Origin of the sequence: Paraburkholderia sediminicola, from assembly GCF_046026895.1 — a bacterium.
In the GTDB taxonomy this organism is placed as follows: domain Bacteria; phylum Pseudomonadota; class Gammaproteobacteria; order Burkholderiales; family Burkholderiaceae; genus Paraburkholderia; species Paraburkholderia sediminicola_C.
Genome location: NZ_JAQQEU010000055.1, coordinates 1 through 46,042, shown reverse-complemented (window position 1 = coordinate 46,042; position 46,042 = coordinate 1). Strand labels below are relative to the sequence as shown.

General features: G+C 63.0%; 49 protein-coding genes and 1 pseudogene. 17 read left to right on the top strand and 33 right to left on the bottom strand.

Going from position 1 to position 46,042, the window contains the following annotated elements; all coding sequences use genetic code 11:
* Window positions 1–654 precede the first annotated feature (654 nt).
* The 3 genes from PQR02_RS29025 to PQR02_RS29015 all read left to right on the top strand — a co-directional run bounded on the left by PQR02_RS29025 (window position 655) and on the right by PQR02_RS29015 (window position 2,437).
* The gene (locus tag PQR02_RS29025; protein ID WP_408239586.1) at window positions 655–1,680 is read left to right on the top strand and encodes a hypothetical protein; all 1,026 of its coding nucleotides are present in this window, start codon (window positions 655–657) and stop codon (window positions 1,678–1,680) included.
* Window positions 1,681–1,776: 96 nt separating this feature from the next.
* Window positions 1,777–2,217 carry a DUF6641 family protein gene (locus PQR02_RS29020; protein ID WP_408239583.1) on the top strand — a complete coding sequence of 147 codons (441 nt, stop codon included), beginning with the start codon at window positions 1,777–1,779 and terminating at the stop codon, window positions 2,215–2,217.
* 52 nt (window positions 2,218–2,269) lie between these two features.
* Window positions 2,270–2,437 carry a hypothetical protein gene (locus tag PQR02_RS29015; RefSeq protein WP_020067003.1) on the top strand — a complete coding sequence of 56 codons (168 nt, stop codon included), beginning with the start codon at window positions 2,270–2,272 and terminating at the stop codon, window positions 2,435–2,437.
* 202 nt (window positions 2,438–2,639) lie between these two features.
* On the opposite strand, the gene PQR02_RS29010 is transcribed toward PQR02_RS29015, so the two are convergent.
* The 4 genes from PQR02_RS29010 to rsmD all read right to left on the bottom strand — a co-directional run bounded on the left by PQR02_RS29010 (window position 2,640) and on the right by rsmD (window position 5,993).
* Entirely contained in the window at window positions 2,640–3,545 is a 906-nt protein-coding gene (locus tag PQR02_RS29010) for an HNH endonuclease (RefSeq protein ID WP_408239579.1), read from the bottom strand.
* A 17-nt stretch (window positions 3,546–3,562) separates the two neighbouring features.
* The gene (locus PQR02_RS29005; protein ID WP_408239576.1) at window positions 3,563–4,420 is read right to left on the bottom strand and encodes a site-specific integrase; all 858 of its coding nucleotides are present in this window, start codon (window positions 4,418–4,420) and stop codon (window positions 3,563–3,565) included.
* Window positions 4,421–4,750: 330 nt separating this feature from the next.
* Window positions 4,751–5,266 carry a pantetheine-phosphate adenylyltransferase gene (coaD, locus tag PQR02_RS29000; RefSeq protein WP_408239573.1) on the bottom strand — a complete coding sequence of 172 codons (516 nt, stop codon included), beginning with the start codon at window positions 5,264–5,266 and terminating at the stop codon, window positions 4,751–4,753.
* Window positions 5,267–5,378: 112 nt separating this feature from the next.
* Window positions 5,379–5,993 (bottom strand): 16S rRNA (guanine(966)-N(2))-methyltransferase RsmD, encoded by a 615-nt coding sequence (gene rsmD, locus PQR02_RS28995; RefSeq protein ID WP_408239570.1) that lies wholly within the window; start codon window positions 5,991–5,993, stop codon window positions 5,379–5,381.
* 241 nt (window positions 5,994–6,234) lie between these two features.
* Here rsmD and ftsY point away from each other — a divergent pair, with 241 nt between their 5' ends.
* Window positions 6,235–7,404 carry a signal recognition particle-docking protein FtsY gene (gene ftsY, locus PQR02_RS28990; protein WP_408239567.1) on the top strand — a complete coding sequence of 390 codons (1,170 nt, stop codon included), beginning with the start codon at window positions 6,235–6,237 and terminating at the stop codon, window positions 7,402–7,404.
* A gap of 91 nt (window positions 7,405–7,495) precedes the next feature.
* On the opposite strand, the gene maiA is transcribed toward ftsY, so the two are convergent.
* Together maiA and PQR02_RS28980 are read right to left on the bottom strand one after the other, a co-directional pair.
* Window positions 7,496–8,140, bottom strand: a complete 645-nt coding sequence (maiA, locus tag PQR02_RS28985; RefSeq protein ID WP_408239564.1) for a maleylacetoacetate isomerase — start codon at window positions 8,138–8,140, stop codon at window positions 7,496–7,498.
* 29 nt (window positions 8,141–8,169) lie between these two features.
* The gene (locus PQR02_RS28980; RefSeq protein WP_408239561.1) at window positions 8,170–8,868 is read right to left on the bottom strand and encodes a fumarylacetoacetate hydrolase family protein; all 699 of its coding nucleotides are present in this window, start codon (window positions 8,866–8,868) and stop codon (window positions 8,170–8,172) included.
* Between the two features lie 229 nt (window positions 8,869–9,097).
* Between PQR02_RS28980 and ybiB the strand changes: the two genes are divergently transcribed.
* Both ybiB and PQR02_RS28970 read left to right on the top strand, forming a co-directional pair.
* A complete protein-coding gene (ybiB, locus tag PQR02_RS28975; RefSeq protein WP_408239558.1) occupies window positions 9,098–10,069 on the top strand; it encodes a DNA-binding protein YbiB in 972 nt (323 codons plus the stop codon).
* Window position 10,070: 1 nt separating this feature from the next.
* Window positions 10,071–10,409: pseudogene (locus PQR02_RS28970) on the top strand (hydroxymethylglutaryl-CoA lyase-like TIM-barrel protein); the annotation flags it as partial.
* Window positions 10,410–10,635: 226 nt separating this feature from the next.
* On the opposite strand, the gene PQR02_RS28965 reads toward PQR02_RS28970, so the two are convergent.
* A complete protein-coding gene (locus tag PQR02_RS28965; RefSeq protein ID WP_408239555.1) occupies window positions 10,636–11,019 on the bottom strand; it encodes a nuclear transport factor 2 family protein in 384 nt (127 codons plus the stop codon).
* A 43-nt stretch (window positions 11,020–11,062) separates the two neighbouring features.
* Entirely contained in the window at window positions 11,063–11,626 is a 564-nt protein-coding gene (locus PQR02_RS28960) for an acyloxyacyl hydrolase (RefSeq protein ID WP_408239552.1), read from the bottom strand.
* Between the two features lie 361 nt (window positions 11,627–11,987).
* Between PQR02_RS28960 and rpoH the strand changes: the two genes are divergently transcribed.
* The 5 genes from rpoH to cydX all read left to right on the top strand — a co-directional run bounded on the left by rpoH (window position 11,988) and on the right by cydX (window position 16,422).
* Window positions 11,988–12,923: an RNA polymerase sigma factor RpoH gene (gene rpoH / locus PQR02_RS28955; RefSeq protein ID WP_149668501.1), complete on the top strand. Its 936-nt coding sequence runs from the start codon at window positions 11,988–11,990 to the stop codon at window positions 12,921–12,923.
* A gap of 337 nt (window positions 12,924–13,260) precedes the next feature.
* A complete protein-coding gene (gene cydP, locus PQR02_RS28950) occupies window positions 13,261–13,521 on the top strand; it encodes a cytochrome oxidase putative small subunit CydP (protein WP_408239548.1) in 261 nt (86 codons plus the stop codon).
* Window positions 13,511–15,106, top strand: a complete 1,596-nt coding sequence (locus PQR02_RS28945; protein ID WP_408239545.1) for a cytochrome ubiquinol oxidase subunit I — start codon at window positions 13,511–13,513, stop codon at window positions 15,104–15,106. The genes cydP and PQR02_RS28945 overlap by 11 nt, the downstream gene beginning before the upstream one ends.
* A gap of 34 nt (window positions 15,107–15,140) precedes the next feature.
* Window positions 15,141–16,277, top strand: coding sequence for a cytochrome d ubiquinol oxidase subunit II (cydB, locus tag PQR02_RS28940; RefSeq protein WP_408239542.1), 1,137 nt, complete (start codon window positions 15,141–15,143; stop codon window positions 16,275–16,277).
* A 28-nt stretch (window positions 16,278–16,305) separates the two neighbouring features.
* Window positions 16,306–16,422 (top strand): cytochrome bd-I oxidase subunit CydX, encoded by a 117-nt coding sequence (cydX, locus tag PQR02_RS28935; RefSeq protein ID WP_408239539.1) that lies wholly within the window; start codon window positions 16,306–16,308, stop codon window positions 16,420–16,422.
* Window positions 16,423–16,577: 155 nt separating this feature from the next.
* Here the strand turns inward: cydX and nagE are convergent, their stop codons facing one another.
* From nagE to PQR02_RS28910, 5 genes are all read right to left on the bottom strand, one after another.
* On the bottom strand, window positions 16,578–18,362 hold the full coding sequence (gene nagE, locus PQR02_RS28930) for an N-acetylglucosamine-specific PTS transporter subunit IIBC (RefSeq protein ID WP_408239536.1): 1,785 nt from the start codon (window positions 18,360–18,362) through the stop codon (window positions 16,578–16,580).
* A 108-nt stretch (window positions 18,363–18,470) separates the two neighbouring features.
* Entirely contained in the window at window positions 18,471–21,035 is a 2,565-nt protein-coding gene (gene ptsP, locus PQR02_RS28925; protein ID WP_408239533.1) for a phosphoenolpyruvate--protein phosphotransferase, read from the bottom strand.
* Window positions 21,036–21,073: 38 nt separating this feature from the next.
* Complete coding sequence (locus PQR02_RS28920; RefSeq protein ID WP_408239592.1) at window positions 21,074–22,081, bottom strand: SIS domain-containing protein; 1,008 nt, start codon at window positions 22,079–22,081, stop codon at window positions 21,074–21,076.
* A complete protein-coding gene (gene nagA / locus PQR02_RS28915; RefSeq protein ID WP_408239530.1) occupies window positions 22,074–23,177 on the bottom strand; it encodes an N-acetylglucosamine-6-phosphate deacetylase in 1,104 nt (367 codons plus the stop codon). Before nagA ends, PQR02_RS28920 begins: the two co-directional genes overlap by 8 nt.
* Before the next feature lie 104 nt (window positions 23,178–23,281).
* Window positions 23,282–24,016: a GntR family transcriptional regulator gene (locus PQR02_RS28910; RefSeq protein WP_408239527.1), complete on the bottom strand. Its 735-nt coding sequence runs from the start codon at window positions 24,014–24,016 to the stop codon at window positions 23,282–23,284.
* Window positions 24,017–24,391: 375 nt separating this feature from the next.
* On the opposite strand from PQR02_RS28910, the gene PQR02_RS28905 reads away from it, so the two are divergent.
* The gene (locus tag PQR02_RS28905) at window positions 24,392–25,318 is read left to right on the top strand and encodes a bifunctional helix-turn-helix transcriptional regulator/GNAT family N-acetyltransferase (protein ID WP_408239524.1); all 927 of its coding nucleotides are present in this window, start codon (window positions 24,392–24,394) and stop codon (window positions 25,316–25,318) included.
* A gap of 51 nt (window positions 25,319–25,369) precedes the next feature.
* Here the strand turns inward: PQR02_RS28905 and PQR02_RS28900 are convergent, their stop codons facing one another.
* Window positions 25,370–26,182 carry a MetQ/NlpA family ABC transporter substrate-binding protein gene (locus PQR02_RS28900; RefSeq protein ID WP_408239521.1) on the bottom strand — a complete coding sequence of 271 codons (813 nt, stop codon included), beginning with the start codon at window positions 26,180–26,182 and terminating at the stop codon, window positions 25,370–25,372.
* 206 nt (window positions 26,183–26,388) lie between these two features.
* Window positions 26,389–28,182, bottom strand: coding sequence for a methyl-accepting chemotaxis protein (locus PQR02_RS28895; protein ID WP_408239518.1), 1,794 nt, complete (start codon window positions 28,180–28,182; stop codon window positions 26,389–26,391).
* Between the two features lie 279 nt (window positions 28,183–28,461).
* Between PQR02_RS28895 and PQR02_RS28890 the strand changes: the two genes are divergently transcribed.
* Window positions 28,462–28,752: a YciI family protein gene (locus PQR02_RS28890; RefSeq protein ID WP_408239515.1), complete on the top strand. Its 291-nt coding sequence runs from the start codon at window positions 28,462–28,464 to the stop codon at window positions 28,750–28,752.
* A 105-nt stretch (window positions 28,753–28,857) separates the two neighbouring features.
* Here PQR02_RS28890 and PQR02_RS28885 read toward each other — a convergent pair whose 3' ends face one another.
* From PQR02_RS28885 to PQR02_RS28865, 5 genes are all read right to left on the bottom strand, one after another.
* A complete protein-coding gene (locus tag PQR02_RS28885) occupies window positions 28,858–29,475 on the bottom strand; it encodes an SCO family protein (RefSeq protein WP_408239512.1) in 618 nt (205 codons plus the stop codon).
* 4 nt (window positions 29,476–29,479) lie between these two features.
* Complete coding sequence (cyoE, locus tag PQR02_RS28880) at window positions 29,480–30,385, bottom strand: heme o synthase (protein WP_408239509.1); 906 nt, start codon at window positions 30,383–30,385, stop codon at window positions 29,480–29,482.
* Window positions 30,386–30,391: 6 nt separating this feature from the next.
* Window positions 30,392–31,501 (bottom strand): COX15/CtaA family protein, encoded by a 1,110-nt coding sequence (locus tag PQR02_RS28875; protein WP_408239506.1) that lies wholly within the window; start codon window positions 31,499–31,501, stop codon window positions 30,392–30,394.
* 23 nt (window positions 31,502–31,524) lie between these two features.
* The gene (locus PQR02_RS28870; RefSeq protein ID WP_408239503.1) at window positions 31,525–32,187 is read right to left on the bottom strand and encodes an SCO family protein; all 663 of its coding nucleotides are present in this window, start codon (window positions 32,185–32,187) and stop codon (window positions 31,525–31,527) included.
* Window positions 32,188–32,343: 156 nt separating this feature from the next.
* Complete coding sequence (locus tag PQR02_RS28865) at window positions 32,344–33,060, bottom strand: SURF1 family protein (protein ID WP_408239500.1); 717 nt, start codon at window positions 33,058–33,060, stop codon at window positions 32,344–32,346.
* A 111-nt stretch (window positions 33,061–33,171) separates the two neighbouring features.
* Here PQR02_RS28865 and PQR02_RS28860 point away from each other — a divergent pair, with 111 nt between their 5' ends.
* Window positions 33,172–33,381, top strand: coding sequence for a twin transmembrane helix small protein (locus tag PQR02_RS28860; RefSeq protein ID WP_121316432.1), 210 nt, complete (start codon window positions 33,172–33,174; stop codon window positions 33,379–33,381).
* Window positions 33,382–33,544: 163 nt separating this feature from the next.
* Here the strand turns inward: PQR02_RS28860 and PQR02_RS28855 are convergent, their stop codons facing one another.
* The 8 genes from PQR02_RS28855 to PQR02_RS28820 form a co-directional block, all read right to left on the bottom strand.
* Entirely contained in the window at window positions 33,545–34,402 is an 858-nt protein-coding gene (locus tag PQR02_RS28855; protein WP_408239497.1) for a cytochrome c oxidase subunit 3, read from the bottom strand.
* 131 nt (window positions 34,403–34,533) lie between these two features.
* Window positions 34,534–34,743 (bottom strand): DUF2970 domain-containing protein, encoded by a 210-nt coding sequence (locus PQR02_RS28850; RefSeq protein WP_149668521.1) that lies wholly within the window; start codon window positions 34,741–34,743, stop codon window positions 34,534–34,536.
* Window positions 34,744–34,778: 35 nt separating this feature from the next.
* A complete protein-coding gene (locus PQR02_RS28845) occupies window positions 34,779–35,393 on the bottom strand; it encodes a cytochrome c oxidase assembly protein (RefSeq protein WP_408239493.1) in 615 nt (204 codons plus the stop codon).
* A 42-nt stretch (window positions 35,394–35,435) separates the two neighbouring features.
* Window positions 35,436–35,570 (bottom strand): cytochrome oxidase small assembly protein, encoded by a 135-nt coding sequence (locus PQR02_RS28840; protein ID WP_408239490.1) that lies wholly within the window; start codon window positions 35,568–35,570, stop codon window positions 35,436–35,438.
* A 123-nt stretch (window positions 35,571–35,693) separates the two neighbouring features.
* Window positions 35,694–37,307, bottom strand: coding sequence for a cytochrome c oxidase subunit I (ctaD, locus tag PQR02_RS28835; RefSeq protein WP_408239487.1), 1,614 nt, complete (start codon window positions 37,305–37,307; stop codon window positions 35,694–35,696).
* A gap of 44 nt (window positions 37,308–37,351) precedes the next feature.
* The gene (coxB, locus tag PQR02_RS28830) at window positions 37,352–38,962 is read right to left on the bottom strand and encodes a cytochrome c oxidase subunit II (RefSeq protein ID WP_408239484.1); all 1,611 of its coding nucleotides are present in this window, start codon (window positions 38,960–38,962) and stop codon (window positions 37,352–37,354) included.
* Window positions 38,963–39,025: 63 nt separating this feature from the next.
* Window positions 39,026–39,499: a DUF2244 domain-containing protein gene (locus tag PQR02_RS28825; RefSeq protein WP_408239481.1), complete on the bottom strand. Its 474-nt coding sequence runs from the start codon at window positions 39,497–39,499 to the stop codon at window positions 39,026–39,028.
* A 293-nt stretch (window positions 39,500–39,792) separates the two neighbouring features.
* Entirely contained in the window at window positions 39,793–40,758 is a 966-nt protein-coding gene (locus PQR02_RS28820; protein WP_408239478.1) for a methyltransferase domain-containing protein, read from the bottom strand.
* A gap of 166 nt (window positions 40,759–40,924) precedes the next feature.
* On the opposite strand from PQR02_RS28820, the gene PQR02_RS28815 reads away from it, so the two are divergent.
* Both PQR02_RS28815 and trmL read left to right on the top strand, forming a co-directional pair.
* On the top strand, window positions 40,925–41,626 hold the full coding sequence (locus PQR02_RS28815; protein WP_408239589.1) for a ComFC family protein: 702 nt from the start codon (window positions 40,925–40,927) through the stop codon (window positions 41,624–41,626).
* An 18-nt stretch (window positions 41,627–41,644) separates the two neighbouring features.
* Window positions 41,645–42,115: a tRNA (uridine(34)/cytosine(34)/5-carboxymethylaminomethyluridine(34)-2'-O)-methyltransferase TrmL gene (gene trmL, locus PQR02_RS28810; protein ID WP_408239475.1), complete on the top strand. Its 471-nt coding sequence runs from the start codon at window positions 41,645–41,647 to the stop codon at window positions 42,113–42,115.
* On the opposite strand, the gene PQR02_RS28805 is transcribed toward trmL, so the two are convergent.
* The 5 genes from PQR02_RS28805 to PQR02_RS28785 all read right to left on the bottom strand — a co-directional run bounded on the left by PQR02_RS28805 (window position 42,088) and on the right by PQR02_RS28785 (window position 45,057).
* Window positions 42,088–42,636: an O-acetyl-ADP-ribose deacetylase gene (locus PQR02_RS28805; protein ID WP_408239472.1), complete on the bottom strand. Its 549-nt coding sequence runs from the start codon at window positions 42,634–42,636 to the stop codon at window positions 42,088–42,090. The two genes, trmL and PQR02_RS28805, sit on opposite strands and share 28 nt — an antisense overlap.
* Before the next feature lie 97 nt (window positions 42,637–42,733).
* Complete coding sequence (locus PQR02_RS28800) at window positions 42,734–43,732, bottom strand: NAD(P)H-dependent glycerol-3-phosphate dehydrogenase (RefSeq protein ID WP_408239469.1); 999 nt, start codon at window positions 43,730–43,732, stop codon at window positions 42,734–42,736.
* Between the two features lie 22 nt (window positions 43,733–43,754).
* A complete protein-coding gene (gene secB, locus PQR02_RS28795) occupies window positions 43,755–44,225 on the bottom strand; it encodes a protein-export chaperone SecB (RefSeq protein WP_074762880.1) in 471 nt (156 codons plus the stop codon).
* A gap of 149 nt (window positions 44,226–44,374) precedes the next feature.
* The gene (grxC, locus tag PQR02_RS28790; protein ID WP_149668530.1) at window positions 44,375–44,635 is read right to left on the bottom strand and encodes a glutaredoxin 3; all 261 of its coding nucleotides are present in this window, start codon (window positions 44,633–44,635) and stop codon (window positions 44,375–44,377) included.
* Window positions 44,632–45,057 (bottom strand): rhodanese-like domain-containing protein, encoded by a 426-nt coding sequence (locus PQR02_RS28785; protein ID WP_149668531.1) that lies wholly within the window; start codon window positions 45,055–45,057, stop codon window positions 44,632–44,634. Before PQR02_RS28785 ends, grxC begins: the two co-directional genes overlap by 4 nt.
* 137 nt (window positions 45,058–45,194) lie before the next feature.
* On the opposite strand from PQR02_RS28785, the gene gpmA reads away from it, so the two are divergent.
* On the top strand, window positions 45,195–45,944 hold the full coding sequence (gene gpmA, locus PQR02_RS28780; protein WP_408239464.1) for a 2,3-diphosphoglycerate-dependent phosphoglycerate mutase: 750 nt from the start codon (window positions 45,195–45,197) through the stop codon (window positions 45,942–45,944).
* Window positions 45,945–46,042: the final 98 nt, after the last annotated feature.

The following is a 46,042-nucleotide window of genomic DNA, read 5'->3' as shown; positions in this document are numbered from 1 at the left end:
CTGTGTCGGCTGCGCACCGCTGAGGAGGAGCCAGCACTTGGTTGGGCACTTGATATACGAGTCAAAGACCTCAGAGTGTGTGAGCATCGGGCGCCTCTTTCGCGGTTACCAGGGCGGTTTGGATATCTAACCTTACTGCTTCGCGGCGCTATGGATACGGGTTAAGATTGCAGCCCGGTTTATAACGCTCGCCGGTTAGTGGTTCGCGGCATTTGCAGTGTGGTGTCAGCTCGGCGAAGTTCGAAGGTGATTGCGTCGACGCTTGCGACGGACTGCTTTGAGGGGCCTTGAATGACCTCTGTGGGTCGTTGTGGGACGTACAAAACTTCGCGCATGTCGTCCTGTCTCAACGCTAGCAGTCTCGATTTAATCGACACTCACGATCTGGAACTGACTCCGCAGATACACGATGTCAGCCGCCGCCCAATAAATCCTTTTCGTTCTGACGAAATCTGCGATGCGATTGCTTTTCCGTCTGACGTAGTCAGATAAGATTCGTGTATCTTATTGTATTTCATACATCCAGATTAGACGGAATACAAGAAGATACACGATTTTAATTCCCAGATTAGTCGGTCTGGAAGAAGACACAGGACTCGATGACGGAGCCAAAACAGGAGGATTGCCATCTGCTAAATAGATGCAGAACAGCGCATGACGCGACCGGCAATGTTCCCGACAGATCAAGTTAAACATGCGCAGAGCGACACTCTGCGAACATGCGAAGACGAGGCGGATAAAGTGGTCGCGCACTTTATCCGTCTTTCGTCTTTTAGGCAATTGAACATGGAAATCCGCACATTACCCGAAAAAAATAGAATCACCTTTTTTGAAGTCCAGTATTTCGTCAACGCAGGCAAGCAGGGAACCGCCAAAAATGTTCTGCTTGTGACCTACTCAACGGAGCGAGATCGACTCCGGGCCAAGACCGACAAATCCGTGCAGCATCGAGTCCGCTTTGACCTGTCCATCGACCGTGAAATCTATCGTAAGGCGAAGCGACATCTCGGCATTGAAGCCGGCGAAGCTATTAAGCAAGAGATCAGGCGCCTGAAGAAGGAAGAAAAAATCATTACATGCTTCGGCATTCGACAGGTGCACTACGCGAAGCCGCACAGATACTCACCCGGCAAGGCATTTCATACGCGGCAACTCGATCCGAACAATCAGGTATTGGTTTTCATCAAGCCCGACAATACGTTTAATGCGCAGTTTAATTGGGAGGGGCAATCCATCAGCGTGATAGTTAAGCCGCATGAGGGCGAACTGTCTGAAAACCAGTCGGTTGGCGTCGGTTATTACACTTCTGCAAGCGCAGATGCAGAGCTGCTTGAGCACCTTTCCGCATGGAAGCAGCAAAAGTCCGCTGCGCCGAAGGAAGAATCCGACGAACTCCCAGCATCTGCGATTGAAGCCGAGGAAGTACGCATGGATTGCGAAGACGCCGACAACTCCGCGCTTGACAGCGAAACCACCGAACGTCCCATCTCAACGCAATCGCAAAGACCTCGATCGATCACACCGAAGCGAGCGACGAAAAACCAGAAGCAGCGGGTTTCCCTATCTGACGAGGCAATTTTTGACGAGATATGCCGAAACAGTCCATTCGCATCTTCGACCGATCATCACGACACGAAAATTGGGACAGTGATTGCACTACCCGCGTGGTTGTCCGGATAGGTTTGTAAATTAGTTCGCATTCCGACCGAAATTAGGTTGATTTCTTCCCAACCGGAATACATCCTCTCCTGCATACATACAACACAGGAGAGATACATGAGCCTCAACAATCTGAAGCTGGTAGCAACGAAACGCCCCGGTGCTTTGCCGCAAATCGTGCAGCGCCGTAACCGCCTGATCGCGAAAATCTGGGAACAGACGGAACTGGCGAAAGCGCAGCAGGAAGGGAAGCCTTTCCAGCCAACACGCTTTAGATCGGTCAAGGACACAGAAACGGGTGAACGCCGCAATATGGAAAGCCCGAAGCGTGTTCGTGCATGGTGGTTCACTGCCGAAAACGGCAGGCTCTGTATGTCCGTCCGCTATGGTGCCAAGACGCTCGAACTGGCGAAGGGCAAGTCGGCCATCGAGGTTGGCACAATCAATGAGTTGATCCCGACACTTGATGCGCTGAAGGCTGCGGTTGCAGCCGGCGAGCTGGATACGCAGCTCGAAGCCGTTAGTGCAACGATGCGCTCCGGCTTCGCAGCAAAATGACCGGCAACGCTACCTCCGCGCGTTCATAAATATCAGCGAGGAGGTAGTAATAATGCGATACATCGAAATCATCGGAGAAGTCGATCTGCAGAAACAGCAGGTCGACGCACAAAAGAAAGCGGCCAAGCGTGCAACACGCGCCGCGAAGACTGCAGACCTGCGTCTAAAACTACAGAAGACGCAACAGCAACTGGCAAAGCTCAATTCCAAGCCAATTTGAGGCGTTGAGCGGCCCACATCGCTCTTTGATTTGCCGACGACGCATTCAAAGGGCGAGTCTCAAAGACAACAACTTTGTCCCCTAGATTCGTCGTGTATGCTGTACACAGCCGAATCTAGGGGGCTATCCCGCTCCCATCCTAGGTCCTTCGAAAGCTGGCTCTCACACTGGGTAGCAGCGCTAGTCATACGCGAACATAAGGCTACGAGCTTCTGTGTCGCTTGATATGCCGCGCCAAATCCTCGACCGAAAGCATCGGATTACTACGATGAATGATTCGATGGCAGTTCGAGCACATGATGGCGAGATGGTCTAACGTTGTCTCGACAAGCCCCTCGGCTTCGTGCAGCGGTACACGATGATGCACCTCGCAGAAGCGCGAACCTAGCGGCCCGTAGAACGCCTTGAAGTCGAAGCGACACGCCTCGCAGCACAACCGCCCGGTTGCTTGCAATACCTCGCGTTTCTTCTTTTCCACGATGTGACGCCTACGCTCACGTCGCAGGTGCGTAACTAACCGCTTGCCCCCCTCCAGCGCACTCTGCTGATCATCGACGTCGGTCAGTGGAAAGGAGCGGTCTTTGATGTATGCGGCGACCATCTCGACCGTTCCCCTGCTTTCCGGTTTATCCGCGTACCAGATTGGGCTCTGACCGATTCCGCCTTTACCGCGCGGAATCATCAGGTCGTAACGGTCGTCAATAGGCAGCAGCACAGCATCTTTCGCGTCGGCAACAATTCGATAGAACTCGATGTTATTCTTTTCGTGCTTCTTAGAGCGAGGATTAAACGGCTGCCAATTGCGATACACGGTTGCGTTTGTGTACCAGCCAACTACTGCAGTACCTCCATCGTCCGGTCCGGCAGTCCACACAACTGTGACGCCTTCGATAGACTCGGCCGCCTTGCTTGCGCCAAGCCTTTGGATTCTGATCTGCCCTCTGTCCTTTACTTGGACGTAGCCGAAGACTTTCCCTTGAAAACGGGTGAAGTTGCAGGTTTCATGACCAACGTTGTCGTCGTTGTATGCACCCCCTCGCCTTGGTTCGTCTCCTGGCACCCCGTCATAGTGTTCCGCCCAACCTATATTGCAAAACAGCATCGGCATAGCTTATTCCCGTGTTATCAACCGATCTTTAGTGCGAGTTCTTCCGGTGTGGTGTGATAGTACCGCTTTAGCATCTGCACGTTGCTATGTCCCGTCACAGCACTTAGCTCAATGACGTTAGGCAGTTTTTGCGCAAGCCGGGTCGTTGCCATGTGCCGTAAATCGTGGAAGTGAAAATCTTCAATGTCAGCGCGTTTGCAAGCTCTGGGCCATGCACAGAGCACGACGTTCTGACTGATCGGGATAACGCGCTCATCAACGCGATCGAGACTCTTCAGAATCGCAATCGCTGCGCTACTCAGCGGCACATATCGGTCCTTGCCGTTCTTTGTGATGGGCAAATATGCGACGCGTCGCTCAAGGTCAACATGCCTCCAGAGTAGAGACAGCAATTCGCCCTGGCGCATGGCCGTTTCGAGTGCAAGATTCGCGAGCGGCACAAGCCACTTGCTCCGTAACTCGTGACGCTCTGCATTTAGCTCATGCAACAGCCGATCAAGCTCTGCAGGTTTCAACAGGCGGTTTCGACCAGGCGGCAATCGCGGCTTCTTCACAAGCTTTGCCGGATTGTTGATGCTAAGCCCCCACTCGCGCTGCGCATGCGTGATCACGGCACTGATTGTCGCGAGCTCGCGACAGACGCATGAGTTTGACGCTTCTTTGAGCCGTTGATCGCGATACTCGGCAAGTATGCTGGTCGTGAGATTGCGCATGCTGTACTCGGCAATCTTGTGCCGCATAATTTTGCCGATGCGGTATTCCTCACTGCGTCTGCTGCGTTTTGTCTGTGTAACCGACTCTTTGTAGCGCCCCAACAACTTACCGAATGTAATGTCGGTTGTGCCAGCAGGATCGACCCACGTTCCATCGTCCATTGCCGCTTCAACTGAGCGAGCCCAAACCTGCCCTTCGGCTTTTGTCGGAAACGACTTATATTGCGCAGGAAATCATTTTCTGGCAATTTTTACTTGCCAACGGCCATTTCGTTGGCTTAAAGTTGCCATTTTTCCCTCAGAGTTGCATTTGAGTTGCAAGAGGGTAATTTCTGGCAATTGGAAAAGCTAGAAAGCCTGGCTGGACGGTGAATTAAATATTTAATTAAATAACCAATTGATGCACTCGTCGGTAATCATCAAGGCCATGCTTCTCTCACTTCACGCCGGCCGCAACCGGCTTCGATCCGTCAAGCCAACAGTTTACGCCGGTTATGGCTGCCCCGCCGAAGCACCGCCGTTCGGATCCAGCGCGGCGACCTTCTCGTGCAGCCATTTTTCCACCGACGGGAACACGAACTTGCTGACATCGCCGCCCAGTTGCGCGATTTCGCGCACGATCGTGCCCGAGATGAACTGGTACTGGTCGGACGGCGTCATGAACATGGTTTCGACGTCGGGCAGCAAGTAGCGGTTCATGCCCGCCATCTGGAACTCGTATTCGAAGTCCGACACGGCGCGCAGGCCCCTCACGATGACGCGCGCATTATTGGTGCGCACGAAATCCTTTAGCAGGCCCTTGAAGCTCATCACCTGGACGTTGGGGTAGTGCCCGAGCACCTCATGAGCGATGTCGAGGCGCTCTTCGAGCGTGAAGAACGGCTTCTTGTTGCGGCTGTCGGCAACGCCCACCACCAGCGTGTCGAAAATACTCGACGCGCGCCGAACGAGGTCTTCGTGACCGCGCGTTAGCGGGTCGAACGTGCCCGGGTACACGGCGACTACCATGAGACTTCTCCTCTCTTCAGACAAAGGGGCACGTCAAAGCGTCCACGCGACGCGTTTGGCACCGACCGCGCGTGTGACGGCAAACCGCCCGGCGCTTGTTTTGGAACGCGCATTATTCCTCATTTTCGCGCTGCAGCAAATGATAGTGGACCGCGCCCGCTTTCCCTTGCCGCACGATCTCCCAGCCCGCGAGCGTGTCGTTCCCGTCGAGTTCGAGCGCTTCGCCGGCCTCCACATACAGAAAACCTTCCGCGCTGACGAGCGGCACGGCCAGCGCGAGCGCTTTGACGAGCAGGTCGCCCTCGAACGGCGGGTCGAGGAACACCACGTCGAACGAGCCGGGCGCGAGACTCGCGGCAAGACGCAAACCGTCCGCCTCAGCGATTTCGATCGTGCGCGCAGCCAGCCGTTCCTGATTTGCGCGCAGCTGTTCTGCGGCCCGCGCATTGCGCTCCACCATCAGCACCCGCGCCGCGCCGCGCGACGCGGCCTCGAAGCCGAGCGCGCCGCTGCCGGCGAACAGGTCCAGGCAGCGCCGGCCGTCCAGGCGCTGGCCGAGCCAGTTGAACAGCGTTTCGCGCACGCGGTCGGGCGTGGGGCGTAAGCCGTCGAGATCGAGCACGGGCAAGGGCGTGCGCTTCCAGTCGCCGCCGATGATACGGATGGCGTGCGGCTTGCCGCCTTTGGACGAAGCGCCATGGGCGCGTGAAGGTGCGGAACGAGGCATGCAGTTTCAGTGACGTTATCAAAGCGCCCGCGATGTCGATGCATACGGGCCGGAACGCCAACGTTACCACAGGGGTGGCGCGCGTCCAGCCTGGCCGATCGGCCGATACGACGGGCGGCGGCGCGCCTGATAAAATGTGCGGCTTCCAGCGCCTTGCATCCCGCATCGCAACGCTGCCTGCCGCTCCCGCCGGTTCCGTACCGGCCGCGTGCATCGGCGCGCGCTCTCACCACGCCAGATCATGTTCAGCTTTTTCAAACGATTCAAGGGTTCGAAAGAGTCCGATACCGCGCAAGACGAATCGCAGGCGGCGCCGGAAGGCGCGGCGGCTGAAGCCGTCGCACAGGCGCCTGTTGCACCTGTTCCGCCGCCGGCTCCGCGTCCGGTGCCGCCGGTCAGCATCGAAACGCCCCCGGCCGCCCCGTCCACGCTCGAGCCGCAGCCCGAGCCGGCGGAATCCGCGCTCGAAACCGTCGAGATCGTCCCGCCGCCCGTGCAGGACGCCGGCGCCAAGCGCTCGTGGCTGACGCGCCTGAAGACCGGCCTGTCGAAGACGAGTTCGAACCTGACTGGCATTTTCGTCGGCACGAAGATCGACGAGGATCTGTATGAAGAACTCGAAACCGCGCTGCTGATGTCGGACGCGGGCGTCGAGGCGACCGAATTCCTGCTCGAATCGTTGCACGAAAAAGTGCGCAGCGAGCGCCTCACCGATCCCCAGCAGGTCAAGGGCGCGCTGCGCACGCTGCTGGTCGATCTGCTCAAGCCGCTCGAAAAATCGCTGATGCTCGGCCGCGCGCAGCCGCTCGTGATGATGATCGCGGGCGTCAACGGTGCGGGCAAGACCACCAGCATCGGCAAGCTCGCCAAGCATCTGCAAAGTTTCGATCAATCGGTGCTGCTGGCCGCTGGTGACACGTTCCGCGCCGCCGCGCGCGAGCAACTGGCGATCTGGGGCCAGCGCAACAACGTGACCGTGGTGTCGCAGGAAAGCGGCGACCCGGCGGCCGTGATCTTCGACGCGGTCGGCGCCGCGCGCGCGCGCAAGATCGACGTGATGATGGCGGACACGGCCGGCCGTCTGCCGACCCAGCTGCATCTGATGGAAGAACTGCGCAAGGTGAAGCGCGTGATCGGCAAGGCGCACGACGGCGCGCCACACGAGGTGCTGCTGGTGATCGACGCGAACACCGGCCAGAACGCGCTCGCGCAAGTGAAGGCTTTCGACGACGCCCTCGGCCTCACCGGCCTGATCATCACCAAGCTCGACGGCACCGCGAAGGGCGGCATTCTCGCCGCGATCGCGCGGCAGCGTCCGATTCCGGTGTACTTCATCGGCGTGGGCGAGAAGGTCGAGGATTTGCAGCCGTTCAGCGCGGAAGAGTTTTCGGACGCGTTGCTGGGCGGTTGAACGCAGGCACGACATCAACTAGCGAGCCGAGCAAAAAGGGCACTCCGCGGAGTGCCCTTTTTTCATTCGCGACCGTCAAGCCAACGGCGCATCATTCCGCGTCAGGCTGCACGCCCGGCGCCGCTCGCGCAAACGCATCGTTCCGCATCGCGTGATCGTAGATGCGCTGGATCGTCGGAAACTTCGCCGTGTCGACCTTGAAGCGCTGCGCGTTGAACACTTGCGGAATCAGACATGCGTCGGCGAGCGTCGGCGTGTCGCCGAAACACAGCTTGCCGGTGCGCGCGTCGCCGGCCAGATGGGCTTCGAGCGTCGCGAAGCCCGCTTCGACCCAATGGCGATACCAAGCGTCCTTCGCGTCGTCGTCGACACGCAGCGTGTGCTTCAGATACTTCAGCACGCGCAGATTGTTCAGCGGATGGATCTCGCACGCGACCTGCAACGCCACCGACCGCACGTATGCCCGGGCGGCCGGCGCTTTGGGCAGCAACGGCGGCTCGGGATGCGTTTCCTCCAGGTACTCGATGATCGCAAGCGACTGCGCCATCGCCTCGTTGCCGTCGATCAGCGTCGGCACGACGCCGTCCACGTTGACCTTGCGATATTCGGGCTTGAGCTGCTCGCCGCCGCCGCGCACGAGGTGCACCGGGACGTAGTCGTATGGCAGATTCTTCAGGTTCAGCGCAATGCGCACCCGATAGGACGCCGAGCTCCGGAAATAGCTGTAGAGCTTCATGTTGTCTGTCTCCTCCGAGCCGCCGGCCATCAGACGACGCGCACGCTGAACTCGCCGAGTCCGTCGACGCCACCCCTCATCAGATCGCCCTGCACCACCGCGCCGACCCCTTCGGGCGTGCCGGTGAAAATCAGATCGCCGGGCTGCAATTCGAACAGCGTCGACAGATACGCGATCGTCTCGGCCACCGACCAGATCAGTTGCGACACGTCGGAGCGTTGCTTTTCCTCACCGTTCACCGACAACCAGATCGCGCCCTTGCCGACATGGCCGACCGTCGTTACCGGATGAATCGGGCCGAGCGGCGCCGAGTGATCGAAGCCCTTCGCGGTATCCCACGGACGCCCCATCTTCTTCGCTTCGGACTGCAGGTCGCGGCGCGTCATGTCGAGACCGAGCGCGTAGCCGTACACGTGGTCGAGCGCGCTTTCCGCCGGAATGTTCTTGCCGCCTTTGCCGATCGCGGCCACCAGCTCCATTTCGAAGTGGACGTTTTTCGACTGCGCCGGATACGGGAATTCGCCGGTCGCGCCAGGCGCGACGTACAGCACCGCATCGGCCGGCTTGGTGAAGAAGAACGGTGGCTCGCGATCGGGGTCGTGACCCATCTCGCGCGCGTGCGCTTCGTAGTTGCGTCCCACGCAGTAAATACGACGCACCGCAAACTGCTCGCTGGACCCTACAACCGGCACCGCAGCCTGCGGTGCGGGTGCAAATACGTAACTCATCCCGTTCTCCGTTGTTTGATTTGTGCCGCCGATGCGACGATAAAAGACCGAGTGTAACGCGCAGTCAGGCAAGCTGCGTGGCACTCCGGCACGCGCACGCAAGAGCGGGCGCGGGGGGGCGCGCCGTCTCGCCGGATCGCCATAGATGCGATACTCACACCGAGTAGCGTCCCCTGAATACCATGGCGAGCCGCCTGTCGCGGCACGCCGCTTCGCCCCAATACGCCCGATGACCGACTCCGCCGACACCGCCACCCCTTTCCCCTGCGCCCGCTTCATCAAGGAAATCGGCCGCGGCCCGCATGGCGCGCGCGCGCTGACTGCCGACGATACGCGCGCACTCTACAGCGCGATGCTCGACGGCCGCGTGGGCGAACTCGAACTCGGCGCGGTGCTGCTCGCGTATCGCGTGAAGGGCGAATCCGCCGACGAACTCGCCGCGATGCTGGCCGGCGCGCATGCGTCGTTCGAGCCGATCCATTTGCCGCATGGCGCTTTCCGGCCGGTGTCGATCCCCACCTACAACGGCGCGCGCAAGCAGCCGAATTTGGTGCCGCTGCTCGCGTTGCTGCTGGCGCGCGAAGGCGTGCCGGTGCTGCTGCACGGCGTCACCGAAGATCCGGGCCGCGTGACGAGCGCCGAAATCCTCACGCACCTGAAGATTCCGCACGCGCACTCGCACGCCGATATCGAAGACGGCCTCGCCGAGCGTCGTCTCGCGTTCGCGCCGATCGACGTGCTCGCGCCCAAGCTCGCGCGCCTTCTCGCGCTGCGCCGACGCATGGGCGTGCGCAATTCGACGCACACGCTCGTCAAGATCCTGCAGCCGTTCGCGCCCGCTGGGCTGCGCCTCGTGAACTATACGCATCCGCCGTATCGCGACAGTCTCACGCAGCTGTTCAATACGCATCCGGACGCGGCCGTGGGTGGCGCTCTGCTCGCGCGAGGCACCGAAGGGGAAGCGGTCGCGGATACGCGGCGTCAGGTGCAGGTGGACTGGCTGCATGACGGGGTGTGCGAAACGCGCGTCCCGCACCAGCGCTCGTCGCCGGATGCGCCGGAAGTCGACTTGCCCGAAGCGCGCGACGCTGTGACCACGGCCGGGTGGATCGACGCCGTGCTGCGCGGCGAAGCACCCGTGCCGAGCGCGCTCGAGCGGCAGGTCGAACTGATCGTGGACGTCGCGAAAATACCGGTGTGACGAGGCGGCGACACCGAATGTGTTCGCCGATCAGATCGAATGGATGGACCGCAATCTCGGCTATCGCGACAGCATCGTGCTGTCGGTGCATCCGCACAACGATCGCGGCACCGCGGTGGCCGCGGCGGAACTGGCGCTGCTGGCGGGCGCGGACCGGGTCGAAGGACGCCTGTTCGGCACTGGCGAGCGCACCGGCAATCTGGATCTCGTCATGCTCGCGTTGAATGTGGAGGCGCAGGGCGTCGATAGCGGCCTCGACTTCCCGGATATCGCGGCCGTCCGGCGCGTGGTCGAGCGCTGCAACCGGATTCCGGTGTATCCGCGGCATCCTTATGCGGGCTATGAGGCGATGCGAGCGGAAGAAGCGGCTGATGGCCCGGACCGCGCCGGGGCTCGGGACGGCGCAGCGGACGCAGCCAACAGCGGGGATCGTTCTGACTACATCCAAGGAGCGCTGCGGCGCGTCGCCGCTTGAGGTTGTTCAGCGAGGGCGCGTTACCTCGCGCGGTCATGCCGCCGGTGTCCTCACAAGGCGCGGCCGGCAAGACGAAGTGGGCTCAAAAAGCTCACTCGAGCGCGCACCGCGTGGCCTGCCACGCGATCAGGCGCCATTGACCGTCCTCCTGCGTGTGAATCGCCGTATAGGCAATCGGAAACAGCAGCGCGCCGTTATTCGCTTCCATTTCGATCAACGCGCGACCGGTGACGACACACGTCTCGCGTCCCACCGGCAGCACGTCCTGCGACTGCACCTCGATCTGCCTGTAGCGGCGGCGCCCGCCGGTGATCCCGTCGATGAACTGTCGCTTCGTTTCGCGTTTGCCATTCGTGTGGACATAGCTCACGTTGTCCGCGAGCAGCAGGTCGAGCGATTGGCCATCGCCGTCGACCATCGCACGAAAGCGCTCTCGCTCGAGCCCGCGAATCGCTTCGATCATCTTTGCCACCATTGCTCAGCCCCTCGCACCGGTGAGCCGAACATGGCCACGGCTGTCAGAAGTTATATTGCAAATATAGCTGGCTGAAATTTATACCAGGATTGGGCTCTTTGATACCGCCGTTGGAAATATGCTGGAAGCGGTAGCCGGCCAGATATTGCTGACGGTTGCCGAACTGCACGCCTACGCCGGCCGTTTCGGCGAACTGGAACGCATTGCCGAGGGTGAAGGTGGAAGAAATGCGCGGGCTCGTCAGCAGGCGGATGCCCGCGCCCAACTCGATGAAGGGCCGCATCGCTCCCGATCCCTTGATGAAGCGGATCATCGGTGTCACGCCGATTTCGCCGATGTCATTGTGCACGTCGCCTTCGTTGGTGTGCCACCAAGCCACGTGCGCTTCGCCGATCAGCGAGAAATGCCAGTCGCCGATCCGCCACCAAGTGAGATCGGACTCCCAAGCCACGCCGAGATCGAATTTTTTGACATGGCGATCGCCTGCACCGGCGGCCGCCTGCACGCCGAACTGGTCGGCCGAAGCTACTCGGCAAGCGGCACACGACAGCGCCGTCACCACGCATTTAAGAGCCAGCCCACGCAAGTCATTCTTTTTGTTGTTCATCCAAAACACTCGCATTCGACGAACGTTCAAATGACGCGTAACTGTTTTGCTCATTCTATAACCAATCGGATCGACAAATCGTATGACCAATAGATCTTCTTCGCAATTAATCACGTCATATTCAACAAAATCCGTCATTTATATGAGCGTACACGTTGCCTCTGGAGATTCCTGCGCGCTCTGCGCCGCAACTGCAACGCGCGTATAATGCCTATCAACATCTCAAATTCAATAGGATTTGCGGAACTCGGATGCCCCTACGCCCTCTAAGTATTAGCACTCAGGAAATCAGAGTGCTAACATCCATCGCAGGAGTCGTTTACTGAGTACGCTTTTGTCTGATTCCAAAGGAGTTTCCTACGTGAGCTATGCAATGACCCTTCCGAGTACTTTGAGCCCGTCGTCGGCTAAGGCCGCTTCGGCAGGTGCACTGGCGCTCTCGCATTCCTCGCTGCTGCCCGGTCAACTGGGCAATATCGACGCCTACATCCAGGCCGTTAATCGGATTCCGATGCTGACGCCGGCGGAAGAACGCCAGTTCGCCACCGAATTTCGCGAGCAGGACAATCTGGAGTCCGCGCGCCGTCTCGTCCTGTCGCATCTGCGGCTGGTCGTGTCGATCGCGCGCAACTATCTGGGTTACGGACTGCCGCACGCCGACCTGATCCAGGAAGGCAACATCGGCCTGATGAAGGCCGTAAAGCGCTTCGACCCGGCGCAAAACGTGCGCCTCGTGTCGTACGCCATGCACTGGATCAAGGCCGAGATCCACGAATACATCCTGCGCAACTGGCGGATGGTGAAAGTCGCCACCACCAAGGCGCAGCGCAAGCTGTTCTTCAACCTGCGCAGCCACAAGCAAGGGCTGGGCGCGTTCACGCCGGACGAGATCGAAGGTCTCGCCAAGGAGCTGAACGTGAAGCGCGAAGAAGTCGCCGAAATGGAAACGCGCCTGTCCGGCGGTGACATCGCACTGGAAGGCCAGGTCGAGGACGGCGAAGAGTCGTACGCGCCCATCGCTTATCTGGCCGACTCGCATAGCGAGCCGACCGCTGTGCTGGCGTCGCGTCAGCGGGACCGGCTGCAAAGCGACGGTATCGCCAATGCGCTGGAGGCGCTCGACGCCCGCAGCCGCCGCATCATCGAGGCACGCTGGCTGAAGGTGGAAGACGACGGTTCGGGCGGCTCGACACTGCACGAACTGGCCGACGAATTCGGCGTCTCCGCCGAACGTATCCGGCAAATCGAAGCGAGCGCAATGAAGAAGATGCGCGGCGCGTTGACCGAATATGCGTAAGGCCTGAAAGCCACCAAACCACCGGTTCGTCCGGCGCACTAGCCAGCACCAAGCCCCGCCCTCGCAAGACGGCGGGGCTTTTTTTGTCCGCCCGCCTGCACGCGCATTCGCGCCGCCCGCCTCCGTTCGAGAAGATGCATGCACACCATGCACTCCTTGACCTATAACAAGCTAGATAGCAATACTGGATAAACGCGGCGAGTTTCGCGACTCAATGCCGCAGTGTCAGATCAATGCGTGCGAGGATCCGCTCCTAAAATCGGGATGCAGTCGCCGGACCGCTCGAGCGGCCTGGATCCAGCCGGATCAACCGGTGTGAAGTCGCTTTCGACCGATCATGACCATAGCCCTCAATCGCAACAACTCTCTGCGGACTCGCTGGCGTCAGCGGTTCACCCGGTGGGTGCGCGGTCCGACAATGGAACGGGACGTCGCCATTGTCCTCGCCATCAAGTTCGTACTGCTGATGGCGCTCAAGTTCGCGTTTTTCAATCATCCGCAGGCGGAACACATGTCGATGCCGCCTGAACAAGTCGCACAGGCATTGTTGTCCGTGCCCGCCTCGCATCCGTCTCAAGGTGATCAACATGCCCGTTAGCGAAGTCGTAGAACTGTCGCGCCTCCAGTTCGCCATCACGGCGCTCTATCACTTTCTGTTCGTGCCGCTCACGCTTGGGCTGTCATGGCTGCTCGTCATCATGGAGTCCGTCTATGTAATGACCGGCAAGCAGATCTATAAAGACATGACCCAATTCTGGGGCAAGCTGTTCGGCATTAACTTTGCAATGGGCATCGCCACGGGCCTTACGCTGGAATTCCAGTTCGGCACCAACTGGGCGTACTACTCGCATTACGTCGGCGATATTTTCGGCGTGCCGCTCGCCGTTGAAGGGCTGATGGCGTTCTTCCTGGAGTCGACCTTTGTCGGTCTGTTCTTCTTCGGTTGGAATCGGCTTTCGAGAATCCAGCATCTGATCGTCACTTTCTTCGTCGCGCTTGGCTCGAATCTGTCGGCGCTATGGATTCTGGTCGCCAACGGCTGGATGAACAATCCGGTCGGCGCGACCTTCAACTATCAGACCATGCGGATGGAACTCGACAGCATCTTTTCCGTGCTGTTCAATCCGGTCGCGCAGGTGAAGTTCGTGCACACCGTGTCGGCCGGTTATGTGACGGCGGCGATGTTCGTGCTCGGCGTGTCGTCGTGGTATCTGCTGAAGCGCCGCGACACCGAGTTCGCGCTGCGCTCGTTCGCGATTGCCGCTGGTTTCGGTCTGGCGGCCACTTTGTGCGTGATCATACTCGGCGATGAATCGGGTTACACCACCGGCGAAGTTCAGCAAGTGAAGCTGGCTGCCATCGAATCCGAATGGGAAACCGCGCCCGCACCGGCACCGTTCACAATCTTTGGCATTCCGAACCAGAAGGAACAGCGCACGGATTACGCGATCCGCGTGCCGTACGCGCTCGGCATCATTGCAACGCGTTCACTCGACGAACCCGTGGTCGGCCTGAGAGATCTGATTGCGCGCAACGAAGACCGCATCAAGGAAGGCATGGTGGCCTACGCCGCGCTGCAAAAGCTGAAGCAGGGCGACGCCACCGACGAAGCCAAAGCCGCCTTCGAAGCCCACAAGGAGTTTCTCGGCTACGGTCTGCTGCTCAAGCCGTTCACCGCCAACGTCACCGACGCCACGCCGGATCAGATTGCTCAGGCGGCAGAACGAACCGTTCCGCCGGTCTTGCCGCTGTTCTTTTCGTTCCGCCTGATGGTCGGCCTCGGCCTGCTGTTCCTCGCCACTTTCGTGCTGGCGTTCTGGTTCTGCGCGCAACGCACGCTGCTGCTGGAGAAGCGCCGCTGGTTCCTGCGCTGGGCCGTGTGGGCGATTCCGTTGCCGTGGATTGCGGCTGAGTTCGGCTGGATCGTCGCTGAAATGGGTCGCCAACCGTGGAGTATCGCCGGCATTTTGCCGACCAACCTGGCCGCGTCGAATCTGACGACCCGCGATCTGTATCTGAGCATTGCCGGCTTCGTGCTGTTCTACACGGTGCTGTTCATCATCGAGATCCTGCTGATGTTCAAGTACGCACGGCTTGGCCCTTCGTCGCTGCACACGGGCCGCTATCACCATGAAACAAACCAGCCGCTGAATCAGCCGCTGCCGACCAACACGGCCGCCTGATTCGCCGCCACCGCGCTTCAAGGGAAAAATAATCATGGATTACGCAACCCTCAAATTGATCTGGTGGGCATTGATCGGCGTCCTGCTGATCGGCTTCGCCCTCACCGATGGATTCGACATGGGCGCAGCAATCCTGCTGCCCTTCATCGCGAAAACCGACGCCGAACGGCGCATTGTCGTGAACACGGTCGGCGCGACATGGGAAGGCAATCAGGTCTGGCTCGTCACCGCGGGCGGCGCGATGTTCGCCGCATGGCCGCTTGCGTATGCGGCGTCGTTCTCGGGCTTCTACTTCGCGATGTTGCTGGTGCTGTTCGCTCTGTTCTTCCGGCCGGTCGGGTTCGACTATCGCGGCAAGCGTGAGAACCCCCGCTGGCGCACGGCGTGGGACTGGGGCCTGTTCATCGGCGGCTTCGTGCCGGCGCTGGTGTTCGGCGTCGCGTTCGGCAACCTGCTGCAAGGCGTGCCGTTCTCGTTCGACACCGACCTGCGCGTCACGTATCACGGCGGTTTCTTCGGCCTGCTGAATCCGTTCGCAGTATTGTGCGGTCTCGTCAGCGTGTCGATGCTGACTGCGCACGGCGCGGCCTTCGTGAGAATCAAGTCGGATGGCGTCGTCGCCGAGCGCGCGTCGCGGGCGCTGCGCATCGCTTCGCTTTGCGCGGTCGTGCTGTTCCTGATTGCCGGCGCGCTGATTGCCACGATGATCGGCGGCTATCAGGTGGTGGACGGCCCGCCGCTCGACGCGGTCGCCAATCCGTTGATGAAAACCGTGATCGGCGCGCCCGGCTTGTGGCTCACCAACTACGCCGATTATCCGTGGATGGTGATCGCGCCCGTGGCCGGTCTGGTCGGCGGCGTGCTCGCCTTGTTGCTCGCGCGCTCGCGCTTCGAGAAGAGCGCGTTTCTGTCGACCGGATTGATGATCGTCGGCGTGATTCTGACGGCGGGCTTCTCAATGTTTCCGTTCATCATGCCGTCGTCGCTCGACGGCCGCAGCAGCCTGACCATGTGGGATGCGACGTCGAGCCGCATGACGCTGCAGATCATGCTGGTCGCCGTGATCATCTTCCTGCCGCTCATCCTGCTGTACACGGGCTGGGTGTATCGCGTGATGCGCGGCAAGGTGACCGCCGCGGCGCTCAAAGAAAATCACCATTCGATGTATTGATCGGCACGATGTTTAACGGGAGTTTGTGATGTGGTATTTCAGTTGGCTGCTCGGGATCGGCGTGGCGTTGGCGTTCGGCATCATCAACGTGATGTGGCTGGAATCGCGCAGACCGGTGGAAACGGCAAAGGCCGGGACGCGTTAGTGCAGCATGGACCGGCTGCGGGCCGGTAAACGTCAAAGCGGCACCTTGAACATTCAAGGTGCCGCTTTTTTATTGCCGCTGCCTATCGCGGCGGCTCTTGTCGCCACATTGCCGAACGCCAGTCAGCGCGGTGCGCTTGCCTGGCGCTGCTGGCGTTACGCCGGCAACGGGTTTGCACCGCCGGTTTGCGTCATGCGCGTCGCCAGCCTCGCGGCATAGCGCTGCGCGGCCTCGCCGACGACGATATGAAACGTGTCGGCCGAGACCCACGCCGTGTCGAGCGCGGTGAGACGTTGGCGATCGACCGCCGACGGATCGCGCACGACGACACGCAGACGCGTCGACGCCACCGCATCCAGCGACACCACGTTGCTTGCGCCGCCGAACACGGCGAGCCAGCGCAGCGGGTCCGGGTCGAGCGGACCGCCTTGCGCGTCCGTAGCGGCAGGCGCAGGGGCAGACGCCGCGGGCGCAGCCACAGCGGCAGGAGCAGCAATCGCGGCCTTCATCGCATCGCCACCACCCTGCGCGATCACCGTGCGCATCTCATCCGCGATGATGTCCGCTTCCGGTCCGATGATCACCTGCACGTTGGTCGCGCCGCGCTTGAGCACGCCGCGCGCGCCGATCGACTTCAGTTCGCTCTCGGAGACCTTGTTCGAATCGACCACCGACAGACGCAGACGCGTCGTGCATGCATCCACCACCGACAGATTCGACGCGCCGCCGAGCGCCGCGATATAGCGCTGTGCGCGCGGCACGGCGGCACCGGCTGCCGGCGACACGAAGCCGCCCGCCGCGAACGAGTCGACCTGCTCGTCGGCGGCAGCGGGTTCGCGGCCCGGCGTCGCCATGTTGAATTTGCGGATGAAGAAGCGGAACAGCCCGTAGTACACCACCGAGTACGCCAGACCGAGCGGAATCGCCCACCAGCCTTTGGTGGACAAGCCGTAGTTCAGCACGTAGTCGATCGCGCCTGCTGAGAACGTGAAGCCGAGGTGAATGCCGAGCGCCGAACAGATCGCGAGCGACAAGCCGGTCAACAGCGCATGGATCACATACAGCACCGGAGCGAGGAACATGAAGCTGAATTCGATCGGCTCGGTCACGCCCGTCAGGAACGAGGTCAGCGCCATCGAGAACAGCAGGCCGCCGACCACCGCGCGGCGCTCCTTCGGCGCTTCGTGGAACATCGCGAGACACGCGGCCGGCAGGCCGAACATCATCACCGGGAAGAAGCCCGTCATGAACGTGCCCGCGGTCGGGTCGCCCGCGAAGAAGCGATGCAGGTCGCCCGTCACGGCGGCGCCGCCTGGCGGCGTGAAGTTGCCGAACACGAACCACGTCAGCGAATTGAGGATGTGATGCAAGCCCGTCACGAGCAGCAGTCGGTTCAGCACGCCGAAGACGAATGCGCCGAACGCGCCCGCGGTGGTCAGCCAGTGGCCGGCCGTATCGATCACGGCCTGCACCGGCTGCCACACGTAGCCGAACGCAATGCCGAGCGCGAGACAGACCACCCCCGTGGCAATCGGCACGAAGCGTTTCCCTCCGAAGAACGCGAGGTAATCGGGCAGCTTGATGTCCTTGTACCGGTTGTACAGCAAGCCCGCGGCGATACCCGCCACGATCCCGGACAACACGCCCATGTTGAGCTTGTCGTTGATGTCCTTCATCACCGCGATCTGGACCAGATAACCGATCGCACCCGCAAGCCCCGCGACGCCGTTGTTGTCCTTCGCGAAACCCACCGCCACGCCGATCGCGAACAGCAGCGGCAGGTTGTCGAAGATCGCGCCGCCGGCGTCGGCGATCATCTTGATGTTGAACACATCGGGCTGACCCAGGCGCAGCAGCAAGCCGGCGACCGGCAGCACCGCGATAGGCAGCATCAGCGCGCGTCCCAGGCGCTGAATCTTCAGAAACGGATTCCCATCCATTGATATCTCCAATCCTTGTCTCGTGGTCGAACTTCGTCGTGAGTTTTGTTGCGAGTTTTACCGCTATAAGTAACGACTGTGCGAAGCTGGTTACGGAACGTGTGGGGTTCAGTCCAGAGGCCAGGTTTCGCGGCTTGCTGCTCTTACCGCCTGTGCCGATTCGAGCGCCAGGGCATCCTGGGCGCGTTGACGGCACAGCTGATAATCGAGGTTGCGCACGCGCGCCTTGATGCCCGGCACCGACCCCGGGTCCACCGACAGCTCGGTCACGCCGAGGCCGACGAGCAGCGGCATCGCGAGCGGATCGCCCGCCAGCGCGCCGCACACGCCGACCCATTTGCCATGCTTGTCCGCGCCTTGCACGGCGGCCGCGATCAGGCGCAATACAGCCGGATGCAAGCCGTCGGCTTGCGCGGCGAGATCGGCCTGGCAGCGGTCCATCGCGAGCGTGTACTGCGTCAGATCGTTGGTGCCGATCGACAGGAAGTCCGCGTGCTGGGCCAATTGATCGGCCAGCAGCGCCGCCGACGGCACTTCGATCATCACGCCGACTTCGATCGGTTCCGTGCGGCCCGCTTCGCGCGCCAATTCGTCGATACGCTTGCGGATGCGGTTCAATTCGCCGACATCGGTGACCATCGGCAGCAGGATGCGCACGGCGCCGAGCGGCTGCACGGCGAGCAGGCCGCGCAACTGATCGTCGAGCAGATCCGGGCGCACCTGAGCGAGGCGAATGCCGCGCAGGCCGAGCGCCGGATTCGGTTCGGGCGGCAGCGTCAGATAGTCGACCTCCTTGTCCGCGCCGACATCCAGCGTGCGGATGATCGCGGTGCGGCCGCGCAATGCATCGACAATCGACTGGTAGCTCTGCCGATGTTCGTCGGTGCTCGGCGCAGCGGCGCGATGGATGAACAGCAGCTCGGTGCGCAACAGGCCGACCGCATCGGCGCCGTTGTCGACGGCGGCTTTCGCGTCGTCGAGCGTGGCGATGTTCGCCGCCACTTCGATCGCGCGGCCGTCGGACGTCACCGCGGCCTGCTGCGACGTGCGGCGATTCGCTTCGCGCACATCGGCGAGGCGGCTGCGCTCCAGACGCGCACGTTCGACGTCGAGTTCGGTCGGCGCGAATTCGAGGCGGCCGGTGCTGGCGTTCACCACCACTTGCGTGCCTTGAGGAATCGCATGCAACGCGTCGCCGACCGCGACCAGCGCGGGAATGCCCGCTTGCCGCGCGAGGATTGCCGCGTGCGAGGTCGCGCCGCCGCGTGCCATCACCAGTGCGGTGACGCGCGAGCGATCCAGCGACGACAGGTCGGACGGCGTGAATTCTTCGGCCGCGAGCACGGCTTCTTCCGGCAGCGTGCGCGCCGCCGCGTTCGTATAACCGAGCGCGCGCAGCACGCGCTTTTCGATATCGCGCAGATCGGCCGCACGTTCAGCGAGCAGAGCGTCTTCAATATTGCTCAGGATTCCGATCTGTGCGCGGATCGCTTCGCGCCACGCAAAGCCGGCGCTCTTGCCGAGACTGATCAGATCGCGTGCGGCGTCGAGCAGCGTGGGATCTTCCAGCAGCACGCGATGCACCGCGAAAATCCCCGCTTCGCCGACCGCGCCGCGTTGCGACGCGTCGCGCACGGTCGTGTCGAGGTCGGCATCGACGGTGGCGATCGCCTTGTCGAGCAAGCGGCTCTCCGCAGCGGACGTGCCGTTCGCCGGTTCCGGCGGATCGATGTCCGCGTCGTCCCAGCGCACCAGCTTGCCGACCGCGATGCCCGGCGCCGCGCAGACGCCCGCGAGCGTATTCGGCGCGAGTGCTTCGCCCGCCGGACGCGGCACCGCTTGCGGCGCAGGCGAGCTTTGACGCGCCGGTTTCTCTTCGACTTCGCCGCGCGCCTCGCGCGTCAGTTCGTTGGCGACCGCGTCGACCGCGGCTTTGGCTTGTGGGCCGACGCCGAGCAACTCGACGTTCGCGCCTTCGCCTGCGCCGAGACCGAGCAGACCGACCACGCTTTCGATCGCCGCCTTGCGCCCCTCATAACGCACCTCGACACGCGCATCGAAACCGCGTGCCGCTTCGCGGGCACGCGCGGCGGGCCGCGCATGCAAACCGCCCGCGTGAACCAGCTTGACCTGCACACGGGCCTCCTCCGTCACGTTCGTCGCGCTCGCGTGGCGCGCCGCGTCGGCTGCCGCGCCGTCGCGGGCGCGCAGCACCAGGAGCGGTGTTTCACCCGCCTTCAGCAGGCCGCGTTGCACACGCTCGACGATCTCGAACGCGTCCGAATTGGCAATCGCGATCACCGACACCAGGCTCGGCGCATTCAACGCGACCTGGTCCTGATCGAACTCGATCAGCACGTCGCCGGCATGCACTTGCGCGCCTTGCTCGACCATCGGCGCAAAACCTTTGCCGTTCAGCTCGACCGTGTCGATACCGATGTGCAGCAAAATCTCCGCGCCTTCGGCGCTCGCGAGCGTAACCGCATGACCGGTGCGCGCGAGATGGGTGACGGTGCCGTCGCATGGCGCGACGAGCCGCCCGTCCAGCGGATCGATGCCGATGCCGTCGCCGAACATGCCGCCCGAAAACACCGGGTCGGGCACGTTCGCGAGCGGCACGACCGGACCGGTCAGCGGCGCGAGCAAAACAATGTGGCCTTCGGAATAGCTCATCAAGCGGGACTCCTCGACACGTCGCATCTGATTTCTCTTCAGTGAGTTTCGGTGACTTTGTTGAGATGGCGCGGCGCATCGGGATTGCGCCCGCGCGCGGCGGCAAGGCCGGCGGCCATCACGTAAAAGGACAGGATGGCGGCGATCGGATCGAGCGCCGCGTGAGCGGTGGCGGCCAGCGGCAAAGTGGCCTCGGCCACGTCGTCCGGCGCGGCGAGCAGCACGCGCGCGCCGCGCGCGCGCATGTCGTGCGCGAGTTGCAGCAGACCGGCCTGTTCGGGGCCGCGCGGCGCGAACACCAGCAGCGGGTAGTCGCGGTCGATCAGTTCCATCGGACCGTGACGCACTTCCGCGCTTGAAAACGCTTCGGCCTGAATGCCGGAAGTTTCCTTGAGCTTGAGCGCGGCTTCCTGCGCGATCGCGAGACCCAGACCGCGGCCAATCACGATCATGCGCTCGATGCCGCGCAGTTCGTCCACGGCCTTCGACCAGTCGAGCTTGCCTGCGGTTTGCAAAGCATCGGGCAGCGTGTGCAACGCGCCGAGCAGTTCGGCATCGTTCTGCCAATGCGCGACCAGTTGCGCGGAAATCGACAGCATCGCGATATAGCTCTTGGTGGCCGCGACGCTCAGTTCCGGGCCGGCGACGAGCGGCAGTTGCCATTCGCACGCATCGGCCAACGGCGAGTTCGGCGCGTTCACGGCGGCAACGGTCAACGCGCCCGCGTGGCGCAATGCCGCCATCGTGCCGACCAGGTCCGGGCTCTTGCCCGATTGCGAGAACGCCAGCGCAAGCTGATCGCGCACCTGCAGCGGCGCCTGTTGCAGCGTCGCGACCGACATCGGCAGCGACGCGACTGGCACGCCGAGGCGGCTCATTGTCAGGCTGGCGAAGTAACTCGCCGCATGGTCCGAGCTGCCGCGCGCGACGGTCAGCGCGACGTGGCGCGGCTGTTGCGCGAGCTTCGCCGCGAGGGCCGCGACGCGCGAGGTGTCCGTGAGTTGCGCGGCGACCGTTTCAGCGGAGGCCAGCGCCTCTTTAAGCATAATCGACAATTGCTTCTCCTTCGACGTAAGTCGCGGTCAACGCCAGTTCGCGATCAAACACGACCATATCGGCCCACGCGCCGCGCGCGATCCGGCCGCGGTCCTCGAGACCGAGATAGTCGGCGGCGTAGCGCGACAGACGGTTTGATACATCGGCGATCGGCAGGCCGATCGAGACGAGATTGCGCAGCGCCTGATCCATCGTCAGGGTGCTGCCGGCGAGCGTGCCGTCGGCGAGACGCACGCCGCCCAGGCACTTCGTCACGTGCTGGCTGCCGAGGCGGTATTCGCCGTCCGGCATGCCGGTCGCCGAGGTGCTGTCCGTCACCACGTACAGGCGCGGAATCGCGCGCAAAGCGGCGCGGATCGCGCCCGGATGAACGTGCAGCAAGTCGGGAATGATTTCGGCGAACTCGGCATGCGCGAGCGCCGCGCCGACCAGCCCGGGATTGCGGTGATGCAGCGGCGACATCGCGTTGAACAGATGGGTGAAACCGCACGCGCCGTGCTTGAGCGCGGCGACCGCGTCGTCGTAGGTGCCGAGCGAATGGCCGAGCTGCACGCGTACGCCGCGCGCCGCCATCGCGGAGATGATCTCCATATGGCCGGCGATTTCCGGCGCCAGTGTGACCACGCGGATCGGCGCGATCGACAGATACTTCAGCACTTCGTCCATCACCGCCGAGACCGCCGCGTCCGGTTGCGCGCCGAGCTTGCCGGGGTTGATGTACGGCCCTTCCAGGTGCACGCCGAGCACGCGCGCGCCGCCCGGCGTGCGCACCTTGGCGTTCTTGCCCAGCCCGGCGACCACGTTCATCAGTTCGTCGCGCGGCGCGGTCATCGTGGTGGCGAGCAGGCTGGTCGTGCCGTAGCGCGCATGCGTGCGGGCGATGACTTCGATCGCGTCGCCGGCTTCCATCACGTCGGAGCCGCCGCCGCCATGCACGTGCAGATCGATGAAGCCGGGCAGGATGTACGGCGCGTCGTTGCTCGACGGATCGACGCGTTCGCCGGTGAGCGCCGTGATACGGCCGTTTTCGTGTTCGAGCGTGCCGTGAATCCACCCATCGGTGGTGAGTATGTTTCCGGTCAGCATGAGTCTCTCTGATAAGACGTGATACGGGTGTGACTGAATCGCGCTCGCGGCGCCGCTTCTGCCCTCTGTGTTGGCTGGCCGCGCGGCGAGGCCTGGCTCATCATTCAGGTGCGCAGTTCAGCGACGAAGTCGTAGTAGCCGTCGCGGCAATAGGTGTCGGTCAGCTCGATTGCGCGCTGGTCGGCGCTATAGCCGATACGGGTAATGACCAGCAGCGCCGTGCGCGGTTCGAGGTCCATTAGCGAGGCGATCTCGCTCGACGCGTTGACCGCGCGGAAGTGCTGCAATGCACGCACGACGGCGGCGCCGCGTTGCTCCAGATAGCTGTAAAGCGATACGCCGATTGCCTGCGGGTCCGGCACGATTGCCGCCGGCAGCGCCGATTGCTCGACCGCCATGACGATGCCGTCCGCGCGCCGCAGCCGGCGCAGACTCGCGACCGCCGCGCCCGGCGAGAGCCCGAGGTGGACCAGTTCGTCGCGGTTGGCGGCGCGGGTGGCGCGCTCCAGCCACACCGAATCCGGCCGGAAACCGCGCTGCTGCATCTTCTTCGTGAAACCGGTGAGTCGCGACAGCGGATCTTCGACGCGCGGCGTGATGAAGCTGCCCGCGCCGCGCGCGCGCCGGATCAAGCCCTGCTCGACCAGCAGTTCGATCGCCTTGCGCGCGGTGATGCGCGACACGCCGATCGCATCCGACAGCGTGCGCTCCGACGGCAGCGCTTCGCCGGCCGACCACACGCCGCAATGGATCGCCGTCGCCAGATTGCGCGCGAGCTGCAAATAGAGCGGCGTGACGTTGCGGGCGTCAGGCATCAGTGCGGACCAGCGAGTTTCCATGGGGCTCCGGCGGCCGTCGCGAGAGGTCGGCCTACGAGAAATGAGAGCCCATTATATAACCAACATAATACCAGTCAACCGAGTGGTTCCATGCTGGTATGACGAGACGCAAAGCCTTGCGGGATAAGGCTCGCGAGGATGTGAAGGGGCGGCGCGGATGGTTTTTTCGCGCTAAGGATTTACCCGTATTGGGCTGCCTGGAGAGTACCGTCGCGTATCGCAGTGCTGCTCCTGGCGACCACCCGGGGGCCTCCGCAAACGTACCGTTTTCATATTAGTTAGCTAAGGTGCTTGCCGGCGTGGCTTTGTTATCCCCAGGCGTTCCAATATAGTGCCGGATACCAAGTCCTAAAAACTCCCCCGGGGGACCAGCATTTGACTGATTCCGAGGCGCTGCGACGCGCTCAGGCCGTCCGCCATTTCAACCGTTTCTACGTGCAGCACATTGGCGCGCTGCATGAGCATCTGGCGAAGAGCGCGTTCTCGCTGACCGAAGTGCGCGTGCTGCACGAACTCTCCCGCGCACGTGCGCAAACGGCCTCGGCGCTGAGCCGGATCCTCGGTCTCGACAGCGGCTATCTGAGCCGCCTGCTGACCAGTTTCGAACGGCGCGACCTGATCACGCGCCGGCCGTCCGACTGGGACGCGCGCCAGTCGCTGATCGCCCTCACCGCCGCTGGTCACGCGGCCTATGAGCCGCTCGATACCGCCGCCATCGATGAAGTGCTGGCCTTGCTCGGCGGCCTCAGCGCGCTTTCCCAGGAACAGCTGATCGCCGCGATGAAGCTGATCGAGCGGTTGCTCGGCGACACGCCGAACCACGAACTCGTGATACTGCGCGAGCCGCGCGCCGGCGAGTGTGGCTGGCTCGTGCATCGGCAGGCACAGTGGTTCGCCGCGGAATACGGCTGGGATCGGTCGTTCGAGGGATTGCTGGCGCGCGTCGTCGCCGACTACACGCAGCGCAACGATGCGCTGCGCGAGATGTGCTGGGTCGCGGAACAGGACGGCATGGTGGTGGGTTCGGCGTGCATCGTCGGGGTATCGACGACGGTGGCGGGGGTGCGCCTGCTGTGGGTCGAGCCGGACATGCAGCGCCTCGGCATCGGCACGCAATTGCTCACCGAATGCGTGCGGTTCGCGCGGCGCGCGGGCTATACGAAGCTCACGCTGACGACCGCCAGCACGCTCGCGCAACCGCGGCGGCTCTGCGAACGCGCCGGCTTCAGGCTTGGCGGCACGGCGGCCGCGCGCCGCTTCGGCCAGGATCTGACGATAGAAAGATGGGAACTGGAGTTGTAGCGGCAGGCGCGGCGTCCATGGGACCGTCCGCGCCTGGCTGGCATCCGTCGCTTAGAACGACGGCACCATCGAACCCTTGAACTGGGTCTTGATGAACTGGCGCACGTCTTCCGACTGGTAAGCCGCGACCAGCTTCTTGACCCACGGTTTGTCCTTGTCCTGTGCGCGCACGGCGATCAGGTTCGCGTACGGGCTGTGGATGTCTTCCAGCGCGATGGCGTCCCTGGTCGGCTGCAGGCCGGCGGCCAGCGCGAAGTTCGTGTTGATCACGGCGGCGTCGACATCCGACAGCGAACGCGGCAGTTGCGCGGCGTCGAGTTCGACGAACTTGATCTTCTTCGGATTCTCGGCGATGTCGAGCGGCGTGGCGTTATTGCCGCCGGTGCCCGCGCCCGCCTTCAGCTTGATCAGGCCTTGCGCCTGCAGCAGCAACAGCGCGCGGTTTTCGTTCGACGGATCGTTCGGCACCGCGACCTTCGCACCCTGCGGCAGATCCTTCAGCGACTTCAGCTTCTTCGAGTAGACGCCGAGCGGCGAGATGTACGTCAGGCCGGCATTGACGAGCTTGTAGCCGCGCTGCTTGATCTGGCTATCGAGGTACGGCTGGTGCTGGAAGCTGTTCGCGTCGAGGTCGCCTGCGTCGAGGGCGGCGTTCGGCTGCACGTAGTCGTTGAATTCGACGACCTTCACGTTCAGGCCTTCACGTTTCGCCACTTTCGTGACGACTTCCCAGATTTGCGCATCCGGGCCGCCGATGGTGCCGACCTTGATGACTTTGTCGTCGGCGTGCGCGCCGATGCTGGTCAGGATCGCCGCGCCAGCGACCACTGCGGAGAGGGCTTTGAGGATGTTTCTGCGCTGCATGTAATTCTCGCTGTTTCTACGTCAATTCTCTGATCGGTGTCAGATCCGGGGAGCCGGCTGCGGCACACGCAGATGCGCGTGCGCCGCCAACTGGATCGTAAATGGTCTCATATGCGCAGCGGGATGGGAAATACCGCGATCGCATATGGATATGCGTATGAAACGGCGCGGGACCGCGTGCGGGACTACCGCGGTCGGCAGGGAGGTTAGAAGGTGGTCCAGTCGCTGTCGGCGGCAATAAGCGTGGCTGTCGCGCGGGCGGACCTTGTCGCGTCGGCAGGGGTGCGCGCCGACACGGCCCTCGGGCTCGTCGATGCCGCCCCAGGCGCAGGCACCTTCGGTTCGGTGCGTGCCGCGGCTTTGGCCAGAGTCGCCGCGCCACTCTCCCGTGATGCGGCCGGCTGCGCCGCCGGTGCTTGGCGCGCCGTTCCGGCAACAGCGCCCTCGCTCGCGGTTGCCGCGCCATTCACGCGAAACGCGCTCACCGTGTCGCGCAACCGCCCGGCCTGATCCTGCAGCGAAGCCGCCGCGGCCGCCGCCTGCTCGACTAGCGCGGCGTTCTGCTGCGTCACTTCGTCCATCTGCGAGACGGCGCGGCCCACCTGCGAGATGCCGCTGCTCTGCTCCTCCGACGCCGCCGCGATCTCGCCCATGATGTCGGTGACGCGCTGCACCGCCTGCAGGATCTCGCCCATCGTCGCGCCGGCCTGCTGGACCAGCGTCGAACCATTGTGCACGCGCTCGACCGACGCGCTGATCAACAGCTTGATCTCCTTGGCCGCCGTCGCCGAACGCTGCGCGAGGCTGCGCACTTCGCCCGCGACGACCGCGAAACCGCGCCCCTGCTCGCCGGCGCGGGCGGCTTCCACCGCCGCGTTCAGCGCAAGAATATTGGTCTGGAACGCGATCCCTTCGATCACGCCGATGATGTCCGCGATCTGCCGCGAGCTATCGTTGATCTCCCCCATCGTGCCGATCACGCGGCTCACCACGTCGTTGCCGCGGGTCGCGATTTCGGACGCGTTGTGCGCGAGCCCGCTCGCCTGACGCGCGTTGTCGGCGTTCTGCTTGACGGTCGCGGTCAGCTCTTCCATGCTCGCCGCGGTCTCCTGCAGCGACGCCGCCTGCTGCTCAGTACGTTGCGACAGATCGCCATTGCCGGCGGCAATCTGCTGGGTCGCCGACGCGATCGATTCCGCCGAACGCCGGATTTCGCCGATCGTGCGCTGCAAACGGTTCTGCATTTCATGCATCGCGGCCATCATGCTGGTCGTGTCCTGCGGACGCACCTCGACCGCTTGCGTCAGATCACCCTGCGCGATGCTGGCCGCGAGCCGCGCCGCCTGATCCGGCTCGCCGCCGAGACTCGCGCGCACGTTGCGGATGATCAGCACCATCGCCAGCGAAATGACCGCGCCGATCACCAGCACGACGACGAGGTGGCCGAGCAGCGTTTCGTAGTACGCCGTGTCGATGTCCTTGATGAACACGCCGCTCGTGATATTCCAGTCCCACGGCGCGAAACGCACCACGTAGCTGATCTTCGGCACCGCCGTTTCGCTGTGCGGCAGACGTCCCCGATATTCCGCGAAACCGCGTCCGCTCGCCTTGGCCGCGTCGACGATCGCCACGTACAGCAGCTTGCCGTCCGGATCCTTGAAATCCCCGACCGGCTTGCCGGCCATTTGCGGCAGCGTCGGATGCATCAGCACGACCGGCTTCGAATCCATCACGAACAGGTAACCGGACTCGCCGTAGCGCATCGTGGCAAGCCGTGCGAGCGCTTCGCGCTGCGCGTCGGCCTCGCTCATCTTGCCGCCCTGCGACAGCGCGTAGTAGCCGCTCACGACGCCCTGCGCCGCCTCGACGAGGTTCACCATGCCCGCCTTGCGCTCGGCCAGCATCGTGCTGCGCGTTTCGACCGCGCTCCACAGCCCGACGCCAAGCAGCCCCAGCCATACAAGCGCGAGCGACAGCCACAGTTTGCGATTCAAACTCATCCTGCTCATTGTTGTGGTCTCTCTCGTGTGATCCGTGTTCAGTTTGCGGCGCGAACCTGCGGCGTCGCGATCGGCGCAAACGATTGCCCTAGGTATATCGGCACGGCGCGAGATCAACTTGAGAAGGGCGGCAAGGAAACGGGCTGCGTTGCACGGCGGCGGCACGCGTTAGTCCTGATCGCGCGCAACAAATCGTCCGCTGACTGATGATTCAAGGCCGTGGCCGTGCATACGAATGTGAAGTGCGCGCGGCCCATTCCATTGCCTGCGAGAACGTACATGTACGTGATCAACCTTATCTACACTGCATCGCTCGAACGTATCGACGACGCACTGGACGAGCATCGCGCGTTTCTGGCGAAGCAGTTCGAAGCGGGCGTGTTCGTGGCGGCCGGTCCGAAAGTGCCGCGCGACGGCGGCATCATTCTGGCGGTGCGCATCGAGCGCGAAAAGCTGGACCAGATCCTCGATAGCGATCCGTTCGCGCAGCAGCAGCTCGCGCGTTACGAAGTGACGGAGTTCAAGACGACGCGTCTCGAGCCCGGGTTGAATTTGCCGATGCCGGATTGAGGGCTGGTCGGGCCGGGTTGGGCCTGGTTGGAAGTTGATTAAAGCGAGGGGATGTGAAAATGGGCGCGTGCTCAGGTCACGCGCCCATCTCTATTCTGCCGCGTATCAGTCGAGCAGCAACTTGATATCGTGCACCCACGGCGTGGCGCCCTGGCCGTCACGCGCGAACAGACGCAGCTTGCCTTGCGTGTCGAACACATAGCTCGCCGCCGTGTGATCCATCGTGTAGCTATCGGGCGTCTTGCCCGGCACCTTCGCGTAGTAAACGCGGAAGTCTTTCGCGACCTTCGCGAGTTGAGCGTCATCGGCCGGACGCAAGCCGACGAAGGTCGGATTGAAAGCGGGCACGTATTGCGCAAGCAAAGTCGGCGTGTCGCGCTCGGGATCGACGGTGACGAACAGCACCTGCACGCGCTTCGCGTCCTCCGGCCCGAGTTGCTGCAACGCCTGCGAAAGCTCCGCCATCGTGGTCGGACAAACATCCGGGCAATGCGTGTAGCCGAAGAACAGCACCACGACTTTGCCCTTGTAATCCGCCATCGTGCGGATTTTTCCGGACGTATCGGGCAGCGAGAAGTCGCTCGCGAATTGGGTATTGCCGGTGATGTCGAGATTCTGGAACGCGGGCGGCTGCTTGCCGCAGCCCGCCGCCAGCACCGCGCCGCCCAGCGCGCAAGCAATCACAGCAGCACGCGCCGTGCGCGCGAAGCGGTTGTTGAACATGGTGTTACGCGCCGATCAGGACGCGCGCATAGTGGTCGATCAGCAGCGCGGCGAACAGCAGCGACAGATACACGATCGAGTAACGGAAGGTTCTGCGCGCCAGATCATCTGAGTACTCCCGATAGATCTTCCACGCATACCCGAGAAACACGGCACCCAGCAGCACGGCGGCCGCGAGATAAACCACGCCGCTCATGCCGGAGATGAACGGCATCAGCGTGACCGCGAACAGGATGACCGTGTACAGCAGGATATGCAGACGCGTGTACTTCTCGCCGTGCGTGTTCGGCAGCATCGGCAGACCGGCGTTTTCGTAGTCTTTGCGGCGATACAGCGCGAGCGCCCAGAAATGCGGCGGCGTCCACACGAAGATGATCAGCACCAGAATCCAGGCGTCACCCGGCACGTGCCCGGTGACCGCGGCCCAGCCTAGCGCCGGCGGCATTGCGCCCGACGCGCCGCCGATCACGATGTTCTGCGGCGTGGCCGGCTTGAGCAGCAGCGTATAGATGACCGCATAGCCGACGAAGGTGGCCACCGTCAGCCACATGGTCAGCGGGTTGGCGAACGTGTAAAGCGTCCACATGCCGAGGCCGCCGAGCACCGCCGAAAACAGCAGAATCTGCGCGGTGGTGATCTCGCCGCGAGCGGACGGCCGCCACGAAGTGCGGCGCATTTTCGCGTCGATTTTCTGTTCGACGAGGCAATTGATGGCGAATGCCGCACCGGCCAGCAGCCAGATGCCGACGGTGCCGCCGATCAGCACCGTCCACGGCACCATGCCGGGCGTCGACAGGAACATACCGATGACGGCGCAGAACACGGCGAGTTGCGTGACGCGCGGCTTCGTCAGGGCGATGTACTGGGAGACCCGGCTACCGGGTGTTTGGGAGAGTGTTGTGCTGTCCATGTGGAGTCACGCTGGCGCGGCATCGCGCGCTGGGAGCACGGCGCGGCCGGGACGGCTATAAGCGATCCGAAAGTTTAACATAACGAGCAACAGCAGCAGGACCGCGGCCCCACCGTTATGCGCGACCGCAATCGGCAAAGGCCATTGCAGGACGATGTTCGAGAGCCCCGTGACGAACTGGACCAGCACCACCAGCAGCACGCCGTTCGCCGGCCGCCGCACCGATTCGAAGCGGCGCAGTTTCAACGCGAACCACAGCAGATAGGCGATCAACACGAATGCAAACGTGCGGTGCGTCCAGTGAATCGCCACGAGCGCGTCCTGGGTGATCACGTCGCCGTCGCCGGTCATGCCGAGCGCACGCCAGAGGTGGAAGCCATGCGCGAAGTCCATCGGCGGGACCCATTGGCCGTTGCAGGTCGGGAAGTCGGTGCAGGCGAGCACCGCGTAGTTCGTGCTGACCCAGCCGCCCAAGGCGATTTGCGCGACCAGCAGCGCCAGACCTGCCAGCGCCGCCGCGCGCCAGCGCGCGGCTTCGGGTTCGTAAGCGGGCAATGGCGTGAGGCGCGCGGCCAGCCAGCCGAGCGTGCCGAGCAGCGCGAGACCGAGCAGCAGATGCGTCGTCACGATGACCGGTTGCAGTTTCATCGTCACGGTCCACGCGCCGAATGCGCCCTGCACGAGGATCAGCAGGAGCAGCGAGGTCGGCCACCACGGCGACACATGCAGCGGACGGCGCTTGATGCGCGCCGTCCACGCAATGATCGTCTGCGCGATGATCAGCACGCCGATCGCCATCGCGAAGTAACGGTGGATCATTTCGATCCAGGCCTTCGTCATGCTGACCGGCCCGGTGGGCATGGCCTGATGCGCGGCTGCAATCGCCGCGTGCGCGATGAACGGCGACGACGTGCCGTAGCAGCCCGGCCAGTCGGGACAGCCAAGCCCGGAATCGGTGAGGCGCGTGAAACCGCCGAACATCACCAGATCGAGCGTCAGGAAGGTGGTCAGCCAGACCAGCTTGCGGAATTTGTTGTCGTCGGCCTTGACCCATACGTAGGACAGCGGCAACAACGCGATACACAGGCCGATCAGGGCCAGTTGCAATACGAACATCTCTTCTTACCCTGGTTGCGGCATCAGCCGATGCTCGACCATTTGAGCAGCTTGGTCACGTCTCCCTTGATCTTGCTGGGGTTCGGATCTTTCGGGAAACGCATCATCAGATTGCCGTTGGGATCGACCATGTAGATATGGTCGGTGATCTGGGTGCCCTGGTCAGCGGGCAGCCATGCGGAGACTTGCGCCGGATCGGCGATCAGCATCTCGGTGCCGGGATAGGCGGTTTGTATCACGTCGGCGACCTTGCCTGCATCGGTGCGCAGCCACACTTCCACCACGCGCTCGCGTTCCGGGCCCTGGGCTGCGCGGATTTGTCGCATGAAGTAGAGCTTGGTGACGCAGGCTTTGTCGCACGCGCTGCTGTCGACCGAAATCAGCAGCCAGTGGCCGCGCAGCGTCGCGAGCTTCACCGGCTTGCCGTCCTCGCCGGTGACCACGAGCGATTCGGGGATCGGCCGTTGCGGCTCGACCAGCGTGCCGTAGCTCGTGCTGCCGCCGCTCGGCTTGATCACGTAGTACATGAAATACGACACGGCGATCGGCGCGGCGCAGATGATCGCCAGCAGCAATAGCATCCAGCGGCCGCGCTGCCACGAGCCTTTGCCGTTGGGTTGACCGGGCATCGTTTTCGGGGCGGCGGATTTGCCGGCTTGCGGCGAACGGGGAGATTGCGTCGACACTACGGACCTCTTTCAATGATTGCGCGGCTTGCCGGCCCTTCGCTGGACCGGCAAGCCCCATGTGCTGCGATACGCGCGCGGCGCGTGCATTGTCCCACTACGTGCGAAGCGCGTTCTTGCCTATTGCGCGACGGACTGGCCAGGGTTCTTTCCTGTTTAAGCGCCCGGCGCGCGTTCTTTCCTCGCGGCGCGCCGCGCGGCGTACAGGCCGAAGGCCAACGCCGCGGCCGCCATGCCCCACCACTGGAACATATAACCGTAGTTGCGCTCGACGCCGCTAGTCGGCGCGGGCCAGTCACGAACCAGCTTGTCGCCGTCGTCGCTCAGTTGCTGGATCACGAACGATTGCAGCGGCAAGCCGGTTTCGGCGGCGTACGCGGCGATATCCAGATTCTGGCGGATCAACTGATGCGCAGCCGAGCCGCCCTGCCCCAACTCGAAGGCGCGCGACGCATCGGCGCGCGCGATCCCTTCGATCTCGATTTCGCCTTGCGGCGTCGTGTACGGCGCGATGGTCTCGCGATTGCTCATGTTGCGCGGCAGCCAGCCGCGATTGACCAGCACGTAGCCGCCGTCGGCCAGTTTAAAAGGCATCACGACGTAAAAGCCCGGCTGATCGTTATACGGACGATTATCCAGGTACACGACCTTGTCCGCGACAAAACTGCCGCGCGCTTTCACGCGATGAAATTCGATGTCCTTCAGCGCGACCGGCGCGGCGCTCACCGGCTGGGCGGGTGCGTTTTCGAACTGCGTGATGTGCGCTTCGAGCGCTTCCTTCTGATGCGCGCGATCGCGCTGCCAGAAACCGAGCCGCACGGTCACGACGATCACCAGCAGAATCAGCAGCGCGGGAATCACGCGGATCTTCATTGAACACGCTCCGGCACTGCTTGCCGCGCCCTCTGGAACCGGCGGCAAACGCCCGCGCGCGGTGCGATAATAAACTTCTTGCCTCTGCGCTTCCTGGTTTCAGCCAGTTCCATGCACATTCTCGTTCCCATTGCCTTCGCTCTGATCATCGCCAGCATGGTGTCGGCGTTGTACTTCATGATGCATGACAAGGGCAAAACCAAGCGGATGGTCTGGTCGCTCGCCACACGGGTCGGCCTGTCTATCTCGCTGTTCCTGTTCATCCTGTTCGCACACTGGATGGGTTGGATTCAGTCGACCGGTATTCCTTACGGGCGTTGAGTCCCGCGCAACAATTTCCGCGCCGCCAAACAAAACGCCGCCCTGACAGGTCGAGGGCGGCGCTGCTTGGGTCCTTGCCTACTGCTCGTGCGCGCCGCCCCGCGGGACGTTGCGCGAACGACCTGCGCATGCCGGATAGCCGGTCGGCGCGGGCCGGACTCCGTTACAGCCAGTACACGACGACGTACAGCCCAAGCCACACGACGTCCACGAAGTGCCAGTACCAGGCCGCCCCTTCGAACGCGAAGTGATGCTCCGCCGTGAAGTGGCCGCGGATCAACCGCGCCAGCACCACGGCCAGCATCGTGCCGCCGAGGAACACGTGGAAACCGTGGAAGCCCGTCAGCAGGAAGAACGTCGAACCATACACGCCCGACGCCAGCGTCAGATTCAGTTCGTTGTACGCATGGAAGTATTCGAAGCCTTGCAGGAACAGGAAGCAGACGCCCAGCACGAGCGTAGCAGCCAGCCAGATGATTGCCTTCTTGCGATGGTTTTCACGCAGCGCATGGTGCGACACCGTCAGCGTGGCACCCGACGACAACAGTAGCGCCGTGTTGATGGTCGGCACCGGCCACGGCTGCATCGACTTGTAGGTCGAGACCAGCGCTGCCGGACCGTTGTTCGGCCACACCGCCGAGAAATCCGGCCAGATCAGCTTGTAGTCGAGGCTGCCGAGCTGATGCATCGCGATTTCGCGTGCATAGAACAACGCGCCGAAGAACGCGCCGAAGAACATCACTTCGGAGAAGATGAACCAGCTCATGCTCCAACGATACGACTTGTCGACATTCTTGCCGTACATGCCGCCTTCGGACTCGGCGATCGCGTCACCGAACCAGTGCCACAGCGTAAAGAGCAGCCACAACAAGCCGGCGACGACGCCGATCGGCGCCCAGTCATGCTCGTTGATCCAGGCCGCAAGCGATCCGAGCATGACCAGCAACCCGACCGCGGCGCTGATCGGATGCCGCGACGGATGCGGTACGAAATAGTACGGGCTCTCGTTTTGACCGCTCATTCTTGATTCTCCACTTCAGTCCAGTTGTTCCGGAATGTCCGGCTGTATCTTCGGCAGCGCGTCAATACCGCACCGCTTCACTCTAATTCGTGGGCCCTGCTTTGCTCGCCCTGCCGCGCGCGCCTGAACGTCTATCCCACTACAGCGCGCACAACCAGAATCAGCACGCCGATCAGGATCGCCGCACTGATCAACGCGGCCGCGATCACATGCAGCGGGTTCAGTTGCGCCGCATCCGCTTCCAGATCGCGCCGCTTTCGCACGCCGAAAAACGACCAGAACACGGCACGCATCGACTGGCCGAAACTGCTCTTGCGCGGGCTGCCGCCGTTATCGCTCATCTTGTCTCGTCTTCCTTCGCCCGCGGCTCGCGCCGTCAGGCGGGATTGGCGGAGGTCGCCGCGGTTCTGGCCGTGGGCGCCGCGCTCCCAGCCGTCGCCGCTGCCGGCGTGTTCAATTCGAAGAACGTGTACGACAACGTGATCGTCTTCACATCCTTCGGCAACTTCGGATCGACCACGAACACCACCGGCATCCGCTTGGTCTGATTCGCCGTCAACGTCTGCTGCGTAAAGCAGAAACACTCGATCTTCTTGAAGTACTCGGTGGCCTGCTTCGGCGCGTAGCTCGGAATGGCTTGCGCCTGAATCGTGCGCGCCTGTTCGTTGCTGACCTCGTATATCACCGTCGTCACTTCGCCCGGATGCACGTCGAGGCTGCGCTGCTCCGGCTTGAATCCCAATGGGCCGCGCGCGTTCGCGTCGAATTCGATCGAAATCGTGCGGCTCATGTCGACTTGCGTATTCTTCGCCTCGCGCGCCGTGGCATCGCGCTGCACGAGGTTGTTGATGCCGGTGATCTGGCAGATCGCGCGATACATCGGTATCAGCGCGAAACCGAAACCGAACATCATCAACGCGACGATGAGCAGCTTGATCAGCATCGAACGGTTGAAAGAACGATCGGCCTGAGCCGGCGGTTGCGTCGACATCTCAATCCTCAACAAACCTGCAGACAGACTCCAACGGTCGCGTCAGGTGAAAAACCACTGCTTGATGATGACACTCGCGAAAAAAATCGCCGCGATGATGAACATCACAAGACCTATCCGCCTGTTGCCCGCGCGAATCTGTTCGGGTGTACGTCTTTCCTGTGGATTGCGCGTCATGCTCGACTTTCTGAATACTTTCCGTGACCGGCGGCGGGTTGTTGCTGCCGCCGCCCGGCGGGTGCCCGGTTCCACTCGACGCTATAGCGCGCCGCCGAAGCCGGGCATCTCGCCGAAGACCGCTTACTCGACGGTCGGCGGGTGTTCGAACGTGTGGAACGGAGCCGGGCTCGGCACGGTCCATTCCAGGCCCGTTGCGCCGTCCCACGGCTTGTCGCCAGCCACTTCGTGCTCGCCGCCGCCACGGTAGGCCGGCAGCGCGACCGCGAACAGAAAGTACACCTGTGCCAGACCGAAGCCGAACGCGCCGATCGAGATGACCTGGTTCCAGTCGGTGAACTGTGCCGGGTAGTCTGCGTAACGACGCGGCATACCTGCGAGACCGACGAAGTGCATCGGCAGGAACGCGAGGTTGAAGAAGAACATCGACGCCCAGAAGTGAATCTTGCCGCGCGTTTCGTTGTACATCCAGCCGGTCCACTTGGGCGCCCAGTAGTACCAGCCGGAGAACAGCGCGAACAGCGAGCCCGCCACCAGCACATAGTGGAAGTGCGCCACCACGAAGTAAGTGCCGTGATACTGGATGTCGAGCGGCGCCATTGCGAGCATCAGGCCCGACAGACCGCCGAACGTGAACACCAGCAGGAAGCCGACCGCGAACAGCATCGGCGTTTCGAAGCTGAGCGATCCGCGCCACATCGTCGCGACCCAGTTGAACACCTTCACGCCGGTCGGCACGGCGATCAGCATCGTCGCGTACATGAAGAACAGTTGGCCCGTCACCGGCATGCCGGTGGCGAACATGTGGTGCGCCCAGACCATGAACGACAGAATCGCAATCGACGAAGTCGCGTACACCATCGAGCTATAGCCGAACAGCGGCTTGCGCGAGAACGCCGGGATCACCTGCGACACGATCCCGAACGCCGGCAAGATCATGATGTACACCTCGGGGTGCCCGAAGAACCAGAAGATGTGCTGGTACATCACGGGGTCGCCGCCGCCTGCCGCGTTGAAGAACGACGTGCCGAAGTGACGGTCGAACAGCACCATGGTGATCGCGCCTGCGAGCACCGGCATCACGGCGATCAGCAGATACGCGGTAATCAGCCACGTCCAGACGAACATCGGCATCTTCATCAGCGTGAGGCCGGGCGCGCGCATGTTCAGAATCGTCACGACGATGTTGATACCGCCCATGATCGACGACGCGCCCATCAAGTGGACCGCGAAAATCGCGAAGTCCATGCCCGGGCCCATCTGCGTGGACAACGGCGCGTAGAGCGTCCAGCCCGCAGCGGTCGCACCGCCCGGCGAGAAGAACGAACCCACCAGCAGCACCGCCGCCACCGGCAGCAGCCAGAAGCTGAAGTTGTTCATCCGCGCGAAAGCCATGTCCGAGGCGCCGATCTGCAGCGGCACCATCCAGTTCGCGAAGCCGACGAAGGCCGGCATGATCGCGCCGAACACCATGATCAGCCCGTGCATGGTGGTCAACTGGTTGAAGAACTCGGGACGCATGATCTGCAAGCCCGGCTCGAACAGTTCGGCACGGATCATCAGCGCCATCACGCCCCCGGAGAGGAACATGGTGAACGAGAAGATCAGGTACAGCGTACCGATGTCCTTGTGGTTGGTTGCGAACAGCCAACGGCGCCAGCCATGCGGTGTTTCGTGGGCATGGTCGCCGTGCACGTGCTCGTGGCCTGCGACTACATCGTGTCCGATGCTAGACATGACAATCTCCTAAAGCGAATACTGCGGTGCTGACCATGAACACGTCAGGCAGCCGGGCTGATCTGAACACGCCGGGCTTCTTTCGCGTCGGTGCCGCCCGTGATCGTTTCCGGCTTCTTCAAAATAATATGGTCTTCGGCAATGCCGGCTGCTTTCAGCGCGTCGCGCACCGCTTCGGCACGACTCTTCGCGAGCTTCGCGTTGATGTCGGCGGAGCCGGTGGCGTCGGTGAAGCCCGACAGCGTGAATTTCGCATCCGGATGCGCTTTCGCGTAGGCTGCCGCCGCGTCGACCGCAGCTTTAGCGTCGGCCGGCAGCGTGCTCTTGCCGGTGTCGAAGTAGATGCTGGCCGGCAGTGCTTCCGGCGCCGGCGCCGCGCTGTCCGAACCGGCCGCCGCAGTTTCCGCGCCCGAAGCCGCCGCTGCGCCGCTTGCCGCTGCACCCGCGTCGGTCAGGTGGTTGCCGCCTTCCGGCAACTTGCCGTTACGGGCGTCCGCCACCTGCTTCGGCTGGAGAATGTCGCCTGTGTGGTTGCCCCACGAGTTGCGTTCATACGTGATCACCGATGCGATTTCGACGTCGTTCAACGTCGGCGCCCACGAAGGCATCGCGTTCTTGCCCTTCAGCACCAGGCTCACGTGCTCGGCGATCGCGCCATTGGCGATCTTGCTGCCGTCGAGCGCCGGGAATGCGCCCGCGCCCTTGCCGGTCGGCTGGTGACAGACCGCGCAGTTCGCCGCGTACACCTTGCCGCCGCGATCCATCAGCTCGGCCATCGTGTAGGTCTTGTTCGGATCGTCCTGGCCGGCGGCCATTTTCTTCTTCTGCTCGTCGACCCACTTCGCGTAGTCTTCGGCTGACAGCACCTCGACCACGACCGGCATGAACGCGTGTTCCTTGCCGCACAGTTCGGTACAGAAGCCGCGGAACGTGCCGACCCGGTTAGCCTTGAACCACGTGTCGCGCACGAAGCCCGGAATCGCGTCCTGCTTCACGCCGAAGGCCGGCACGTACCAGGAGTGGACCACGTCGTTCGCGGTGGTGATGATGCGGATTTTCTTGTCGACCGGGACGACCAGTGGATTGTCGACTTCCTGCAGATACAGCGTGGAAATCGGCTTGCGGCCTTCGGTTTCGGCGCGCGGCGTGGCCAGCGTGGACAGGAACCCGATGCCCTCGCCCGGGCCCTTCACGTAGTCGTAGCCCCATTTCCACTGGTAGCCGGTGACCTTGATCGTGAGGTCCGCGTTGGTGGTGTCCTTCATCGCGACGACGGCCTTCGTGGCGGGCAGCGCCATCAGCACGACGATCACGAACGGCACGATCGTCCAGATGATTTCGACGGTGGTGCTTTCGTGGAAATTCGAAGCTTGGTGGCCCTTCGATTTGCGGTGAGCAAAGATCGAATAGAACATGACGGCGAACACGCCGACAAAGATGACCGTACAAAGAGCCAGCATGAACATGTGGAGGCTGAAGAGCTCCTCAGCGATTCTCGACGCAGGCGGCTGGAGATTGATCGCGTTGACGGCAGGGCCGCCCGGAGCATCGCCCACTGCCAGGGCGGCACCGGCGAAAAGCAGTCCGCTCATCGCCAGCACGCTCATGAGCGCTCGCTTGATTGTTTTCATAGCTTCCTTACCCAAATTTTCCATTCAAACCCTCGACCCCGCTGGCCTGTCCCGCGCTCCCCTTGAACCGCGCGTGCCCCGCCGCGTCTAACAACGCGAGAGCCACATACGCAATTCGCCTGCGAACTGCGCGCGCCGATACTGCGCGAGATGTTGCCCGATCATGATCGTCTGGCCGCGCGAGACCAGTTTGATCTGGTCACGCGGCGTTGAGCCCGGCTCGACCCGCACCCAGCGCGGATTGAATTCGAACTGCGTGAGCTGCTCGGCGCTGACCTGCTCGATCACCAGCCGGTTCGGAAACAACCGGATGCGTTCGTAATCGACAGCATGACGCGCATAAATGGCAAACGCGATGCCCACCGCGAGCAATTCGATTCCGGTGAACGGCAACACCAGCCAGGCGCCGACCAGAACCAGCATGAAAGCAATTGCCAACGAGAACAACGCAAGCGACACATAGAGACAGACGAACTGCCGCGGCGACATCGAACAGTTGCGTTTCATCGTCCAGTCTTTGAGGACCGGTTCTGAATCCGCCAGCAGATCTGTTGCGTCCACCGCTGCCTCCCGCGAATCACCGCCTTCGGCCAATTCTTGCGGCCATCGATTCCGGCCGCGCGAACCCTACCGCGTCACTTCATGTTGCAGCCCTGCGCCTCGGGCCTGCCGCCCCAAATGTGGGAACTCCGGACGACAAACTGACGCATTATAGGCGCGATCCATAGCATCCACAAGCAAGCCCCGATTGGCCCACAAGCCAGGCGTGACAAGCCTTAGCGCTGTTTTGACCCGCCTTTTGCGGGTCTTGCGAGGTGCAAATTTCAGACATAACGGATGCCCTCTTTACCGCTTCAACGATTCCTCGACGAACCTCGTCCGATGTCCTCGATTCGCACGATGCCGTGTCCTTCTGCCGTAGTGCGCGGCACTGCTTTCCATGCGTGTCCGTAGATCACCTCGAAGGTCAGCGCGATCGTGCCGTCGGCCCGGCGGCGCGCTTCGAGCGCCGCCAGCAAGGCCTTGTGCAGCCTGCGCGCGGCAACGCCGGACCATGCTTCGCGCTCGAACGGATACGCGCCCCAGCGGCGGACGTCGGCGAGCAGCGACTCAGGTGACTTGTAGGTGATGGTGAGCGTTTCCTGGTCCATCACGGGAATTTCGAATCCACTTTCGACCAGCATATCGCCGAGGTCGTGCATGTCGACAAAGTCGATCACATGCTTGCGCGACGCCACGCCGTGCGCGGCCTCGACCTCGGCATAGGCGCCACGCAATTCCTTGAGCGTGTCCGGGCCGAGCGTGCTGAACATCAGCAGGCCGTTCACCTTGAGCACGCGCTGCCACTCGGGGAACACGAGATCGGGCCGCGAGTGCCAATGCAGCGCGAGATTGGACCAGATGAATTCAAAGGCGCCGGACCCGAACGGCAGCGCCGAGAAGTCGGCCTGCGCGAACCGCGGGCCACGCGCCCCGAGCGCCTTGCCGAGCGACGCCGGCAGAAAGCGCCGCCAGCTCGTGTCGCCGGCATCGTGGTGCAACGCGCGCGTCAGCATGCCGTGCGACAGATCGGAGCCGAACACCGGCGCCTCGGGAAAGCGCTCGCGCAATCCGGGGATGTCTTCGCCCGCGCCGCAACCGGCATCGAGCACGCTGGAGGGTGCAACCTTGATGTAATCGAGACGCTCGCGCATGCGCTGCGCAATCTCGCGCGGCAGGAACGCAACCTCGCCGAAGGTCGCGGCGCGGCGGTCGAAAATACGCCTTAGGCGCCGGGAATCATAGGCCGGACGGCCAGATTGAGCGGAAGTTGGGGGCATGAGTGTCGTGCTGGCGTAGAGCAGGAAGTATACTCGTTCGCTTCCCTGCATTCAGCGTGAAAGGCCTTCGCGGGCGCCACTCGTGTCATTGCGACCATTTTCCACCTCGTGCGACAGCAGCTTCGCGGGTTTCGCGCGCCATCTGCATTCGGCCTGGCCGCATGTAATGCACGCCGCATTGCCGAACCTTTGCGCGTTATGCGGCAATATGTCGCACAAGACCTTGTGCGCTGGCTGCGACGACGGGTACTGGAACGAGAGCCGCCTGCGTTGCGCGGTGTGCGCGGTGCCTTTGCCGGCGACGCGGCGGGCGAGTCGCGCGCGCTATCGTTGCGCGGACTGCGTTGCCGAGCCGCCGCCGTTCGATGCGACCTTCGCGCTCGCCGACTACCGCGCACCGCTCGACACGCTGGCGGTCGGCCTGAAATTCCGCGCGCGGCTGATGCTCGCGCGTGAGTTCGCGCAGCGCCTCGCGCGGCTCGGGCAAGACGGCCGGCAAGACGAATCCGACTGGCCCGAGGTGATCGCGCCGGTGCCGCTCGCCGGCCAACGTCTGAGCGAGCGCGGCTACAACCAGGCTTGGCAGATCGCGAGGCCCTTGGCTCGCGCGCTGAATGTACGCAGCGACGCCACCTTGCTGCAGCGGGTGGTCCACACCGCGCCGCAGTCGCGGCTCGATCTCGACGCGCGCCGCCTGAACGTCGGCGGCGCATTCAGGGTTACGCGAGCGGTGCGCGGTCTGCACGTCGGCATCGTCGACGATGTGATGACGACCGGCGCGACGCTCGAAGCGCTCGCGCGAACGCTCAAAGCCGCCGGGGCGCGGCGGGTCACGAACTTCGTCGCGCTGCGCACACCGAAAAACTAGTCTCCACGTGGTCTCACTATGTTCAATGTCGTTCTCGTAGAACCGGAAATTCCGCCGAACACCGGCAACGTGATTCGCCTGTGCGCCAACACCGGCGCGCGGCTCCATCTGATCGAGCCGCTCGGCTTTCCGCTCGACGACGCCAAGCTGCGGCGCGCCGGCCTCGACTATCACGAATATGCGCAAATGAATGTGCATGCCGATTGGGCCGCGTTCGTTGCGAAAGAAACGCCGGACGCGGCGCGCATGTTCGCGTTCACCACACGCGGCTCGGGCCGCTTTCACGAGCATGCGTTCCAGTCGGGTGACTGGTTCGTGTTCGGCGCCGAAACGCGCGGCCTGCCCGACGCGGTGCTCGACCAGTTCGCCAACGATCAGCGTGTGCGTCTGCCGATGCGCCCCGGCAACCGCAGCCTGAATCTGTCGAATACCGTCGCGGTCGTGGTGTTCGAAGCGTGGCGTCAGACCGGCTTCGACGGCGGCGCCTGACAGCGTTTGATTTCGGCTTCATAGCGCGCGAACATCGCGTCGTCGAAGCAGGCGAACACCACCTGTTCGATTTGCGGGGTGCGCGGCAACGTGTCGAGCACCGTGGCGAGCGCGATCCGCACCGCGTCCTCGGCGGGGAAACGGTAGATGCCGCAACTGATTGCGGGAAACGCAATGCTCTTGCACCGCGCGTCGTGCGCCAGTTCCAGCGAGCGCCGGTAGCACGACGCGAGCAGATCGGTTTCGCCATGCGCGCCGCCTCGCCACACCGGGCCGACCGCGTGAATCACGTGCGTGGCCGGCAAGCGGTAGCCGCGCGTGAGTTTCGCATCGCCTGTCGCACAGCCACCCAGCGTTTCGCATTCGCGCAGCAAGTCCTTGCCGGCCGCGCGATGGATTGCGCCGTCCACGCCGCCTCCGCCCAATAGCGAGGTGTTCGCCGCGTTGACGATCGCATCCACATTGAGCGTCGTGATGTCGACCACGCGCGCTTCCAGCGTGCAGGCATTGAAAGTGATCATGAGAGCCTCGCCGATCCGCAACGTCGATGAAAACGTGGACAGCGATCAGGGGCAGCCGTTCAACGCTGACGCGCGCTAAACGGCTGAAAGACAACGCTTATTCAGCTTTGGAATCGCGCCGCAGCAGGGCGCTGACGGCGTCGCGAGGCGCGACGCCGTCGAACAGCACGGCACAGACCGCTTGCGTGATCGGCATCTCGATCGCGTGCGCGCGTGCGATCGCGAGCACCGCTTGCGCGCAACGCACGCCTTCGGCCACGTGACCGAGGGCGCCGAGAATGTCGTCGAGCGTCCGGCCCGCGGCGAGTTGCAGACCGACCGTGCGGTTGCGCGACAGATCGCCGGTAGCGGTCAGGATCAGATCGCCCAGGCCGGTCAAGCCGGTGAACGTTTCCGCCCGGCCGCCCAGCGTCACGCCGAGACGCGACATTTCAGCCAGCCCGCGCGTGATCAGCGCCGCGCGCGCATTCAGGCCGAGGCCGAGACCATCGGCAATGCCCGTCGCAATGGCCAGCACGTTTTTCACCGCGCCGCCCACTTCCACGCCGACGATGTCGTCGCCGGTATAGATGCGCATCGCGTCATGATGAAATGCGGCGACCGTGTGCTCGCGGCACGCCGCCGACGCGCTCGCGATCGTCAGCGCAACCGGCAAGCGCTGCCCGACTTCGCGCGCGAAGCTCGGACCCGACAGCACGCCGTTGCTGCGATGCTCCGGCAACTCGGCCGCGACCACCTGATGCGGCAGCAACTGCGAATCAGCTTCGAAACCCTTGCACAACCACACCACGTGCGCCGGCACCTTGCCCGCGTCGCGCATCGCGCGAAACAGACCGCGCAGTCCGGCCACCGGTGTCGCCACGACGCACAAGGCGTCGTCGGCGAGCGCGTGGTCGAGCGCTGCGCTCAGGTCCGCTTCGTAGCGAAGCGCCGCCGGCAAAGCAACGCCCGCCAGATAGCGGGCGTTTTCGTGCGAAGCGTGGAGGTCGGCGATCAGCGCGGGCTCGCGCGCCCACAACACCGTGTCGTGCCGTGAGGCCAGATGGCCGGCGAGGGCCGTGCCCCATGCGCCGGCGCCGAGGACAGCAACCTTCATAGCCGGCACCGCTTGCGACACGTTAGTGCGTGACGCCGTTCTGCGCCGCGCCTTCCTGGCTGCCCATCTGCGCGAGACGTTGCTCGTAGAGCGCCTGGAAGTTGATTTCGGCGAGGTGGATCGGCGGGAAGCCGGCGCGGGTGATCGCGTCGGCGATGTTCGAGCGCAGGTACGGGAACAGGATCGTCGGGCAGGCAATGCCGACCAGCGGATCGATCTGCTCGGCCGGGATGTTGCGGATATCGAAAATGCCGGCCTGCTTGGCTTCGATCAGGAATGCGACCTTGTCCGACACCTTGGCCGTGACCGTGCCCGTGACGAGGATTTCGAACACGGTGTCGGCGAGGCGCTCGGCCTTCACGTCGACTTCGACTTCGACCGACGGCATTTCCTGCTCGAGGAAGATGCCCGGCGAATTCGGCTGCTCGAGCGACATGTCCTTCAAATAGATGCGCTGGATGTTGAAGAACGGCTGGTTATTCTCGTCGGACATGATTGAGTGATTCCTGATAGGTATGCATGGTGGCGGCGCATGATTGCATGTGCCGCCAGATCGTTGCGGCGCTTTGCCCGTCCCGACAGGACAGACACGCGCCGGCTTGTATTTCACACGCCCGCTCGCGCGCCCTGGGGCGCGCGAACTCAGGCGGCTTCGAGCAGCGGCATCAAACCGCCCGCGCGATCGAGCGCGGACAGGTCATCGTACCCGCCGACATGCGTCTCGCCGATGAACACTTGCGGCACCGTGCGACGACCGGTCCGCGTCATCATCTCCTCACGACGGGCCGGGTCTTTGTCGATCAGTACCTTTTCAACCTGCTCGACGCCGCGCGACTTTAAAAGACGTTCGGCCATCTGGCAATACGGGCACACCTGGGTGCTGTACATGATCACTTTGTTCACTTCGCTGCTCCTTGTTTCACAACCGGCATACCGGCTTTCTGCCAGGCGTCGACACCGCCTTCGAGAACGTGGACTTCCGCGTAGCCTGCATCCTGCACGATACGCGCTGCCTTGTTCGACTGCTGGCCGGTCTGGCACACCAGCAGCACCGGGTTGCTCTTGTTCTTCACGAGTTGCGCGACCTTCGCCTGCAACTCCGCGAATTCAAGGTGCCGTGCCGCGGGCAAATGCCCTTTGGCGAAGTCGGCGGACGAGCGTAGATCGATCACCGCCGCGTTGCGCCGGTTGATCAGTTGGGTGGCTTCAGCAGCCGACAGGCCGCCGCGGCCGCGCCGGCTGATCGTCGGCCACAGCAGCAACCCACCGGAGATGAGGACGATCGCGATCAGTACAAGGTTTGTGTAATCAGTGAAAAACTTCACGGAAAATCCGCCGAAAAAGAGAGAAATCGAAAAGGGCAATCGAGCCATTATAAAATAACCGTCTGACGCGATGGCGGCGCTCCTCTAAAGGACCCTCGCTGCGCTTTACCGCTTCCTTACTACCGACCGGCAATCTCATGTACAAACTCGTTCTCATCCGCCACGGCGAATCGACGTGGAACAAGGAAAACCGCTTCACGGGCTGGGTGGACGTCGACCTCACCGAGCAGGGCAACCTGGAAGCGCAGCAAGCCGGCGCGCTGCTGAAGGACTCCGGCTACACGTTCGACATCGCCTACACGTCGGTGCTCAAGCGCGCGATCCGCACCTTGTGGCACGTGCTGGACAAGATGGATCTGATGTACCTGCCGGTCGTGCATTCGTGGCGTCTGAACGAACGCCACTACGGCGCGCTGTCGGGTCTTAACAAGGCGGAAACCGCCGCGAAATTCGGCGACGAACAGGTGCTGGTCTGGCGCCGCAGCTACGATACGCCGCCGCCGGCGCTGGAGCCGACGGACGAGCGCGCGCCCTACGACGATCCGCGTTACGCCAAGGTGCCGCGTGAACAACTGCCGCTCACCGAGTGCCTGAAGGACACGGTCGCACGGGTGCTGCCGCTGTGGAACGAGTCGATCGCGCCGGCCATCAAGTCGGGCCGCAACATCGTGATCGCCGCGCACGGCAACTCGATCCGCGCGCTGGTCAAGTATCTCGACGACATCTCGGACGACGACATCGTCGGCCTGAACATTCCGAACGGCGTGCCGCTCGTCTATGAACTCGACGAGAACCTGAAGCCGATCAAACACTACTATCTGGGCGACCAGGAAGCCATTGCGAAGGCGCAAGCCGCGGTTGCCAGCCAGGGCAAAAAAGCAGGCTGATTCCGCCGTCGCGCCGCAGGCCGTCGCGCGGAAAAGTACCGCAGAGCGGCGGCCCGCGGGCCGGGGGGGGGGGGGGGGCCCCCCCCCCCCCCCGCGCC

What these genes read in the sequence shown, in the direction of transcription:
- PQR02_RS29025 (WP_408239586.1), top strand. Translation starts at nt 655, where the DNA reads ATGACGCGACCGGCAATGTTCCCGACAGATCAAGTTAAACATGCGCAG.
- PQR02_RS29020 (WP_408239583.1), top strand. Translation starts at nt 1,777, where the DNA reads ATGAGCCTCAACAATCTGAAGCTGGTAGCAACGAAACGCCCCGGTGCT.
- PQR02_RS29015 (WP_020067003.1), top strand. Translation starts at nt 2,270, where the DNA reads ATGCGATACATCGAAATCATCGGAGAAGTCGATCTGCAGAAACAGCAG.
- PQR02_RS29010 (WP_408239579.1), bottom strand. Translation starts at nt 3,545, where the DNA reads ATGCCGATGCTGTTTTGCAATATAGGTTGGGCGGAACACTATGACGGG.
- PQR02_RS29005 (WP_408239576.1), bottom strand. Translation starts at nt 4,420, where the DNA reads ATGGACGATGGAACGTGGGTCGATCCTGCTGGCACAACCGACATTACA.
- coaD (WP_408239573.1), bottom strand. Translation starts at nt 5,266, where the DNA reads ATGGTAGTCGCCGTGTACCCGGGCACGTTCGACCCGCTAACGCGCGGT.
- rsmD (WP_408239570.1), bottom strand. Translation starts at nt 5,993, where the DNA reads ATGCCTCGTTCCGCACCTTCACGCGCCCATGGCGCTTCGTCCAAAGGC.
- ftsY (WP_408239567.1), top strand. Translation starts at nt 6,235, where the DNA reads ATGTTCAGCTTTTTCAAACGATTCAAGGGTTCGAAAGAGTCCGATACC.
- maiA (WP_408239564.1), bottom strand. Translation starts at nt 8,140, where the DNA reads ATGAAGCTCTACAGCTATTTCCGGAGCTCGGCGTCCTATCGGGTGCGC.
- PQR02_RS28980 (WP_408239561.1), bottom strand. Translation starts at nt 8,868, where the DNA reads ATGAGTTACGTATTTGCACCCGCACCGCAGGCTGCGGTGCCGGTTGTA.
- ybiB (WP_408239558.1), top strand. Translation starts at nt 9,098, where the DNA reads ATGACCGACTCCGCCGACACCGCCACCCCTTTCCCCTGCGCCCGCTTC.
- PQR02_RS28965 (WP_408239555.1), bottom strand. Translation starts at nt 11,019, where the DNA reads ATGGTGGCAAAGATGATCGAAGCGATTCGCGGGCTCGAGCGAGAGCGC.
- PQR02_RS28960 (WP_408239552.1), bottom strand. Translation starts at nt 11,626, where the DNA reads ATGAACAACAAAAAGAATGACTTGCGTGGGCTGGCTCTTAAATGCGTG.
- cydP (WP_408239548.1), top strand. Translation starts at nt 13,261, where the DNA reads ATGACCATAGCCCTCAATCGCAACAACTCTCTGCGGACTCGCTGGCGT.
- PQR02_RS28945 (WP_408239545.1), top strand. Translation starts at nt 13,511, where the DNA reads ATGCCCGTTAGCGAAGTCGTAGAACTGTCGCGCCTCCAGTTCGCCATC.
- cydB (WP_408239542.1), top strand. Translation starts at nt 15,141, where the DNA reads ATGGATTACGCAACCCTCAAATTGATCTGGTGGGCATTGATCGGCGTC.
- cydX (WP_408239539.1), top strand. Translation starts at nt 16,306, where the DNA reads ATGTGGTATTTCAGTTGGCTGCTCGGGATCGGCGTGGCGTTGGCGTTC.
- nagE (WP_408239536.1), bottom strand. Translation starts at nt 18,362, where the DNA reads ATGGATGGGAATCCGTTTCTGAAGATTCAGCGCCTGGGACGCGCGCTG.
- ptsP (WP_408239533.1), bottom strand. Translation starts at nt 21,035, where the DNA reads ATGAGCTATTCCGAAGGCCACATTGTTTTGCTCGCGCCGCTGACCGGT.
- PQR02_RS28920 (WP_408239592.1), bottom strand. Translation starts at nt 22,081, where the DNA reads ATGCTTAAAGAGGCGCTGGCCTCCGCTGAAACGGTCGCCGCGCAACTC.
- nagA (WP_408239530.1), bottom strand. Translation starts at nt 23,177, where the DNA reads ATGCTGACCGGAAACATACTCACCACCGATGGGTGGATTCACGGCACG.
- PQR02_RS28910 (WP_408239527.1), bottom strand. Translation starts at nt 24,016, where the DNA reads ATGGAAACTCGCTGGTCCGCACTGATGCCTGACGCCCGCAACGTCACG.
- PQR02_RS28900 (WP_408239521.1), bottom strand. Translation starts at nt 26,182, where the DNA reads ATGCAGCGCAGAAACATCCTCAAAGCCCTCTCCGCAGTGGTCGCTGGC.
- PQR02_RS28895 (WP_408239518.1), bottom strand. Translation starts at nt 28,182, where the DNA reads ATGAGTTTGAATCGCAAACTGTGGCTGTCGCTCGCGCTTGTATGGCTG.
- PQR02_RS28890 (WP_408239515.1), top strand. Translation starts at nt 28,462, where the DNA reads ATGTACGTGATCAACCTTATCTACACTGCATCGCTCGAACGTATCGAC.
- PQR02_RS28885 (WP_408239512.1), bottom strand. Translation starts at nt 29,475, where the DNA reads ATGTTCAACAACCGCTTCGCGCGCACGGCGCGTGCTGCTGTGATTGCT.
- cyoE (WP_408239509.1), bottom strand. Translation starts at nt 30,385, where the DNA reads ATGGACAGCACAACACTCTCCCAAACACCCGGTAGCCGGGTCTCCCAG.
- PQR02_RS28875 (WP_408239506.1), bottom strand. Translation starts at nt 31,501, where the DNA reads ATGTTCGTATTGCAACTGGCCCTGATCGGCCTGTGTATCGCGTTGTTG.
- PQR02_RS28865 (WP_408239500.1), bottom strand. Translation starts at nt 33,060, where the DNA reads ATGAAGATCCGCGTGATTCCCGCGCTGCTGATTCTGCTGGTGATCGTC.
- PQR02_RS28860 (WP_121316432.1), top strand. Translation starts at nt 33,172, where the DNA reads ATGCACATTCTCGTTCCCATTGCCTTCGCTCTGATCATCGCCAGCATG.
- PQR02_RS28855 (WP_408239497.1), bottom strand. Translation starts at nt 34,402, where the DNA reads ATGAGCGGTCAAAACGAGAGCCCGTACTATTTCGTACCGCATCCGTCG.
- PQR02_RS28850 (WP_149668521.1), bottom strand. Translation starts at nt 34,743, where the DNA reads ATGAGCGATAACGGCGGCAGCCCGCGCAAGAGCAGTTTCGGCCAGTCG.
- PQR02_RS28845 (WP_408239493.1), bottom strand. Translation starts at nt 35,393, where the DNA reads ATGTCGACGCAACCGCCGGCTCAGGCCGATCGTTCTTTCAACCGTTCG.
- PQR02_RS28840 (WP_408239490.1), bottom strand. Translation starts at nt 35,570, where the DNA reads ATGACGCGCAATCCACAGGAAAGACGTACACCCGAACAGATTCGCGCG.
- ctaD (WP_408239487.1), bottom strand. Translation starts at nt 37,307, where the DNA reads ATGTCTAGCATCGGACACGATGTAGTCGCAGGCCACGAGCACGTGCAC.
- coxB (WP_408239484.1), bottom strand. Translation starts at nt 38,962, where the DNA reads ATGGAAAATTTGGGTAAGGAAGCTATGAAAACAATCAAGCGAGCGCTC.
- PQR02_RS28820 (WP_408239478.1), bottom strand. Translation starts at nt 40,758, where the DNA reads ATGCCCCCAACTTCCGCTCAATCTGGCCGTCCGGCCTATGATTCCCGG.
- PQR02_RS28815 (WP_408239589.1), top strand. Translation starts at nt 40,925, where the DNA reads ATGCACGCCGCATTGCCGAACCTTTGCGCGTTATGCGGCAATATGTCG.
- trmL (WP_408239475.1), top strand. Translation starts at nt 41,645, where the DNA reads ATGTTCAATGTCGTTCTCGTAGAACCGGAAATTCCGCCGAACACCGGC.
- PQR02_RS28805 (WP_408239472.1), bottom strand. Translation starts at nt 42,636, where the DNA reads ATGATCACTTTCAATGCCTGCACGCTGGAAGCGCGCGTGGTCGACATC.
- PQR02_RS28800 (WP_408239469.1), bottom strand. Translation starts at nt 43,732, where the DNA reads ATGAAGGTTGCTGTCCTCGGCGCCGGCGCATGGGGCACGGCCCTCGCC.
- secB (WP_074762880.1), bottom strand. Translation starts at nt 44,225, where the DNA reads ATGTCCGACGAGAATAACCAGCCGTTCTTCAACATCCAGCGCATCTAT.
- gpmA (WP_408239464.1), top strand. Translation starts at nt 45,195, where the DNA reads ATGTACAAACTCGTTCTCATCCGCCACGGCGAATCGACGTGGAACAAG.